Origin of the sequence: Arthrobacter sp. MYb213 (genome assembly GCF_002979915.1) — a bacterium.
In the GTDB taxonomy this organism is placed as follows: domain Bacteria; phylum Actinomycetota; class Actinomycetes; order Actinomycetales; family Micrococcaceae; genus Glutamicibacter.
Genome location: NZ_PCQA01000005.1, coordinates 230686 through 286232, shown reverse-complemented (window position 1 = coordinate 286232; position 55547 = coordinate 230686). Strand labels below are relative to the sequence as shown.

Genomic DNA, 55547 nt, shown 5'->3' with positions numbered 1-55547 from the left:
ATCCTGCTTGACTTCGTTGATAGCCGTCAGTTGGTCCGGGGTCTCCACATAAGCAAAAGCTTCTTCCAGCTCGTTCTGCCACGGAGTGTCCGGGCCAAAGGCATGGCCACGGCTAGCCATGCGCGCCGAATACAGCTTGATCAGATCCCCGGCGATCTCCTTGACCGCCTTGCGTGCCTTGGACTTGGTACTAGCCCAATCCGAACCACCCATCTTGGACATGCTCGGAGCTTCACCACCCACATATCGGGTAATGAGATCCAACTGTTCCATGGGAACGAAGAGCCGGTCCCCCGGCGCCCCACGTTTGGACGGCGCGTATTCCACCACCAGGTATTCACGCTTGGAATCCTTGGACGAACCCGAAACCTTACGGGCCACCAATTCCACGAACTTTCCGATACCGTGCTGTTCATGCACGATGTAGTCCCCGGTCTGCAATGACAGCGGGTCCACGGCGTTACGCTTGCGCTTGGCACTGAGCTTACGGGTTTTACGATTTCCGTACGCACTGGAGCGACCTAAGAGATCCGCCTCGGTGAGCAGGCCGAATTTCAGTGCTTCGAAGACGAATCCGCGTCCTGCGGTAGCCTGTGTGATTTCTATCAGGCCTGCGGTGGGTGCTTCGGTGAGCAGCTCCACCCGGTGCGCAGGGATCTGGTATTCCTGGAATAGCTCGGAGAGCCGGGCTGCCGGGCCGGGGCCTTCGGTGGCTACAACAATCCGCCATTGATCCTTGATGCGACCGGAGATGAATTCCATCATCGCCTCGACATCACCTTGGTATCCGCGCGGTTCGCGTGCCTCAACGCGGATTATTGCCGCGCTTAGGTCCAGATCTTCATCGGAGCCCAGTGAGGTTAGTGACCACCAGGAGACCTGTGCGTTTTTGGCGTTTTCCACGGTTTGCGCCAATGACGCAAAATCACCGGAGGCGAGCTTGCGCCCCGACTCAGCGGTGCTTAGATCTAGAGGCGCCGCCGCTCCATCGGAAGCCGAAGCCCAGGCTGCGGCGAGGAACTCAGCGTTGGTCTCATTGAGGTCATGGGCACGGGTGCGCACACGCTCCGGTTCCATGACCAAGGCGATGGAGGACTGTGGAAGTAATGACAGCAGTGGGACCATTTCATCGACCAGCAGCGGGGCCAAGGATTCCATACCCTCAACCGCGATACCGCCGGCAATTTTAGTGAGCATCTCGGTGGCCGCTGGGAAATGTGCTTTCAGGTTTGCCGCTCGGCCCATCACCTGTGGGGTAATGAGCATTTCACGGCAGGGGGTAGCAATAATTTTTGTTGGGCCCGCACCGTCTAAGGAACGCTGATCAGCGATGGAGAAGTAGCGCATGGAGTCGATTTGTTCACCGAAGAAATCGATGCGTATCGGATGTTCAAGGGTTGGCGGGAACACATCGATAATGCCACCGCGTACGGCAAACTCGCCACGGTGGGTCACCATATCCACGCGTGCGTAGGCGGCAGCCGCCAAATCACGGATGACCTTTTCAAAACCCGGCTCGGCGTCGAGTTCCAACAGCACCGGACGCAGCTGGCCCAGTCCTGCCACCAGAGGCTGGAGTACGGCGCGAATGGGGGCAATGATGACCTTGAGGTCCGGGTCTTGGTCGTTAAGTCTGCGCAAGACCTCCAACCGACGTCCCACCGTATCGCTGCGTGGTGAGAGCCGTTCATGTGGCAAGGTCTCCCAGGAGGGGAATTCGGCGATTTGAGATTCTGGCATATAGGCGCTCAGTGAGGCCGAGACCTCTTCTGCTTCGCGTCCTGTGGCCGTGACAATGAGCATCACCGCGTGGTTGTTCCCCGCGATGAGTCCTTCGGTGGCATGCGCCCCAAGAATGGCGCGCATGCCTTGCGGAGCGGCAATCTCTAATTCTTCGCTACGTATTGCAAAGGGTTGGGAGGCGCTTTGCTGGATTCGCCTAAATGACGGTTCCTCGCGCAGGAAATCATGAAGTCCGGATAGGCTCATGTTGCAAAAGTTCCTCTCACTGACGGCAAAACAGCTACGTGGCGCACCACAAACAGCGACCGCAAAATCTTTCCGCGGTCGGCGCAATGCCAATATGTTGTTTTATGTTGCCTTCCTAGCCTACCTAACCGGTGAGAGCAGATAGGGTTAATACCGACCAGAAACGGCACGGAACCTAAGTTTGTTCCGCACGACCGCCGAACCTTTTTAGATTGGGATTCGCATTCATGGCATTGAACGCAAGCACGCAGATCGCCCACCGCGCGGACCAGGTCATTGCGACCCTAGCCGACCGCGGTTTCGCCGAGCACCTCACCTCTCTCGCTAAGGGCAGCTTAAGCAGCTTCACCGTGGACGGTGACACCGCAGGGGCATTTACCCTGACCACGGTCCGTGCGCTACCCACCGACCGAGTACCAGACTTCGCTCGCAAGTTTGTGGGTGCCTCTATCGACGTCACCCAGGTTGAGCAGTGGAGCGCACCGGATGCTGCAGGAAACCGTTCGGCGACAGTGAAGATCACCGTGGCAGGTGTCCCGGTGACTGTTTCTGGAACTGAAACTTTGAAAGCCCAAGGAGAGAGCACCAACTTCGCAATTGATGCGAAGGTTTCTTCATCGATTCCGTTCATTGGCGGCAAAATTGCTTCGGCAGCCGAGCCCTACCTGGGTAAGGCACTGAACATGCAAGCCGCACAGGTCAACGAATGGCTTTCTAAGTAAGCAAGTCGTAGTTCAACACAAATTCCCGGGACAGTGTGAAGATACAATGGCCCGGGATTTGTGGCTCCAACCACTTTTCGCGTTAGGGTAGAACCTAGGTGTGCCGGGAAGTCTGGTCGGCGAACAATTTGTCATTTAACGGAGTAAGCGAGTTTAGCTATGACTCAAACGCCATCTTCGGGTTCGCCAAAGAACCTGTTTTCGCGCCCAAGTTACAAAGAATCTGTGCGTATCGGAGATATCCTACGCAAAGAAACAGTCGGCGGCATGGTTCTCATTGCCGGCGCAATCCTGGCCCTGATCTGGGCCAACACTCCAATGCGAGATTCTTATTTTGCGTTGCGTGATTTCCACTTCGGACCCACCTTATTCGGTGTGGATCTGAATCTCTCCATCGGTCACTGGGCCGCAGACGCCCTACTAGCGGTGTTCTTCTTCCTGACCGGTTTGGAGCTGAAGAAAGAATTCGCCATTGGCGACCTGCACAACATCAAAACCGCCGCCGTTCCGGTGGCCGCTGCCTTTGGTGGTGTTTTAGTTCCCGCACTTATCTTCGTAGCCATTGCCGCCGGTTCTGGTGGAGGCACCGAGCTACTGCGTGGCTGGGCTATTCCCACGGCAACGGATATTGCCTTTGCCGTCGCGGTCCTCGCGGTAATCGGCTCGGCACTACCAGCCTCCCTGCGTATTTTCCTGCTGACTCTTGCCGTGGTCGATGACCTGATCGCAATCGTGATTATCGCCGTTGTTTTCACCGATGACCTGAAGTTTGAGTACCTCGGATTGGCCATCATTCCGATTATTCTCTTCACGATTCTTGCCCGTTACCTTGGCAAGTTCTTCGCAAAACGAGCCTGGGCCGCATGGCTGATCTTGTTGCCGCTGGGCATTTTGACCTGGATCTTCGTCTTTGGTTCGGGTATTCACGCAACCATTGCCGGTGTAGTTTTGGGCTTCTGTGTGCCAGTGAAACGCACCGATGGTCGCGAAGGGATCGGTTTAGCCGAACGCTTTGAACACCGATTCCGACCACTGTCTTCAGGTTTCTGCATCCCCATCTTCGCCTTCTTCGCCGCCGGCGTGACAGTTATTTCTCCAGACAAGGGCAGCGGAGGATTACTAACAGATCCAGTCTTCTGGGGAATTGTCTTAGGCCTAATCCTCGGCAAGCCGATAGGCATCATGGGCTCCACTTGGCTCTTGACGAAGTTCACTAAGGCCTCTTTGGATAAAGACGCACGATGGGGTGACCTCTTCGGGGTTACGCTGCTAGCCGGTATCGGTTTCACCGTCTCGCTGTTGGTCTCCGAACTATCATTCGGCCTTGAATCGGCCCACTATGAACATGCGAAGGTCGCGATTCTGGCCGGGTCATTTGTCGCCGCGATCCTAGGTGCCATCTGGCTGGTTCCACGTAACCGACGCTATAAGGAGATCGCCGCACGGGAATCGCGTGACGATAACCAAGACGGCATTCCAGATGTTTATCAGGCGGACGACAAATAACCCGCTGACAATAAAAACGGCTTTGGCCTTCACCTGCGTGAAGGCCAAAGCCGTTTTTATTTTGAATACTAAGTTGCTAGGTCTTGGCCTGCTTAGGCGCTTGCGCCGAGCATAGCGGCCTCTGCCGCAACCCAAGCGAGCATTGCGCACTTGACTCGTGCAGGGAACTTAGAGACGCCCACAAAGGCGGCAGCGTCTTCGAGTACTTCTTCATCGGGTACCATGGCGCCGCGCGAACGCATCATTTCACGGAAGACTTCCAGCTTGTCCAAAAACTCGTCTTTGGTAAGTTCCGGAAGCATTTCGCTGAGCACCGAGGCGGATGCCATAGAAATCGAACAGCCGTCGCCCTCCCAGCTCATCGCGGTGAAATGATCATTTTCACCGACTGCGACGCGAACTCGAATCTGATCTCCACAGATCGGGTTGTGCTGGTGCGACTCACCATGCAGCTCACCGGCGGCAGGGTCCACCAGAGGCGACCCAATACGCCTCTTTGCATGGTCGAGGATTACTTGCTGGTACAGCTGATCTAATTCATTCATTTAGACTCCAAAGTATTCACGCACGGAGGAAACTGCCTCGATCAGTGCGGTAATGTCTTGCTCGGTGTTGTACAGGTAGGTGCTCGCACGAGTTGTGGCCGAAACGCCTAAGGCTCGGTGCAGCGGCTGGGCACAATGGTGTCCCACACGCACCGCAATACCCCGTGAATCTAGGTACTGTCCCACATCATGTGGGTGCACTCCGATCACTTCGAAGGGCACCGTACCAATACGTGCAATGCCTGAAGGTCCAAAAACGCGGACACCTTCAAGGTTTGACAGTCCTTCAAAAAGCATCGCGCCGAGGTGTTCTTCCCAGGCGGCAATGCGATCCATACCGACCTCATCCAGGTAGCTGGCGGCGGTAGCCAATCCGTGCACCTGTGCCACACGCTGGGTTCCTGCTTCGAATCGCTGCGGAGACGGGAGGAATTCTGCGTGTTCCATATCAACAACGGTGATCATTGAACCACCGGTGAGGAATGGTGGCATCGCGTCCAATAGTTCAGCACGGCCATACAAGGCACCGATGCCGGTAGGACCTAACATCTTGTGACCGGAGAACGCCATGAAGTCTACGTCCAAAGATTTCACGTCGATCGGCATATGCGGGACCGACTGGCACCCGTCCAGTACGGTCAGCGCGCCTACCGCTTTGGCAGCGGAAACAAATCGCGCCACATCGGTGATGGTTCCCAACACGTTCGATACGTGGGTGAAGGCCACCAACTTAGTCTTGCTGTTGATTAGTTCATCAAGCATCTCGTAGCGCAGTGCGCCCTGTTCATCGACCGGGACGTAACGCAGCGTTGCTCCGGTGCGGAAAGCCAGTTCCTGCCAGGGGATGAGGTTTGCGTGGTGTTCGAGTTCGGTGACTAAAATTTCATCGCCGGCCCCTAGACGGAAGCGTTGTGCTTCGTCCCCACCACGGCCGAGGGACGCGTTAGACATGGAGTACGAGATGAGATTTAACGCTTCGGTGGCGTTGGAGGTCCACACTAGTTCATTGCTGCGCGCACCGATGAACTTAGCTACCGTTTCGCGGGCCTGTTCAAAAATATCGGTGGCTTCCACCGCAAGGCTATGCGCTCCACGATGCACCGCAGAGTTGGCGTACTCGTAGTAGTGCTGTTCGGCTTCGTAAACACAACGAGGCTTTTGGCTCGTCGCGCCAGAATCCAGATATACGAGATCCGTGCCGTTGACTTGGTGCTCCAGGATTTCGAAGTCTGCTTTGATGCGCTCAACCTCTGAAAGAGAGAGCGCCTCTGTTGCTTCTGGGTGACCGATTACCGTGTGCACTTGGTCCTCCGAGGTGATGGATATGGTTTGCCCGCTCAGATTTGGCGATTAGGCAATGGGTACATTGGCTAATTATTCCACTCTAGATCTCGAATCTCATCTAAGTTAGGCCTTAGTAAGCAATGCCTCATCCAAAAGAACAGCGCCCGGTACACTACCCACTAGGGGCAGCGCACCGGGCGCAGTGACTAAGCTAACTTTACGAAGTGTGAAATTTTCCCTGTGCGGCTTCTAAACCGGAAGACATCAACAGTTCCACGGCGTCAGCCGAATTATCGATCAGGAAAGGCAAATTCTGTTTCTCTGATTTAGAGAAGTCTTGCAAGACCCAATCGGCAGTATCCATGCGACTGGTGGGCCGTCCAACACCTGCGCGAACTCGCAAGTAGTCTTTAGAGCCCATGGCTTTAGAGATATCGCGCAGACCGTTGTGGCCGCCTTCTCCGCCGCCTCGCTTGAGCTTGACGGTGTCAAAAGGAATGTCGATTTCATCGTGCACCACGATCAAATTCTCGACACCAATTCCAAAAAATTTTGCGAGATTCGCAACCGGGCCACCGGAAAGGTTCATGTAGGTCATCGGTTTGGCCAACACCACCCGTGGTCCACCAACGGATATTCGTCCCTGAATGATCTGGGCACGCGATGGGTGAGTCTTAAATTTCGAGCCGACGCGTTTGGCCAATTCGTCGAGCACCATCTGCCCGACATTGTGTCTATTGCCAGCGTAGCCGGGCCCAGGATTCCCGAGCCCGGCTACCAGCCAAGTATCACTACTCATAAGTTTTAGCTACTAAAAGCTGTATTCGCTCCGAGGACCGAACTTACGCAGCGATCAGTAGATCCATGTGATCAACGGTACGGTTGATTGCGTGGATCTGAATGTCCTTGATGGAGGTCGTAACTTCCTTGCCATCGATGTTCAGAACCAGCTGAACGCCGCGGTCACGGATAGCCAAGGTGGTCTCGTGGATTGGCAGCAAGATGTGCTGTGGCTCGGAGCCTGCACCGTAGATTACTGCTGGGATCAGGCCGTCACGACGAGCCTGACGGGCTGCGCCCTTGCCGAAATCGGAACGAACTACGGCGTCAAGGTTGACAGATGCCATGATGAATCTCCTTATTGTGATTGAATGCTTCTTTTTACGCCCTGCGTGGACCTGGGAAGCATCCATCATCTGGAGATGAAAGAGCTTTTCCGGCCTTGTCGATAACGGTCACATCAAAAAGATGATTCCCTCGCCTGAGCACAAGTAGAAATTCTACCAGCAAGCAGGCGAGAGTAAAAAATCTGTACCCTACGCCACAACTCTGAAAGATCCCGGCAGCACTAGCCACAATGCCCGGTAGTGTGGGCAGGAAAGATCATTCTTCGGTGGCCTCAAGCCATCCGATATAAAGGAGTACATATGAGCGCCAAACAACCAGCGATGTCACCATCCGATATGCCCGTTGCCGAGGTTCTCTCCCGCGCCCCAGGCGCACGTCGTGAGGAAGCCGAGCAGCTTCTAGCACTCTTCCAAGAAATCACCGGCTTACCACCGGTTGTCTGGGCGGAGCGCATCATCGGTTTCGGTGAGTACGAATACCGTTACGACAGCGGTCGTAGTGGACACTCGCCGTTGATGGCATTTGCGCCAGGCTCTGCAAAACACACTATTTATCTGCAAAGTGATTTCGCGGCAAAATGGCCCGAGCTTCTTGGCGCGCTTGGCCCGCACAAGGCCAGCAAAGCATGCCTTTATCTAGGCCGCTTATCCAAAGTTAATCTGGAAGCATTGCGCGAGCTGCTGGCGACTTCCTACGCCTTGGCTCTCACCGAGGCTGGTCAGTAACTTACTTATGGTGGTGCGCAGTCCCGCCTGACCTATACGAATCAGCCCATGTCCAGGAACAGCGTGCTCAACGTTGGGAATGCTCCGGATAGTTCGCTCACGGTAGCTTCGCTGGCACTGGGCGGCGATGACTTCCCCAAGGGATTTTATCTTCGTACCGTCGGTGACCAACAGTGGTTACGCGGTTACCGATGCACCGAGGCGCACCGCTTCTCCCCCAACGACCATTTCATTTTTCTCGCGGCTAGTTAGCCCGATTATCTTGTAATGACCGCCGGGAACCTGCATCTTAAAAGCTATTTTAAAGACCAATGGCCGGCACCCGAAGGTGCCGGCCATTGGCTTGCGAAACGAGAACTACTAGGCGCGACCGTCGAATAGGTTCGTGACAGAACCCTCGTGGAAGACCTCAGAGATGGCGCGTGCCAGCATCGGAGCGATCGAAAGAACCGTGAGGTTCGCGAAGCGCTTTTCTTCTGGGATTGGCAGGGTATTGGTGACCACAACTTCGGTGGCACCGCACTCGGCCAGACGCTGCGCGGCAGGGTCGGAGAAGACCGCGTGAGTTGCCGCGATGATGACATCCTTCGCGCCGGCTTCCTTCAACACGCGCACTGCGCCTGCAATGGTTCCACCGGTGTCGATCATGTCATCGATCAGAACCGCGGTACGGCCGGCAACCTGGCCTACTACGGTCTTGGACTCGGCCATATTAGGCACGGTCAAGTCACGGGACTTGTGCACGAATGCTAGTGGGGCGCCGCCGAGGCGTTCGGCCCACTGCTCAGCCACACGAACACGTCCGGTGTCTGGGGAGACCACGGTGATTGGGTCATCGCCCACCCGGTCACGGATGTAGTCCGCCAACAGTGGGAAGGCAAATAGGTGGTCCACCGGACCGTCAAAGAAGCCCTGGATCTGCGCGGTGTGCAGATCGCAAGAAATAATACGGTCAGCGCCAGCGGTCTTGAACAGGTCCGCTACCAGACGAGCCGAGATTGGCTCGCGGCCACGGCCCTTCTTGTCCTGACGAGCGTATGGGTAGAACGGTGCGACCACGGTGATACGACGTGCCGAGGCACGCTTCATCGAATCAATCATGATCAGCTGTTCCATCAGCCAATTGTTTAGTGGGGCTGGGTAGGACTGCAGCAAGAAGACTTCCTTGCCACGTACCGACTCGTCCGAACGCACATAGATCTCGCCGTTAGCGAAGTCGTAGGCGTTCAGCGGGAGCAGTTCGGTGTCCAGTTCCTTAGCAACTTCTGCTGCTAGTTCCGGGTGTGCCCGGCCGGTGGCCAGGACCAGCTTTTTATCGACATTATGGCTGATTTCACTCATGGGGTTTGCTTTCTCGCTCGCTTCGCTATCACGTATGAGGTGGTCTGAGGAAATGAATTCCTCGAATGAATTATTCGGAAGCCGAGTTATTCAACGAGGACTTGAATGCGGCATCGGCCGAGGGGGTGCCTGGACGCTTTTCCAGCGTCCAACCTTCGGTGTTCCGCTGCGGAGCCACGGACAACGCTAGTGCGCCAGCCGGGACGTTTTTACGGACGATAGCACCAGCACCGGTGTAGGCGCCGTCCCCGAGTTCAACCGGGGCGATGAACACGGTGTTCGAGCTGGTGCGCACATGCGAACCAATCTTGGTTCGGTGCTTCTTTTCGCCGTCGTAGTTTGCGGTGATGTTGCCACACCCAATATTGGTGTACTCACCGATTTCAGCATCCCCGGCATAACCCAGGTGTGAGAGCTTAGAACCGCGACCAATGGTCACGTTCTTGGTTTCGTAGAAAGCGCCAATCTTGCCGTCCGGACCCAAGTCGGTTCCGGGACGCAGGTAAGCGAAGGGGCCAACGCTGGCGCCTTCGGAGATCCGCGAGTCGGTAGCGTCGGTGCGCTTGACCGTAGCGTTCTGGCCAACAACCACGTTGGTCAAGGTGGTGTCTGGACCAACCACGGCGTTGGTACCGATGATGGTTTCGCCGTGTAGCTGGGTGCCTGGCTTCAGGGTGACATCTTGGCCGATCATGACCGTGGCGTCGATCCACGTGGTCGCCGGGTCAATGATGGTCACGCCTTGGCGCATCCAGAATTCGGTCTTGCGCTCGTTGTAGATGCGCGCGAGGTTGGAAACCTGAACGCGGTCGTTGGCTCCCTCGATCTGCCAGCGGTCGGCAATCTGTGAGGAGGCGACTCGGCCACCGCGGGCACGGGCAATGGCCAGTACGTCGGTCAGGTACATTTCGCCCTGCGCGTTGTCGGTGGTGACCTCGGTCAGCGCCGAACGCAGCATGGCTGCATCAAAAGCATAGATACCGGAGTTGATTTCCTTGACCGCAAGCTCTGCCTCGTTGGCATCCTTCTGCTCACGGATCCCGGAAACTTCACCGTTTTCATCACGCAAGATTCGGCCGTAACCCGATGGGTCATCCAGCTCGGTGGTCAACACGGTGACAGCGTTCCGGCTCTTTTCGTGGGTGACCACGAGGCCTGCCAGTACTTCGCTGGTGAGCAATGGCACATCGCCATAGGTCACTACGACGGTACCTTCGAGGTCTGGATCTACCGCGTCAAGTCCCTGCTGCACGGCACGGCCGGTGCCAGGAATGTCATCCTGGTCTGCGATGGTGATGCTTGGGAACTGCTCAACGATATGAGCTGCAACGAGGTCACGTTGGTGACGCACTACGGCGACCAAGCTCTTCGGTTCCAGTGCGGAAGCGGCGTGCAATGCGTGAGAAATCATTGAACGACCTGCAATTTCATGCATGATCTTCGGCTTAGCCGATTTCATCCGGGTTCCTGCGCCTGCGGCGAGGACGATAACGGCTACTGGTGCGTTGACCTGATCGCTCAAGTGCTTTCTCCTGCGAAGTCGAGTATGAGGTTTCTGGCATCAAAATAAAACCCCGCTGACAGTCTATCGCGATGAGGAAGATCGGCTTAACTGGCGTTCAAAAAGAAAAGCGCCCACAAGGGGCGCTGAGAGCTAAATGGTTCCGCCCGTAGGATTCGAACCTACAATGCACAGCTCCAAAGGCTGGCGTGTTGCCATTACACCAGGGCGGAAAACGTACCTGACGAGCATCGCCCGTTAAGTACGCTAATTATTCTGCCACGATCTAGAGTCTGAGTGAAATCGCACAACACCTTAGTGAAAGATAATCTTCTCTATGGCCTTCAGATCGGTACTAAATAGTTCTCGATTTGCGTCGCTTCGTAAACTAGAGGTGTGGCTCATTTACTCGGAGGCGAAGCCCTCCATCTCGAATATCCCACCCACGTCGTATTTGACTCGGTCACCATCGGTATTTCCGAAGGCGACCGTATCGGTCTGGTGGGACGCAATGGCGAAGGCAAATCTTCGCTCCTACGCATGCTCGCGGGCAAAATCGACCCTCACTCAGGGCGTGTGACCCGACGTGGAGACGTAACCGTCGGGGTACTAGACCAGAGTGACACCCTCGATTCAGACTCCACCGTGCATTACGCACTGGTAGGTGACATGGAAGCTCACGAGTGGGCCGGTGAGGCTCGCATTCGTGACGTCATCGGTGGACTTGTGGCAGACCTGGATTGGGAAGCACAAATTTCAACGCTCTCCGGTGGCCAGCGTCGCCGTGTCGCCTTGGCTGCACTGCTAGTTCAAGACTGGGATGTGGTCATCCTCGACGAGCCAACTAACCATTTGGACGTCGAAGGTATTTCCTGGCTGGCTACGCACCTGAACAACCGTTGGTCCAAGAACTCCGGCGGACTGATGGTCGTCACTCACGACCGTTGGTTCCTCGACGAAGTCTGCACCAATACCTGGGAAGTGCACGACCGCTTAGTTGAGCCTTTCGAAGGTGGCTACGCGGCCTACGTCCTGCAGCGTGTGGAGCGTGACCGTATTGCTGCGGTCACCGAAGGCAAGCGTCAGAACATGATGAAGAAGGAACTTGCTTGGTTGCGCCGTGGTGCCCCGGCACGTACGGCCAAACCAAAGTTCCGTATTGAAGCGGCCAACCAGCTGATTGCCGACGTTCCTCCGGTACGTAACCCGCTGGAATTGAAGAAGATGGCCACCACCCGTTTGGGCAAGGACGTGGTGGACTTGCTGGACACCGAGGTCAGCTTCGGAGACAAGCAAATCTTGAAGCCGTTTACCTGGCGTATTGCTCCGGGTGAACGTACCGGGTTGCTCGGTGCCAATGGTGCAGGTAAATCCACCCTTTTGGGTTTGATTGCAGGCACCGTAGTACCTACCGGCGGTACCATCAAGCGCGGTCAGACCGTGAAGTTGGCGGTGCTAGATCAGCAGTTCCGTGAGTTGGAGAAGATCGGTGAAGACCGCGTTCGCGAAGTCTTGGCTGGATTCCGCACCACGTTTAATGTGGACGGCAAAGATCTGACTCCAGCGCAGCTGCTGGAACGTTTGGGATTCTCCTCCGCACACCTGTCCACCAAGATCAATGAGCTTTCCGGTGGCCAGCGCCGCCGTCTGCAGTTGCTGATGATCTTGATGAATGAACCGAACGTCATGATCCTCGATGAGCCAACGAACGACGTCGATACCGACATGTTGGCTGCTTTGGAAGATCTGCTTGACTCCTGGCCTGGCACGCTCATCGTCGTGTCGCACGACCGCTACCTGCTAGAACGTGTCACCGATCAGCAGTACGCCATCTTGGACGGCAATTTCCGCCATGTGCCAGGCGGCGTTGACGAGTACTTGAAGTTGCGTAGCGCCGAAGGCGTCAAGGGCTCAGGCAATCCGGCCGCTGCGTCCTCGAACGGTACTTCTGCCAACACCAAGGGTCTAAGTGCCGCGGAGCTTCGCGCCACTCAGAAGGAACTGAACGCTAACGAGCGCAAGGTCGGTCAGTTGCGGGACAAGGTTGAGAAGACTCATACCAAGATGGCCGCACACGACCAGAGTGACTACGAGGCTTTGGGCAAACTAACTGCCAGGATCAACGATCTTCAATCTCAGATTGATGAACTCGAAGAACGCTGGCTTGAGCTCACCGAAATCCTCAGCTAGTCATAGCTGGTGGTGCAATAACTAGGTATTTCGAATGAAGTGGTGGTCCAGAAAGTAATTTCTGGACCACCACTTTTCGTTGTGGCACTGTGCCGGTGCTCGTGGGGAAGTTCGTGGGGATCATTATTGATGATGACCCCAATTCATTCGATTCATCTGCCACTAAGCTAGTGAAACGATCACTAATTCTCGGCTATCCACCTAGGCTCCGGTAAATGCACACAGCAGGACGTTCGGTCTCGATAGAGACGATAGTTGAGGCAGCCATTGCGGGGCTGCCACTTCGGATTCGACGCGCGCAACGAACAACCATCAATGAGGGTTCGGCCCATGTGGTGGTTCTTCTGGAGGATCACGCAGCGATACGAGTGACCCGCGATTTGTTTACTGCTCATAAGCTTCGCCGAAGGCAACAACTCGTTGATTCAATTCCAAGCGACATTGGATTAGTCGTGCCACGCTCGCTCGGACCGGTTGTCGAAGTCGAGGGACAAGCGGCGGTGGCTACGGAATTCGTTTCCAGCGCTCCTTGCCCTGCCGGTGAAGGCGATCCGGAGGAACTTCAACGTCTGTTGGAAGCAGTTTCTTCAATAGATCCCGCCCCTCTTCAGCCGATACTCAACGAGCCATTATCGTTCTGTGGCGGCGCGAATTGGTATTCCGTTCAAATTGAAGAGGTCATTCCGAGAATTGATCAGCAATTTAGAAATCTTGCTCGTAAGGCAATTGAGGAACTTTCGCATCTTGAACCCGAAGAGCAGGTATTCTCCCATGGTGATCTGGGCGGATATAACGTCATGTGGCAGCGGGGGCGGGCAACCGGAATTCTCGATTGGGATTTGTCCTCGATAAGTGACCGCTCTACCGACCTCGCGTCTTTGGGTGTCTGGCACGGATGGCAGAAACTCTCAAAAATCGCCAGTGCCCATCAGGTTAATCGGGCCGGTATTCGGCGAAATACCTTTCGACTCCAACAACTCGGTTTTTTAATCATCGCGCAAAGGCCAGAACCGGAAATCTCAGCCGCTATCGGCAGGGCTAATAAATGGATCGCCGAAAATCTCGCCTAAGAACTAAGCTAGCTTCGTAGATTGCGCAATGGTCCTTCATGGTGCTTTACCTCGCCGGAACGCTATTGCCCGCAAGCGTTAGCGTCAGGTTGGTGGTTTGCCGGTCCGGTAAAGGGAACCTCCTGTGAGAAGGACCCAATTAGTACTTTGTAGACCACTCGATCTTTTGGAGAAGCTCAAGCTCTTCCGCTCTGTTGAGACCTGAGCGACGGTCTCGAGCAAGTCCGCGCGCACGTTCATCGGTCAGCACGTCCTCAAGAGTTTGAGTCACGCTGCGTTGAATTCCGCCGGCAGCTCTGAATCGGTCACCACTACGCTGGGCAAAGGCTACATCGTCTAAAGGAAGCCAGAGCGGCAAGGACTGTGGTCCGGCCCAGTAGTTAATTTCCTGCTCTTTCAACCAGGTATCGTCAGCTGCGATCAGTTCACCGGTAAACCCCGCGACCTTCGCAGCAGAAATCAGAAGATCAGAAAAATTGAGCTCTCTGCCAACTACGTTGTAGATGCCAGTGAGTCCAAGACAACCAGCATCGATGAGCCAAGATGCTAGATCACGGACATCAATGAACTGAACATAACGGCCATCGGTACGCGGCACCAGAACCTGTCCGTTCTCAGCAAGGGCAAAGCGTGACACCCAGTAGGAAAAACGATCACTGGTGTCCCCCGGCCCAGCAATAAGTCCGGCTCTAGCAATGAGCAAGCGGTCGCCGACTGCTCGCTCGGTGATCTGCTCGGCAATAACTTTGGCGTGCGCATAATTGTCTTGGTCTGTGGCTTCAACGAGTTTGGCGTCTTCTGACGCTCCTGGTTCATCATTATTTTCATAGACAGACACCGATGAAACGAGTGTCCAATGCTTCGTTTGATTGGCCAAAGCTTCCAACGCACCTTCAACGAGGTCCCGTGCGTAGGACAGCTCTATAACCTCATCCCAGTCAACGTTTTTGACCTCGTCATACGCCGCAGGCAGTTTTCTGTCCGAGGCGACGAATGTGACTCCCTGTGGGGCCGTGCCTGAGACACCGCGAGCCAAGATGGTGACATCTTCGCCTGTGGCCACTAGTTGTTCCGCGAGTTCGCGGCCGAGCCATGCTGTGCCACCAAGGATGAGTGTCCGTGTCATGATGCCAGTCAACCGCACAAGTGACGGCGATAACAGAAAGTTCACGCGGAGCGCAGATTCTAGATGCAAAGAGAAATGACTCTTTGCACCAGCGCGTTGATGCAATCGACTTTCAGTTGCGGTGAGCTCCTGCTGAAGACTGATTAGACCAGCTACCTGCAATAGCGCAATTATTTGAATCCTTCGGGGCGCTTTTTACCGGGGAGCATGGTGAAGTCAACGACTGAGGACGGCGCGGTCCTAGCCAGGCAGGTTGGCTTCGATAGCCTCGATAATGGCTGGATCATCGGGCACCGTCCGAGGGCGGAAGCGCATTATTTCGCCGGAGGGCAAGATCAAGAACTTCTCAAAGTTCCAACTCACACGCCCTGACTTCCCGGCGGCATCCTTGGTCTTCTTTAATTCGGTGTACAGCGGGTGCTCGCTCCTGCCGTTGACTCGTACTCGATCAAAGATCGGAAAGCTCACCCCGTAAGTGGTGGAACAAAATTTCTCAATCGCCTCGTTGCTTCCCAGCTCTTGTAGGAACTGATTGCTAGGGAAACCCAGCACGGTGAAGCCGCGGTCCTTGTAGGTACTTTGGAGTGTTTCAAGGGTGGCATATTGGGGCGCCAGTCCACAGCGGGAAGCAACGTTCACCACGAGGATGACCTTCCCGGAGTAGTCAGCCAGGGAGGTCTTGCTTCCGTCCATCTTCACGATGGGAATGGCGTTGATGTTCATACCTGATTCAGCAATCTACGGTTCTATTACATTCCCGACGGGCTAGATTGATTGGTGCTGCCCGGCGGATGCCAGCGAAAACTGGGCACGAGAGTTCTATCCGTAGGCTCCGGGGTAAACGCCGCGCTGATACTCTTTGCTAATGCGGATACTGCTTACCCTTCTCGGCCTCGTTGTCATCGTCGCCTATTCCGTTCTTGGTGCATTCTTGATGAATGACTGGCCAGTGGTAGCCGCCAGCGGGATGCCGCTGGACACGACCATCGCTGACATGAAGGTTGAGGACCAGCAATACACCACCATTCCCGGGCTGTTCTTCGCCGCGCTAGGCATCCTATTTGCCCTGATCTGGGGTGCAACAACGGTATGGCGCCGGGCCAAACTGCCAAATTTTGCGGCTTTGTCGCTGTGGGCCGGAATCCTGGCGCTGGGAGCACCGGCGTACATTTTCACCTCGCTCGCTAATCTGAACTCTGTGGGCGATACCTATGTCGATTGGAATTCCGGGGCTGCATTCATACTAGAAGCACCCCTGTATGTGACCAGCGGAATCGCGTTTGTGATCGCTGTGGGGGCATTGACCGTAGTGTTGGCCAAAGCATCCGCAGGGAAAACATCGCGAGGTCAGTGGCACGGCGACCGGGAAATAGCTTAGCTCGCAGACCTTCGTCGCTGGCGACGCAGAGGTACGGAACGAGCTCGCACAAAGTCCAACTCTTCATCTTAGCCGCGAAAGGCTCCCTCACCGGGGCAACTTTGGTAAAAAATCGCTACCCCGGCCTTCTTAAACGGAGCATTCCTAGTCAGCCAGATAGGAGTACGCAGGGCTCGCCACGTTGAGCAACTATCTGCGTCCGGAGCCGGCAGCACTGCTGTTTATAGTCATCGTCACTTGGTACGCAGCGTATGACTCGTGGCTTGGTACAGCAGTTGGGCAACCTTAGTCGGTTTTCGTGACCACCCGAATGGACACTGTCCTCCAGCCTCGATTTTTCCTGAGGTGACGGTGCTGCCACACCATACTTCACCATTGCAGAAATCCTAGATGCCACTTACCGCACTCAAACATGAGCCCATTTAGCGTTTTGCCCTGTTTGATTTGAAGCCCTGTACCTGCAGGTTAGGGAATGAGGCGATCTTGGCGATAGCGATCGAAGAGAGCCAAGAATGCGTCCTCGGTCCTCCGGTATCCGGTGAAGCCAGCCACCCGGCTCTTGCCCATATCCGCGGTCACTTCGATATCCCTGCCCAAATCTCCGTCCGTATGCCACCATGAGGCGATGCGGGAGAGGTCGGGTTCAATCAGTCCATGTTTCTCACAGATAGCCGCCCAAATCGACTCCATGCCCACCATCTGCTCGGCCAGAGGACGGGGCTGGCTATCGAAGCCAACCGCTTCAACGCCAAAGTATGCTGCCAAGCGTGGCCACATCCAACGCCAGCGGAAAACATCACCATTAACCACGTTGTAAGCCTCATTGCCAGCATCGGGTGTAGTGGAAGCCCAGATCATTTGTTCGGCTAGCAACCCACTGTCAGTCATATCTACCAGGGAGTTCCATTGAGTTTCAGAGCCAGGGAAAACGAAGGGGATATCAAGCTCACGGCAAATCGCTGCCTGCGCCGCTAAGGTCAGACCCATGTTCATGGCGTTGCCAACCGCATGCCCAATGACCGTGTGCGCGCGATGCACCGACCATGTGAATCCTTGATTGGCGGCGGCTTCGAACAGGACGTCTTCCTGATCATAGTAGAAGTTCTTAACGTTCAGACGAGGCTCTTCTTCATGAAACGGTGTATCAGGCATTTCTCCGGACGCGTAGGCCTCAAATGGACCGAGGTAATGCTTCAAGCCCGTCATGAGAGCCACATGTTGTACCGGGGCGTGTTTCAGGGCCGCAAGCAGATTCCTCAGCATCCCCGCGTTGACCTCGATATTCTGCTCCTCTGTATCCTGGCGCAGCCACGCTGTAAAGAAAACGTGGGTGGGATACTCCCCCGCAAGGGCGTGCTCAAGGCTTGTTGCAGAGGTGAGATCCGCGGAAATGTGGCGAGCCCCGGACTGGCCGGTGTCCTTACGCGACAGCGCAAGGACATTCCAGTCTTCTCCGAAAAGGCGGGCAACCAGAGCAGATCCTGCAATACCGCTGGCTCCTACAACAAGAGCCGTGCGTTGATTCTCGGGTGACTGAGTCGCGTGCATGAACTGCCTCCTACATGGTGCCAGTAAAAGTATTTCCTCACTTTCAACCCTAACCCTTTAGATGTGCTTGATTTCCCAGACAGAAGAATTCAAAGAAGCGAAGCCTCGTTGCAGCTTCGGGGTGCATGCCACCGCCGTTGTATCTTCCGATACGCGCTAAGCACGGGGAAAGCTGTAGACGACTATTACTCAATCGGCTGCGGCTTAGCTCCGGCAGCTACAGCGCAGGACTTGTTGGCTAACGAAGTCGACATAACGACGGTGTTCCTTTATTTAGAGAGGGAATTTAGCGCGCAATGACCATAGTGTTTGGAACGCGTTTCTACTTCCCGCGCTAGAACGGGAACAAATTCGCAGTGATGCATCGGTGAATGATCAGCCCTTTGCCGCCAATGGCTTTGCCGGCTGAAGACTCCAAGAGGCCTAAAAGGAAAAGCGAAACCACACACGGGGTCATTGAAAGCACTATCGTAAATCTCAGCTTTAGATCTGAGAGACCTGCAAAGGAACCGCTACAGTGATAGGGCTTTCTCGAATAAGAGGTTTCGTTTGCCATAATATGCCTCGGTGAAGCCCAATGCTCGCATACCAATGCGCTCACACACTCGCTGAGAGGCAAGATTTTTTGGATCAGTGACTGCGATAACTGCTCGAAGTCCGTTCTTTGCAGCGTCCCGCATAACAGCGCTTGCGGCTTCAGTAGCATAGCCTGCCCCTTGGGAATCGGGGTGTAGATGCCAGCCGATCTCCACAGGAGCTTCGCCCTCAACACCTACGGAAAGCGGGACCGGTTTGAGTAGGATATTTCCGAGCAAGTCCCGCGACTCACGAGAAGTAATGATCCAGATCCCGTATACCGGATCGTCGATGGCACGACGACGAACGATGGACTGCATAGCTTCAGATCTATCTGTCATTGTCTTTGCCTGAGCCCCGAGGAAACGCACGGTCTCCCATCGGGATTCAAGGTCCAATAGAAATTCTGCGTCGCCCGGCTCCCATGGCCGCATGAACAATCGCTCACTGCTGATAATCCGCATGGGTCAAGTATCGATCAGGCCTTCTCCAACGGCAGTGAAGCCAAGATCGTGTCTTGCAAACCGGTCGATATACAGGTCAGTGAAAATAGCCCGGAGGCCCCGCGCAGATGCTGCTTTCGGGAACCTGCTTCAGGAAGGAACAAGCTCGGAAGCCTGCAGATCTCTCATTGGGAAGGCTCGATACCCTGACCTGCTACTTATCAACCGTTGGACGAGCTATTGGTTAGATTTTGGGCGTCAGAATGTTTTGGAGCCTTCGGCTGAATCGACTCGTGAGATGGAAAGATCAAATGTATGACTATTCAAATTGAATATGCACGAGACCCCTACGCTGTACGGCGCATCTTAGAATCACTTCCGGAGTGGTTTGGAGATCTGGAGTCAATAGACAGCTACGTTAGCGACGCCGCCAATGAAAATTTCGTGAGCATACTGGCACGCGAATCTGGAGCTACAGTTGGTATTTCTTTGATACGTCGGCACTTTTCAGAATCCGCGGAATTACACTTGATCGCGATCTCGCCGGAAGTGCGTGGCCACGGCATCGGGCGAGCACTCATCGAAAAGATTGCCGCAGACCTAGCCAACGACGGATGTGAGCTCCTATCGGTTCACACCGTAGGACCGTCATTCGACAATGAAGCATATGCCCAGACACGTTCTTTCTATCGAGCAACAGGCTTTTACCCTTTAGAAGAGCACAGCAACCTCGACTGGTCAGGACCAACGCTTATCCTCGTCCGGCCAATTACACCTGCCCGATGAGCCGAACCTTCTGCGGGGCAAGCCTTCAAAATGGCGACTGAGGTAAGCGAGGGCGAAGCCAGAAGATTGAAAACGGCAGTCAATCCGTTACTCGTGCTTTCTGGAGAATTATTTCAGTCTCCACCGGATAGAACCCAAGGTTGGAATTGATGGCCCGCATCCACGTATTTTCGTCATCGCTGCTGGTCCTGATCTTTTTCACGTTGCCAAGCTTGCTGGCCTGCTCAAGACTAGCCAGCTTGACCGCCATCCCGAGTCCTCTGCCTCGATGTTGCGCGAGCACTAAGGTCCCTTCGACCTGCGATGGACGATTCTCATCCGCTCCAGCGAGTAGACAAGTCCACGCCGCCACGCTTCCCTGAGAGTCAATAGCTATTGATTCAATGACACGGTGACCTTGCGCCACCCAAAGCTCTATTTCGCTGGCATACTCCGCAGGAGACAATGGTGATTCCGCCCAATCAAGCTCCCCGTTCGGGGCTTCAGCATCCACCAGCCCTTTGATCTGACCAACTTGCTCCCGAAATTGTTCAGGCACACCGTTGAGATGCGTCGAGAGATCATAGCCATCCACCTGGATAGTGCAAGGCATAGGGGCCATACTAAGATCCAGTTCCACTACAGTTTCTGTGGTTGAAAGGGCGTACCCCAAGGGTCGAGAGAACCGTTTGGTGAGGTCCTCAATTTCCTCCGTTGAAGACCGATACGCGCTGGATATGAACCGCTCTGTGGAGTCTTCACTGGTGCTTTCGACGGTTCGTACCAGGGCGGTTCCAATCCCTGTTTTTTGGTGATTTGGGTCGACCCAAACAAATACCCAAGTGCTCTCCGGAGTATCTTTGGCGTTCATTCCAGCTGCGAAGCCGAGCAGTGTTGTCCCGTTCCAGGCTCCGACCAAATGGTTTCGCCAGCCATTGTCTGCACGCCAAGCTAGAATTCTGGCTTCCCTGCTGAGGGGTTCCCATCCTGGCCGAGCCTGTCGAGTGGCTGCGCATTCAATGGAATAGACAGCTGACATGGCTTGATCATCGTAAACGTTCAGAGGACGAATCTGCATAAATGCCACTTTACGTGTTTCTAAATAAATACCGCGCGAAAGGCGGTTTCGTAGGGATTAGAGGGCGTCGCGTAAAAGGAGCTCTCTCCGGGAATGGCCCTAGGAAGTTAAACTTGCCCCGTTAGAGCCTAACGACCATAGCTCCGTCGAAGACTGTTCGCCCACCAAGCCGAATCCGGCCACCTTCTGTCAAAGCGGTTAGTATTTCACTGCCCATTCCCTGCGTGATCTGCAGATTACGAGCAAGCCTGGCAGTAACGCGAATAGCTGCAGCTCCAGTCGCTTCATCTTCAGCGATGCCCGAGACAGGTGCGAACATGCGGGAACGCAACTGGCCACCAGCCTGATCTTTCCACGCGTAAGCATAATGGCGACCATCTGCGAAAACGTTCGCGTCGAGGGCGTCGAGGTCTCCCGCAGACTGCATCGGAATCCATTCATATTCTGGGGCCCAAGTTGCGTGAGCTACGATCCATGTCGCGTCCGGCAGGTTCTCGACAGTCACATCTCCGGCCTTCTCACGAAGGACTGACGCTGGAGTTCCGTTCCGGACAAGCCACCACGCTGTTCCCACGCTCGGATGCCCTGCGAATGGGAGTTCGGTAACTGGAGTGAAGATACGGATCCTGACAATGTGGTTCCCTACCAGGTCTTGGTCGATACCGTCTACGAAGACGGTATCGCTAAATCCTAACAATGCTGCGATCTTCTGTTCGCGCCCTTCACTGGCGACGGATGTTTGAACGATACCCAATTCGTTACCGTGACGGCCCTGTGCGTCGGTAAAAACTCTTACCACGTCAACATCTATCGTCTCAGTCATGGGACGAGCTTGCCAGAATCGACTTCGGCTCGCTAATCGAAAGCACCTTCATTTGAAACGACATCACGCCCGCGAGAGAATCCTTCTATGTGAAGGAACGTAGCTAGTTTGGCGCGGAATCAACCACCGAGCGGACGACACATGGCAACACGAGGCCACTGATCTAATCCACGTGCGGCCTCATGCTTTCGGATTCCCCGCAGTCCTGGTGACAGCTGATTCGTCGGAACGATACCAAAGCCTAAACGAGCATAGTAGGGCGCGTTCCACGGAACATCGGCAAAGGTGGTTAACGTCAGCGCGACACAACCCTGTTGTCTGGCCCATTCCCCTGCCCTCTCGATGAGCTGACGGCCAATCCCGAAGCCCGCATGGGTCGGATGTACAGAGACTTGCTCTATATGCGCCACGTCTTCTAATAAATCCAAAAGAATGTACGCAACAGGTTGATCTAAATTATCTGTGCCCACCCACGCTCTTCCCTGGCGTTGATACTGAAGCAAATCTTGAATGGACATCGTTTCACCGTCGGCAATTGATGCCATGCCTTCGCCGACGAAGACAGCATCAGCAGCACGCTCGATGTCGGGGAGCAAGCAAACATCATCGACCAGTGCAGCACGAATCATGAAAGCCATTAAAGCACAGGGCAATTCAACGTCTTCCACCCTACAAGTCGTTCCGTAGGCGAACTCCTTGTGGGATAGGTGCAATAATAACGATCTTCGTTCTGCCCTATGACCGGCTCCATAATGGTATTGACGCCAGCCCGAGAGCGTTTCTGCCACCATCTCGGCATCCTGCCGGGTAGACAGAATGACTTAGTAGCGGTGACCACTAGAATCCGCGAAGGTTCACATCTACTGAAGCACTACGACTCAGTGACCGGTGAGGGTGCGTTGTTGGAGACTTAGAGTGCCGACCTGACGATCACAGAGAGTATTAGCTAGCCACTCCGGAAACGGCGACTGCTAGGACTCCACCTGACCCCTCACTGAGGACACCGTTGAATTGCACTGCATCGACCTCAACCCTAGACAAGGCTTCAGATACCGGCACAACGTTGTCCTCGCCGTCACAGAACAAGTCAACAGAATCGCTGTCTCTCCAGTTAGACCCGGACTGAGTAGTGAATCCGAAATGGATTATCCCTTCTCCAAAGCAACTCACGCTGAGCCCCGTCATCCGGGCACCGGAAGCATAGGTGAGAACGATGCCGGATTCATCGCTTGCTGGAGTCCCTTGGCCTACGCGCAGAGAACCTCCGCCCAAGGAACCCTTCGCAGCCATTGCTGCCTCGTTGAACTTATTTGCCTCGTTCTGCGCCTGCTCCCAATCGATCTCAGGTGTTGACGCACACGAGGTCAAGCTGACGGCGAGAATAACGGGAATGACGAGGGAGAAAGGGTATTTAGGCATATCAAATCACTCTATCAAAGAGGCAGGAGAGCAAGCCTGCGGTGTAATAGCTATGGTCGAGGACAGCGTCGGAAGTGTCTGGTGTTCAACGGTAAAAGTCACACTTTCAAACGCAAAGACTCTCGGTTCATGCTGTTCCGCAGGGGAACCCTGTACAGGACCGCGACGTCAAAAGGCATGGATTTTTTACGCATCCAAACGTGAATCGGCAAACTCTTCCGTGGCATACTGGCGAAATGCCCGACGATTACTGGCCTCTCTCCCAATTGAAACTTACAACCAAGCGTTTGGAACTCCGCGTACCAAATTATGACGAGTTATCCGAGTTGGCCCATGTCGTTGCCACAGGTGTGCATGAGCCGGGCGAACAGCCCTTCTTGACGCCCTGGACGAATCTTCCTCCTCGTGAACGAGCACTGCACATTATGCAGCAGCATTGGAGCCGCCGGGGCGCTTGGCGTGTGGAAGACTGGGCATTGGAAATGGGAGTGTTCCGTGGCGGCCAGCCGCTAGGCATGATTACTCTGAAGGCGCGCAATTTTTCTGTACTGCGTGAAGTAAAAACCGAGTCGTGGCTCGGTCTCGCATTTCACAAACAGGGCATCGGCACTGAGACCCGAGCAGCCTTGTTGAATCTTGCATTCGAGGGGCTGGGAGCCGTCGCTGCACTGACAGAAGTGTTCCAGAATAACCATGGTTCGCAAGGTGTCTCGCGGACGCTCGGCTATTGCCACGATGGTATCTCGCGGGATGTTCTCGACGGGCGGGTTGTAATCTCCGACAGACTGCGCCTCAATGCCTCAAATTGGGTCCCGAGCGATCCCGCAGATATGGTCATCATCGGCCTCGCAAAAGCCCGCCCGTTCTTCATCGCTTAGAAAACAAACCAGAGCGACGCCGCCCATTAGGCGAATCCCCTACGGACATGAGATAACGTGGAGGCACTTTTGGGAGTTTCCGTTGCGTCTGCCCAAATAACTAAATGCTTCTTGAGTACGCATTGAATGCACTGCCATAGCGGCGATTTAGAACGCTGTGCTCTTATTTCGGAAGTCGACGACGGAGCGGAACAGAAACACTGCAGCAGTTAGAACCAGCAGAATTAGAGAGACGGGAGTCCACCATTCTGGTAATCGTTCGGCAAGCACGATCCCTGCCATACAAACCGCCAGTGATGCCCCGAAGAGATAACTGCTCCATTTAGTCATATATCGAGCGTAGCCGTTGTCATTTTCACAAAATGACTGCATAGAGCGCCCAAAACCGTTTGCACTACGGCTTTCCGCTCGCGAGGGAACCCTCTACGGGACGCCGACTATCACCGACGTTGACGCTGGCTCGTTGAGCTTTGCAATGGGTTTTCAATTGTTCGGTTGTTGAGGCGTAAATACGGTATTAGATAGCGGCGCATAGGCATACCACCCAGTGCTTTCTCCACGTCGCGTTGCCTCCTGCGCACGCAGTACTTCCTCTTCAAATTCTTTGATCTCAACAGCCAAAGCATCGAACACCTTGGCGGCTTGAGGGTTAAGAGCAGGCCCGCTCGCCCGATATTTGCGTTCGGGCACATCTTCTACGACCGTGACTAATTCGATTTCGAACTTATCGCCAAGTTCTTCAGCTACACGTTGCGCTAACCGTTCACCCTCGGCACCGAATCGACTGGCTAAACCAGGCGATTTCCACTCATAGTCTTGGTTCAAACCTTCATAATAAGACTGTTCCCACTGCGAGAGTTCGTGTGTCAACGCATCGGATAGCTGCGCAGTGTCGTAGTCAATCGGCTCGTTAAACCACAGCACCGTGTCGGCATAATCCGGAAACAGACGCACCGTTGAAGGCACGGCCTCACGCGAAGAATTCATATCGCGATCATACAGACACGGTCCAGTCAGAACCATCCTCAGTTTGCAGCCCCGACGGATGGAAAAGCGACCGGCAAGGACCGTGTCCCGCCCAGCCGCCGCTCAATCCCCCGCTAGCCAAGCTTTCCCCAAGGACCGGCAGACTCAAGCGGAATTCTCGCTGACTTCTGCGACATGATCAAAAACGCTATCCCGGCGAGCATTACTGCAATAGCTAAACCGAGTAGGGCCGTGTCGGTTGATGTCGCTGGGCAGCCTGCAGAGCTGTCATCGATTTCAGGGCAGCTTCTCCACGGCTGCAAAAACATCACGACGCTTCCTCCTGCTCCTGAGAGTACAAAGAGGATTCCCAATGCCATGTAGACGGACTTCCGAAAAGAGTGCATACCCCATCTAATCACGGCTTCACTTGGATATTCATCGAATCGTAAGCATGGCTCTGTACGGGAGTGAGCTTTTTCTCTAGCCACGGTTCTAGAAAAACACGGTGACGATTAGCACGCAGTAAGGCGGTCACATCACCGAGCACAGGAGACAAACTGGGCACTAGTCAGATTCAGAATATTTCCGAAACCTAGGACTAGTTGTTTGTGTCGCTAGGTGGGGCTGCGGTATTCCGAGCTGCACTAAATATGCAAATAATTCTGGCTACCAGCACAACAAGCAGACCGATCATTCCCCCGACCGTTAGAGCATCCCCCTCCGAGATTTCGAAGTCATCCATACGAGGAAGCCCATGAGGGTCTTCATACTGCTGAAGTTCTCACGAGCCACTCGTGGCGATCTTTTTCTTTGTTGCTTCGACCAGCATCGCGGCTCCATCACTTTGAACTATGTATCTTTTTCCGCTCGTCAGTTCAATCTCTAACGCTGGACCTGATTTCCATAAAATGACGGTGGAACGGTCCTGCCCCAGTTTCCACCCGCCGCCGAGATAATCCGAAGTGTCCACATGCTCCACATATTCGACCCTTGAAATCTCCGGATAGGAAAAACGTCTCACCCCAAAAGGAAACAACCCAAGAGAAACGTGTCTGTCCTTCACCCGTATAAAGCTGAATGAAACGACCACCCCTATGGAAACGTAGGTTCCAATCACGACGAAGGCAATAAGAATAGGCTGCATGGAGCCACTCAGCATTGGCGGAATATAAGATCCAACCACTACCGCAAAGATGACCACGCCCAATAGTTTCGCCCACCAAGGCGAAGCAGTCCTATCCTTTACAACCATTGGATCTTTCACACGCACCCTTTGGCGGATCTATCATTCTTAGTCATTAGATGATTGTTCCGTAGCAACGAACCATGGGGACTGATATGCAAAGTCAGTTCTGCTCTGAACCCATTCTTCGACCGTGATGATTTTCCCAGTTTCAACCTCTTGGTAAATGACCGCTGGTACACCGGACTCGATGAGTTCAAGTTCAGCGCTGCTGAGGTTTTTCGAAATTTCTTCGAAACGAGGTTGCTCTTGAGCTCCAAAGAGTTCAGAAAGCTCGGTGGGAGAAGGAACAGGTTCAGTCGGCGCGGCCATTGCGGGTGCTACTAGAATCGTGCCCGCGAGAAGTGGAGCGCTAACAATGGCAATGGTCGCCGAGAGAGTCTTTTTCATTAGTCCTCAGAATGTTGGAAGTTACAGGTAGTGCAACTGTTATCTGCAACTTAAAACATATCCTCATCACCCGAAGAATTACGACGCCCAAATGACAATGCACGTATCGAAGCGATAACGATTCGTCCCGATGAAACATTTTGAAAATATGCGCACCGCAAGGACATGAAGTGCTAATCCGAACTCCAAGATTTTTACTGCGCTGCTTGGATCACCTGTAGGGGTAGCCCCTTAGCGGGTCCTGTACCGGGCACTGATCACGAGATCCACAAAAATTGTCGCCTTGCCTAGCCCACGGCTTCTTGGCCCGACTCTCTGAGCCGAAAGGCAACCGTCTTATGCGGGAACCGGACAAGGCCGGTGTCAGCTGTCCTTGCTTGTTCGCCTAGGCTACGGACCTTCGCTAAAACGGCGTTCGTGTCTGGTCTCTGCGCAACGAAAGCCCAGGAGCTAGCCAAGCGGACGAGCTGGCTAACCGTCATCTCGTAGTTGAAGAGGAATTCTTTGCGTTCGAAGGTACCGCGTCCCGCTAATTCTTTGGGCGCACTGAGCGTCTGGTCGCTAGGGGTACCGTCAGGTTCGACGATTGAAGCAAGTGCCTGCACCCACTCGTTGGTGCGGTCCCAGGTATGCCAAGCCATACCCATCATGCCGTTTGATTTGAGTACACGATTGCATTCATCCATGGCTTGTTTCGGCTCGACCCAATGCCAAGCTTGGAAGCAAATAACGGCGTCTACACTGTTATCCTCCACCGGTAGGCATTCCGCTGAGCCACTAAGAGTCGTGATGCGCTCACGGACTCCGCAAGCCAATTCCTGACAAGAAGATCGGAGCACCGAGAGCATGTTGGCAGAGGTATCAACGGCGATGACGGAATGTCCAAGGGAGAGGATGCTCCTTGTTCCTAGCCCTGTACCTGCTCCGAGATCCAAGACTGTCAGCCGTCGACCCTTCACAGGTGTCCCCAACAGCCACGATGTTACCTCCGCTGACCACGCTGGCCGAACCTCATCATGCAGAACAGCACCGTGAACCGAAGCTCTTGGTGCGTTGCGGGTCCGATTCATGCCTTCAGCCTATCGATCATCTGGTAAAGCCCCGTATTGAATATTCAAGATAGTTCTTGCCGGTGCGAAGATTCGGTGCATCACAGCAGTCCATGAAATGCAGTGAGTAGCCCTAGATGGACACTATCCACCCAGCACAAGTCGTTGACCTTATGGCAGAGTTATCGGTGATCAATTGACTCAGAGAGGTTAATTTAGTCGCGGATCTTGAGAAAAATCCGGAGCTGGCCTCCCGACTATGCCGTGAAGCGCAAGCGAGATTGATGCGTCGTGTGGAAATGTTGAGCGTCGATACTGTCCAATCGCCAAGCCGTTTACCGGGATGGACGGTGGCCCATGTGCTGACTCATCTAGCTCGCAATGCGGATGCTCATGCGCGTCGACTGTCAGGTGCTCTGAGCAGCAAGGACGTTCCCAAATACCAAAGCGGCGCGCACCAACGCCGCTCCGAGATTGAAAAAGGGGTCACGCGGTCAACTGGTGCGATCATCGCAGATCTCCAATCCAGCATGGAGCATCTTGAAGAGATATTCACAGCATCCACAGCTGCAGGCTGGCCCAACGGGCACTTCCTTGGTGGAGGACATTACGGCGTAGCGGGTTGCCCTGCGCACAGACTCCGCGAGGTTAAAATGCACCACGTCGATCTCGGGCTGGGCTACAGTCCGCTGGAATGGCCAGAGGAGTATGTGAACTGGGACCTTCCGCTCCTGCTTAAAACCGTGACCGAGCGGTTTGACACCTCTAATAGTCGGCGATTGTTTATGGCCTGGTTGGCCGGGCGCGGGTCGCTGGACAGTGGCACAACGCTGAGCCCCTGGTAGCCATACTCACGACTCGAACAGCGATAATTGGAGCGTTCGGTACCGGTTACCAAATTCACGTTAGCTCAGTGTCCGTGCGATGAACGACTACCGGGGCAGGGTGGGCCGAACGGGTCACCTTCGATGGCAGGTCGTTGAACGGGGTCTCAGATACTGACTGGAGACCCGGGCCGCAGGTGGTACCCATCTTTGACGTGTGAGTAGTCTCGTGCTGTTGTTACTAGGCCGGAATCGTCGAATGAAAGTACCGTGCACCCCGAAACCGTCATTGGTTTGTCCTGGATAAACATGACGACCCAGTACTCGACGGAGGCTGAATTTCCATCCACAAGTGGTTCACCGAACCATGTCTCTGCCGGTTTGGTTTCTTCTGCGAAGCATTCCTCCAGATAAGCGCGAAGGGCGCTAGGCCCGTGCAAAGGCCTAAACATCGATGCCCAGTGGTCACCATCCTCGGCCTGCAGCTCGACAATTGCGTCTGCGTCCTTGAGTGGCCATGCCTTGGCCCATGTCCTCGCCCAGCGTTGTGAAGCTTCGATAGTTCGCATGTTAATTTCCTCGTGACTTAGATGAGTGGTTGCTGCTGGTTTTTTCGAGAGGATGAGCAGCCCAATTCCCATAAGACAGGCAGTTGTTTGCAATGATACTTTCGGCCGAGCAGATTTTCAGCGTAGGTTCTTCTAGCGTTGCCCCGTGCTGGTTTATTCACGTTGCTCTGCAAGCCGGTGCGTAGGAGGACCCCTCTACGGGACGTTATCCGTCAGATGTCAGCTGCTCATGCGCTATAAGCCATCCAGACTCGTACTTGACGAGAACGTTGGTTCCTCTCCCGGTTCCAGATCGCGGTTGACCCTGAACCAAGCCGGTCCATGAAAAATGATAACGGCAGACAGCGATATCGGCTCCCACCGCTACCCAAGCTAAGTCATGGATTGAATAAACCTCATCCTGGATCGCATCAAACGTATCCTGCAGTGCAACTCGGATTTCTGCGTGTCCATAGTGGGATCCATCCGAGAACCAATAGCTAGCATCTGGCGCGATATGCGCAAGCACTCGATCTAGTACTCGTGAATTATTTGCTGCTTCGTATGCCCGCATCGTTTGGCTCAGTGCGGGAACGGAATCGTCGATAGAGGTCATAATCTCCATCTTGGTCTAAAGCGTTCAATGAACCAACCCTCAGCAGACACCTTTTAGAGAGCGAGAACGGTGTCGATTTGGACCCTTGCACCGAGCGGAAGCGCCGCCACTTGAATTGTTGTGCGCACAGGGAAGGGTTCACGCAGGTGATGGGCGTAGACGGTATTGATGGCTTCAAAGTCCTTGTAGTCCGTCAGATAGATCGTGGTGCGCAGGAGTGCTGAAAGACTCAACCCAAGTTCGTGCAACAGCGTCTCCAAGTTGGCCATCATCGACTTGCACTGCTCCGTTACATCATCCGAAACCAGGGAACCGTCATCAGTTCGCTGGCCGATGATTCCGGCGGTGTAGCCCGTGTCGCCGTGCTGCACGAAGTGCGAAAAAGGGGCCGTGGACTGGTGGAGCCGGGGACTGAAATGGTGCTTGGGCATCGTTGATACTTTCTGATGGCGGCAGAAATTCGCTTCTGACGTGGCGGGTACAACGCTACCTTGAAGCCAAATAATGTCGTCTTTCACCAGTCGTGGGCATTTCTTCTTCAGATATCATCCATTCCGTAAGAGGAACACTGAACGACGCATAGCACTTGCTAGGATTCCCAACGGACCTCGCCGTCTTCCAACATGAGTGTCGGATGTAATCCCTGATTTTGCGCGACACCGATGGACGCGAAATGTGCCGGATGCACGTACGCTGCGAAGCTGTTCACACCTTTAGACCGCAACCAGCTGCTCATTGCGCTGGTGGATTCGGACGCTATCCCCTGGCCTTGATGGATTGGTGAGATAACCCAGGCAATATTGGCAACTAGTTCCGGTCCGCTCTGCTCCACTGTGGCCTGAACAAATCCGATTGGCGCGTCGCTGTGTTTCAGTTTCACGATCCAGTTGAACCACCACTGCAACCCGTCTTCGGAGTGCCCGACTGACTGCGCCGCGTATCGACGCTGCAGCTGTTCAAGCGAGGGTGCTTCGCCGCCCGTGTATTCATACATTGAAGCATCCGCCAACACTTCCACCATTCCCAGTGCATGCTCCATCGAGAGCGGTTCCAGACGCAATCGCGCCGACGTGACGGTTTCAATTTTTGGCCAATCCATTAACTAAGCATGACAGGCCTGCCCGAGCCGCGAGCAAGAGGAACCTTTACCGGCGCGTTGAGGAAATCACTACAGGGGAGGCTTGCGGTGACGTCATGCCTCACTTATCCGACGCATGACACCACCGCTATTCGATTAGGTCAATTCACGGAACCCAAGTCGTTTATATAGCTCAAGCGCAGCACCGGAAGTTCCATCACCGATCCGCAGACTTAGAGTGTCCGCGCCATGCTTCTTACAAGCAGACATGGCAGCGGCAATCAAGGTGCGACCCAGCCCGTGCCCATGATGGCGCGGATCAACAAAAAGATCGATGATGAATGGGCCGAATAGATCTTCATCCCAGATCGATTCCTCGACAACGAAGATCGCCCCAATCGGCGTTCCCTGTTGTAGTGCGACAAAAGAGGCATATTCGAGGAGCTGCCCATATTCGTGGGCGAAGGTTTCTTCCATCTCGGATTGCGCTTCTTTAAGATTCCCGGCCGCAACTCCCGGTGGGTACGCTGCGAAGTACGCATCAGCTAGCGCCGTTGAGGATGATGATTCTGCATGGAGAATATCTGCGTAGGAAGAAACAGTGGGATTGAAATCTGCGTGCTGAAGAACAGCTTGCAAAACATCAGAGGGCATGACAAATCCATTCGTAGGTCTTCTGAACTAATTGAGAGAAAACTTTATGAATGGAACATGATTCGAATCTAGCACCGAAAAGATCAACGGGCTACAGAAAATTTTCCAAGACTTTTGAGTTGCGGAAGAGGCTCAAATGACCTTCGATCGAAGTGTCCCGCAAGCCGGTCCGTAAGAGGAACCCTAACTGGGACATAGGACCGGCTTATCACCCAGTTCCCCTGCCTACGCTCATGCTTCTAGACATATCAACAAAATCTCCTGCTGAAGCTTGATATGCAATCGTCCGGTACCCGTTTCATCCAGGTTCCCCAGACGAGGTCTCGACCCGTTTCGGTCCTGGCCACAGCACCAGTTACCGCTCTAATACAAGCCTTCGTTCGTCGGTTGATTGTCTCGGACACGGAAGAACCATCACTGCTCTATGGCGTTCGAAGTACCTTCACCGGATCGGCGTTAGCAGCATATGCAGCCGGCACCAAAGAACTAGCTCCAGCAGAAAGCAACGCAAGAATCACTATGCCAAGACAGAAAGCGAACGGCGGTACAGAACCTGTTGAGACGGCAATTCCAAGGCCGCCTAACATTCCCACCAGTGCACCCGCCACCGCTGGGATCAGTGTCCTGATGAGCATGAGCGTGACAATGTCACTTCGCGTTGCGCCAAGAGCACGCCTACGGCCCAGGTCCTTTCGGCGGACAAGGATATCGGCAAAGACAACCACCGCGACGAGCAACGACCCAATGCCCAACGCGCCATATAGCAAAGACTTACCAAAAGATCCCAAGTCCCCGACGATCTCATCATGAAGCTTCGCCATCTGCAGTGGCGAACGCACAGAGATAGCTTCAGGATCAGCGAGCTGCCCGAATAAACTCAACACCGATCCCTGAGCCACCGCAGCTTGGCTGGCATCATTCAAGATCAGGTGCAGGTTCGTTGCGCTGCTTCCCGACTGAGCTTCGTAAATCACTCCTTGGTCCAAATCAGTGAATGGATCACGAGGGGTATAGGACCCGACAATCGCGAAGTCCACAGGAATGTCAGCATTGGCAATTCGAACCGCCCCCACCGGGTATTGCATCCCCAGCTTGCGTAGAGCTTGGGTAGAAACCAGGGCTTCTCCCGGTCCGGGATAGCGTCCCGCTTCCAATTGTGCGACCGACCCTATATCTCCGATAACCGCCCACGCCGGGACCGGCGTTGCACCTTCCCCAATCGCCAGATTCTTGACGTCCGTCGGCGATCCAAGGCCAACGGAGCGTTCAATCACAGAGAAATTGGATGCCATCGAAATGATCGATTCGCTGATCAGACCGTCGGCTTTCTTATCGGTCACCACCAGCTGTCTGGCGCCGGAGGAATCAATACGCTGCGCCACCTGTTCTTCAGCAGCCGCGGTCCGGCCGACAGTAGAAATAGTCATGATGCACATGGCAGCTGTAATCAAGCAAACTAGCGCCGAGGGAACCTTGCTAGCCCAGGCGGTAGCCAGTGCTTCACGGAGCAACATTTTCAATGTCATAGCGCCAGCACCTCATCTGCGCGACTAATGACATAAGGATCGTGGGTCGCGATCACTACAGTGCGCTGCTGGGTTCCGGCATCCTTCGAAAGGATATCCAAGACACCGGCGGCATTCGTGGGGTCGAGGTTTCCAGTCGGTTCATCGGCCAGAATCACCGCAGGATTATTAATCAGCGCCCGCGCGACAGCGACTCTCTGTGCTTGTCCACCAGAAATCTGACCAGGCTTGTGATCACTGCGCGCGGCAACACCAAGTTCTTCCAGCAGCTGCTCTGCCCGGGCCATTGCGATTTTCCGGTCCACACCGGCATAGAGCGTTGGCTCAATAACAGAATCGATAATGGTCCGCGATGGATCCAACGACGAGTCTTGAAAGACGAACCCCAGCTGATCAGCCCTAACCTTTGACCGAACAGCATCAGGAGTAGAAGACTGAGGCTGGTCGTGGAGAAAGACTTCCCCTCGGCTTGGCGTGAGCATCAGCCCCAGCACGTAGAGGAGGGTGGATTTCCCACGCCCCGAAGGACCGGTGAGTGCAGTGACTTTCCCCGGGGCGAATTGAAAGCTCAAGCCATCAAAAAGTTCCTCAGAGTCCTTGGTGTATTTGAACCCCAAATCACGAACGCTGAGGATGCTCACCGCGCCTCGCTGTTCGCTGCAAGGACTTGCACAGAGGTTCCTTCTTCCAGACCTTCGACGATGACAATTCCCTGTCCGCTGGCAACTACCTCAACTGGGACTGGCCCGTTTTCGGTCACTACTTCTGTCTCGCCTGAGGCAGTGGTGGTAACCGCCGAGGAAGGAATGCCGATACCCTTGGTTTCGGGGACGACAATCACCTTGGAGCGAAGGGTGACGTTGCTGCCAGCAGGCAGTTCGTCGCATTCCTTATCGCACACCGATCCACCAGAGGGCCCGGCCAAAGTATGGATGACGTTTCCTGATTCATCGGTGGTCGTTTGCGCTATCTGAGCTTCCCAGGTCAGGTCGCCATGGTTCACCTCTATGGCGGAATCCTGCGGAATCAACGCAGCTTGTTCACCGGTCAAAGACATCGTGAAGGTACGCTCCCCGCTAGGGGCAAGAACGGCGTCTTCACCTCCAGCTAGATTCTTTCCCGGGCGGATCGCTTCGCCTATATCCACCTGGCCGGGCAAAGAGCTGATCGCAACCATGCGTCCTAGCGCGATACGGCCATCTGCCTTTTGCTTAGTCGCAATTTGCCACCCCTTGATCGCCGAAGTTGTGGCAGCATCAAAGCGGGTATCAGGGGTGCCGCTGAAATACTCCTGGTCCTTGAGGAAGCTTTCAACCTGCTTCACATTCTCGCCCGAGGCCTTAGGTCCAATGTCTTGGTACAAGGGTGTCTGACCTGAGATCACGTAAACATCGGATCCGGCGACGGAGTAAATGACGTCTCCTGGCTTTTTCTCCCCTTCCGACACTGAGGACACGACTCCGGCCAAGTGGTTGCTCGCAACCACTTGGACCGGCTGTTTCACTATTGTGGACAGATTCAGTGAGGAACCAATGGCTGATGCTTCGGCCTTGGCCCAAACATTTTGTTCGCTTTCCTGCGTCGTCTCTCCTTGGCCCACTACTGTTGCGTTGATTGCCCATCCGGCTGCACCTGCAGCAACTGCAATCGCCGCAGCGGCGGAGAGGAATTTTGGCTTCATCCAGCTGGAAGTATCAGCGCTTCTAGTTCCCATACAGAATCTCCGAAGGTGGAGATGAAGGACATTTCTGATTCATTTCCGCGGTATCGACAGTTTCCAAGTTCATTGCATCGTAGGGTGTCCATGATGCTGAGCCGCTAGCAGTTCCTTCAACGAAGGTTTCTTCACTTGGCAGTGAGCCGGTTTCAACGCCATAGTCTTGGAGGCATGGGATGAGGGTGTCGCGGTAGTAGCCGTAGAAGATACGTAGCTGCGTTCGGGTCGGGGCTTGGCTGTATTTCAGGTCCATCGGGTACTGAACTTCACAGGTATAGGAAGCTTCTGCAAGCGCTTCTTGCTGCCCCTCGGTACTTTTAGTGGTAAACGATCCATCGCTCTCCACGGAGGTGGGGAACCCGAGAGTGCTCAGGCATTGCGCTTGCTCTGTAGGCCAGTCCTCCTGGGAAACGTATCGGACTCTTTCTACCTCCGGCCATGATTTCAGGCCGCTCATTTCCTTTAGTTTTTCCACAAAGTCATCCCAGGTATATTCGGCGTAGCCGCCGTTATCCAGGGGATCATCTTCATTGCTCACCGGTGCTGGCGGTGCTGACATCGAGGATTCAGCTGGCGTATTGCTTGCTGCAGAAGAACTTGTTTCCGTACTCGGTGAATCGATGCTACAGGAAGTAAGGAGGAGAGGCATAAGCGCAATTAGTGCGAGGCCTTGGAGCTGAACTGATCTTTTCACGCTAAATGCACTCTTTCGAAACGGTCATAAAATGATGAAGGCGCCTGTCCCTCAGCGATAAACCGATTCCCTGCGTGACTTGGCTTACCCGGAGTATATCTACTTTCGGTCGTTATGTAACGCGCAGCACACCTGAAGAACCTGAACGTTGGGAGCGCGCAGGAGGATTACAAGATTATTTGGCGCGGTTCCGTTTTCTGCAAACCTTATGGTCGTTTATCTATCTATATGCGATCCACTAGCGGCATATATTAAGCATGAGGAGATTCAACTTTAGTGCCCTGGAAAATCACTTGAAATCGTTGTGGCTTCTTTTCAATTGAGGGACTTTTACGCATGTTCTTTCGATTTTCATTTCTATCATCGATGTTTCTAGAGAATCTTCACCCAGGGAACCCGCAGTGAGGAATCGTCGACGAATGATGGCGACGGGACTGCACGATGTTGGTAGACGTCTTGCGGGTGCTGGAACCGCGCATGCGGATAGGAAGTTGAAGCCCGCAAGGGGAACCACCTGCGGGACATGGCCAAGGCCTGCTTGATCCAATTCCGCACTTATGAGTGGTGGATTGAAGTCGATTCGTCGGATCAGGCCAAAGTCTGTTCTAGGTATTGGTCTTTTTCGTTGAATACAAGGTGGCCTTGGGCTCCGTTGACGATTGGGAGTTGTGGCGGGACATGGCCGCATTCCACATTGCCGATGATGGGTATACCGAGCATTCCCAGGGCATCGAGGGCCGCCTCTGCCTGGGTGAGAGTCGCAGAATCAGGGGCGCCGGTGCGTCCCACGAGAATGGCTTTGGCCCCGTCGAAGAATCCGGCCAAGCGCATACCGTGGAGATGTCGGCAAATCGTAGTTGCATCAACGCTGGAAGCTTCTATATAGACGATCAAGGACCCAGAGTCGTCATTGCGCAACGCCTCGGAATTCAGGTAGGGGGTACCGGCGAGGTTGACCATGGTCTCTATGCAGCCGCCGATTAGACGGCCTGTAACGCTTACCTCGTCCTGTCCTTTGTCGAGCCGTTCCCAAGCTCCGGTGCCGTTCCATGTATTTTCAGTTAATTCGGGCTGGTTTTCCCAATCGTCCCAGTCATTGACACGATAAACGCCAGGCGATGCTTGCTTGAAACTTGATCCAGCAGGCAGTGAAGCGATATCTATCCATGACATCAACGATTCCGGGACACGATATGGCGTGTCCAGGAGGTTGCTCCCATGGAGCGTTGCCATACCTGTTCGGAGCGTGACCGGGGTGAGTAACGTTGAAATATCGGAGTACCCCACGAACCAGGTTGGTTCTGCGGAAGCGAGTGCATCGAAATCAAGGTGAGGAATAAGGTCAATGGCGGTTGCCCCTCCCCACGGAGGCACAATGGCTTTGACCGTGGGGTCCAAAAGCATCCTCATTAGCTCACGGGCTCGTTGTTCAGCGGGTGCGCTGATGTGAGTGGAACCGTCCATGCAGTCACCCATATCCACTGAGAAACCGCGGTCACGCAATTGCTGTACGGCGAATTCCAAGCGTCGCGTAAGCGATCCTGGCACACCAGTCGACGGGGCAGTAACGCCAATTACATCGCCGGGTACTAGCGGCCCAGGGTATCGAATCTCCATGAATTCATACTTGCATGCATAAGTGAATAGCTAATAAGTCTTCGCGAACGTGACGTTACTAGACCCCTAGGATTCAACAGCCAGCAAATTGTGAATACCGATGGGGTCGAAGCCTTCGTAAAATGCTGCAGCACCGTCCCGCAAGGTGTATGTCCGGAAGAGCGTTTAGAGCCGTCCCGTATGGCGACCGGCTTGCGGGACACCAATCACCGAGGTTGAATTGAGCCTGCCTGGGTGACGATCAAAGATACGCTTGCCACATGGTCTACAACACTCATCAGCGCGAAATTGCAGCCCCCGCTAGCGAAGTAGGGCCGCTCATCGACTCGCTTGCGGGTAAGAACGATCGACTATGGCCCCGAAGCGAGTGGCCAGCAATGCGCCTGAACGGACCGCTTGGTGTGGGCGCAGCGGGAGGACATGGGCCAGTGCGCTATTTCGTGACTGCATACGAGCCCGGCAGACGGATCGAATTTCAGTTCACTAGTCCATCGGGCTTTAACGGGCACCACTCTTTCACTGCCACCAGCCTTACAGACACATTAACGCTGCTCCGGCACGAGCTTTCCATGTCGCCAAGTGGAACGGCAAAACTTACCTGGCCACTATTCTTCCGGCCCATGCATGACGCGCTTATCGAAGAAAGCCTGGATCGCGCAGAAAACGAATTCGGCTCTTCTCCAGGTGCTGCACACCGTCGGTCACTGTGGACGAAGATCCTTCGGGCACCGTTCTCCGCACGGATGACCCGCAAGTAGGAAGCCCGGTAAAGGTTCCGCCTACGGGCGGCGTCGTACCGAATTGCTATCTAAATGTTGAAGAATGGACGGGCTTTTGCCAGACCGGTGACGACTAGATCCACGGGATCGGTCGGTACCCAATCTGGAGCGTTGAGGCGAAGGCGGTCGGAGACTACGGCTCGCCCGGCAAGAACGTCCCGTGAGATGCCATCGTGAAGATACCCGAGCCTACGCGAGACGCCTTGCGAGCCAACGTTGTCTTGGAACACCTCGGTTAGTGCGGTGACAGCTCCCAGTCCTTCAAAAGCAAGATTCAGCAAGGCTGTCCGGGCCTCTGTGCCAATGCCCTGCCGATGAAATTTAAGGCCAAGCCACGATTCGGTTTTAACTTCGCGCAGGACAGGAAAATTACATGCCTTCAGCGTGACCATGCCTACGGGCTGGTCTCCACGGAATACACCCATTTCCAATGCCCAATTCTCCCTAGACCACGCGCCCCGTCGGCTCCAATGTTGCTGCATCACGTGAAGTGCCCGCTCACGGGGTGGAAGATTCGTCCAAGGGGTCAAAAAGGGCTGCTCGTCAGGCTCGTGCACGCCGTTGGCCGCGACCTGAGCCAGTTCGTATAATTCATCATCGTTCGGAACGCGGAGTTCCAAGCGCTTTGTTGCAAGCTTCAATTGGGCGAGAGGCCAGTAATCGTTCAGCATCTCGCCAGTATGGCACGGCTGCTTCCACCGGTTCACGTTTTGGCATGCGAAAAGCCGCATGCCAATTGCCGCCACTGTCCTGCAGAGGGTTCCGCTTGCGTGACATCGAAAACTATCGCTTGTTAGTCACACCGGAAAACTGAACTCACATTTTTCAAAGGCTTTATCCAAATACTCATGGCTTTCATCCGCGGCCGAAGATTGAGATTGCCACAGCGCCATCAACCATGCATGCAAGCGCAGCACAGAAAGCTAACATCGAGCAGTACTTCAAATAATCTATCTGTGTCCAAAAGTTAAAAAGTTAGGAAGGCCGTTACAGTAACGGCCTTCCTAATCATGAAATTTAATACACAGTAACTGACTTCAGCGTCGTGGGTCCGCTCAGCTTCACTTTTACCTTTGGACCGACCTTGCTGTAGCAAACACTACTGCCGCAAGCCCGCATTGAGCGATTCTGCGAGCCATAGCTTACGCGGTGATTCCAACTACCGGTCTGCGTTCCGACGCCAACAAAACCATAATCAACATACGGCGTGCCTCCACCGTAGAGGCATGCATTGACGGAACTGGTGCAACTGCTGGCAGGAAGCAGCGCGTAAGGCTGAACGTTGTTTACCTTCTCAACCTTGGTGATTTCTGCTGTTCCCACGTCCTGATGAACGACAGCTGGTTCGCCTGACTCCAATAGCGTCACCTCTTCTTCGCTGAGGTTCTTCGTTATTTCCTCGAACTTCGGTTCCTCTTGCTCTACGAAGAAACCGGAAAGCTCGATAGGACTAGCCGCATATGCAGCCGTTGAAGGGGTAGCCACATCTGGCGTGGATGCGGCCATTGCTGGGGTGGTAAGGATAGAACCTGCGAGCAATGACGCGCCGATGATGGCGGCAGCCCTGGAAAGATAATTTTTCATAATTCCTTAAAACTGAGATGTTGACCAGTGTGGATTTTCTAGTCATCCTTACTCTAACTTGGGAATTTTCTTCTTCCATAGGGATATGCATTGTATTTCATATCGAAATGATAACGATTCTATTTGCCAATAAGGAGGCTGGGAGAAAAGAATTTGTTACCAGTCAGATACCACCGCTATCACACGTGGATTATTCAACGCCCCTAAAGCGGACCGAATTCGAGCTAAGCAAACTCACCACCTATCCCTCAACTGTCGGCATGCCTCCTTACACTCAAGAGTTAGAATATATATTCTAAGGATTGGTGTTGTAATGAAAGTTGATAGAATACAGGTTTGCGAGCTGTCAGGGTCTGCCCCGCACCTGATCGCGGCAGCGGTGGGACGGGTACCGGCAGGGTACCCGTCCCCTGCCCAGGACTACAGTGATACGAAAATTGATTTGTCAGAGATGCTGATCCGCGACCAGGTCTCCACGTTCATTGTCCGCGTCTCAGGTGACTCAATGCAGGGTGCGGGGATCAGCGATGGGGATGAACTGATCGTGGATCGGTCGGTGCAGCCTAGAGATGGGCATGTGGTCATCGCGGTGATCGACGGGGAAATGACCGTCAAACGACTGACCACCACACCCCAAGGAGTGGTGCTGAAAGCCGAGAACCCGGACTACCCGGATTTACGCGTGGCAGAGCTTAGCGATTTCCGGGTTTGGGGTGTGGCCACCACATGCCTACACCACCTCTAGAGCCACGTCAGACCTATATTGCCCATGTTGACGTGAACAGCTTCTATGTCTCGTGCGAGCGTGCGTTTGATCCGACACTGGAAGGCCGACCGGTGATCGTACTGTCCAATAACGACGGTTGCGCGGTCGCCCGCAGCTCCGAGGCCAAAGCACTGGGCATTGAAATGGGCGCACCGTGGTTCAAGCTCGCTGCCGACGCTGACCGAATTAATCTGGTTGCAAAGTCCTCTAATTATGAGCTGTACGGCGAAATGTCGGGGCGGGTCATGAAACTGCTGGGCCGTTTCTCCGCCTGGGTTGAGGCCTATTCCATTGATGAGGCTTTCCTGGGCGTGACTGGCACCGTCGATGAGCTGCAAGCCCTGGGTGAGCAGATCAAGGCCGAGGTGTTCCGGCTGACCGGGTTGCCGGTCTGTGTGGGCATCGCGAAATCTACCGGTACAGCCGAGTATTCGTTAGTGGCCTATTGGACCCGATCCATTCGGGTTCCGTCGTGGAATATGAATGTCGTTTTCAGGACTCGTCGGCACAGTCCTTCCGTGACCGGAAGGGAACGTTTTACGGGACATCGAAGTAAGTCGCGATCTCTAAACCTATTGATTCGTCAGTTCGTGACAACGCCAGGGTGCAAACCGGAAAGCACATCTCTATGCGATTACCTGATTTCACAGACGATCTCGTAAGGCTCAAAATTAAAGCCCTGACGCATGGCTTCTCTACAAGCTTCCTGGATCTGTTCATGCACCGGCCGCCCAGGTGAGAATGCACCGACCCGCACCTCGATCCGTGCCCCATTAAAATTAGACTCCAGTACAACCGCGGATTCCACTGCATCAATTTCCTCTATCTCAGAAGCAATATAGGCAGCCTTCTCTTTCCCCGGTTCCGCCGTACGACTAACGTCTCTGGCTTCCGCCCACGAATCGATGAAGTGATTCAGCCCAAGATGGATTGAGAAGCCGGCACCGAGCGCAAGGAACGCAGACGTTGCAACTATCACCAAGATAGTTTTTATCGTTCTGCCATAATTTTTCATTTTTACAGCATAGATTGTTTCACTGAAGTTCTGCCCGCTCCTCAGTACAACGGCAAAATCGTACGATAAGGGCGCAGCAAGCCATCTACCCACTGGACCATGGCTTCTCAATAGAAACCACTCAGAGCATGCCCGTAGAAACAACGCTATACGGCACTCGTAAAGCTAACGTTCAGATTCGATGCTAACAACACGGCAAGTGACATTGTAGTCATTCCACCACAGTCCGTTCCGTCCACATGCGTCCATGAGGCTGTTCTCAATATCTCGGTTAGTGACACTCGTCGTTACGTTGAGGAAACGATCCCTCGGAGCGGCCCCATCAGGCTCTGTCGTAAATTCAGTTTTTAATACCTCTGGGATTTTTTCTACCCTACCGATTAACACCTGCTCCTTCTCGGCATCGGTCCACGTCGCATATCGGACATGGTCATAAAGATACTTGGGAACATTGAATGGGTCGCCCGTAGCTAATTTACTGAAAGCAATTAGCAATCCGGCAACAATGAAGGTTACAACTAGGAATCCAACGCCGAGTTTAATTGCCGTGAATCTCTTTGAACTCATGGCGTAATTCTAAGCGGTTCTTCAGAGTCTGGTTTTCTAACTGATTTCGCAGAGAAAATCGTCGCTCTGAAACATGCATATTTTTCCTCCGCGAGCGGGAGTCCAACCGGTTTCTCGCTACTATTGCAGCAGAGAAGACAAAGCTGGATTCATGCCAGAGCTATCGATTAACTCTTCTTCGTTGTCAGATCGAAGGAACCCATGAAGAAAAATGTCACGAGTGCCACCCTGATTATGGCTCTCGCGCTCTCTGGATGTACTGCTTACGAAGTCGCGCCCGGCCCATCAGTTGTCCCAGCAGAGGAACTTGAACATGGCACTGACGGCGGCCAAGAATGGGCGGATACAAAAATCAATGAGTGGCTCGGAGCGAATGGAGCCAGGAATATCAGTGCACTCAGTGGTCCGACGTTCTACGTCGATTCATGGGAGTCCCCGGCTGAAGGCGAGCTAGTCGTGCGAACTAAAGGTGGAGCCTACGACAAAGTTGCATTAGGCATGATTGCTTCAAGCATTCTTCACGGCACGGGTGAGGACATGCAGAAAATCACTGCGATCAATGAGTACAACAAAATTCAAGCCACCTACGAACGGCTTAAGTAGCGCGGGCTCGTCTCGAGAAAACATTGAGTCACACGATAAAAACGCGTAAATCCATCCATCCGCTGGACTGAGGCATACCAATATAGATCGACTAGGGCATGCCCGTAGGAGGAACCTTGACTGGGACTGTCATTTTCAAGATCCGACATCAAGGGGGCGGCTGCACAAAAGGGTTCATGAACTTTCGAGGCGAACACCGTAGGGACATCCCTGAGGCCTGCACTTGAATCAATGATCAGTAAATTAAGATATCATCAGTAAATGCTGATCAATCAAGATGCTCCGGTGGACGCGTGTCGGCTGGACCCCGCTGCCGCCTTGTTCCATTCTCTTAGCGACCCGATTCGATTGAAGATCGTCAAGCGCATGGCCCACGGTGAGGTGCGCGTTAGTGACCTCACCCGCGAACTTGGCCTCGCCCAGTCCACGGCCTCGATGCACGTGGCCTGCCTGCGCGACTGCGGCCTGGTCGAGGGACGCTCCGAGGGCCGCAGCGTGCACTACTCACTGTCCCGCCCGGAGCTGATGGACATGCTCGCCCAGGCCGAGATCTTGCTTGCCGCCACCGGCAACGCTGTCAGCCTCTGCCCGAACTACGGCCCCGACAGCATCACCGCCCCAATGATTGAAGAGGAGAACGCCCGATGAGTGACGCCTGTGGATGCAGCGATGAGACAGCAGAAACCGGTGAAGCCGAAGAGGCTCTGGGGTTCTGGCAGGTAACCGAGGTTCGGGCGGCCGCCGTGGCCGGTGTGCTGCTGCTGGCGGGATGGATCACCTCGCTGGCCGGAGGCCCCCGGTTCGTGACGCTTCCGCTGGAAATCGGTGCACTGCTGGTTGCTGCCTGGACGTTTGTTCCCTCCACTCTCCGACGCCTGCTCAAGGGAAAAATCGGCGTCGGGACGCTGATGACAATCGCCGCCGTTGGCGCTGTGGTCTTGGGCCAGTTCGAGGAAGCCGCGATGCTGGCCTTCCTGTACGCAATTTCGGAGGGACTTGAGGAATACTCGCTGGCGAAAACCCGGCGGGGCCTCCGGGCACTGCTTGACCTGGTTCCGGCCGAGGCACGAATCCTGCGCAACGGCATCGAAACCACCGTGCCCCCCTCCGTCTTGGTCCCCGGGGATCGCATGGTCGTCCGGCCGGGGGAACGTCTGGCCACCGACGGGCGGATCGTCACCGGACGCACCTCGCTGGATACTTCAGCGCTCACCGGCGAATCCGTTCCCGTCGAGGTCGGTCCCGGCTCCGAGGTCTACGCCGGTTCCATCAACGGCACCGGCCCGCTGGAAGTTGAAGTCACCAGCACCGCTGATAACAACTCGCTGGCCAGGATCGTGCACATCGTCGAGGCCGAGCAATCCCGCAAGGGCCCGGGCCAGCGACTGGCCGACTCCATCGCGAAGAAACTGGTCCCGGGCATCCTGATCGCCGCGGCCCTGATCATCGTCTTCGGATTCATCGTCGGGGAACCGGCCCTGTGGTTCGAACGCGCACTGGTCGTCTTGGTGGCCGCCTCGCCCTGCGCGCTGGCCATCTCCGTGCCCGTGACCGTCGTTGCCTCCGTCGGGGCCGCCAGCCGGATCGGGGTACTCATCAAGGGCGGCGGGGCACTGGAAACCCTAGGCAAGATCCGCACCATCGCCCTGGACAAGACCGGAACCCTGACCCGTAACAAGCCTTCGGTGATCGAGGTCGTGGGCACCGCACCCGCCACCCGGGAACGGGTGCTTGCCCTTGCGGCGGGCCTGGAAGCCCGCAGCGAACACCCGCTGGCCCGCGCCATCCTCGCATCCACCACCGAGCGCGCATCGGTCACCGACGTGGACACGGTTCCCGGGGCGGGCCTGGAGGGGCGGCTCGATGGCAGGCTTGTCCGGCTCGGACGCCCGGGATGGATCGATGCCGGGGCCCTGGCCCCGGACATCGAGCGGATGCAGCATGCCGGAGCCACGGCCGTGCTCATCGAGGACGATGGCAAAGTCATCGGCGCCATCGGCGTCCGCGACGAGCTGCGCCCCGAAGCCCGCGAGATCATTGCCAGGCTCACGGCATCCGGATACACCACCGCCATGCTCACCGGCGACAACATCATCACCGCAACGGCCCTGGCCAAGGCCGCGGGCATCAGCGAAGTCCACGCCGACCTGCGCCCCGAGGACAAGGCGGAGATCATCCGCACCCTCCAAACCCGGCAGCCCACCGCGATGGTCGGGGACGGAGTCAACGACGCTCCCGCCTTGGCCACCGCCGACACGGGCATCGCCATGGGGGCCATGGGCACCGACGTGGCCATCGAAACCGCAGACATTGCCCTGATGGGCGAGGACCTGCACCACCTGCCCCAGGTCCTTGACCATGCCCGGAACACCCGGCGCATCATGCTGCAAAACGTGGGCCTGTCCCTGCTGCTGATTGCCGTGCTGATCCCGCTGGCCCTCTTCGGGGTGCTCGGGCTGGCCGCGGTGGTGCTCATCCACGAACTGGCGGAAATCGTTGTGATCGCCAACGGTGTCCGGGCTGGTCGGCTCCGCCGCAAAACCGAGCTACAGACCGCGCAGCCAGCCTCGATCCTGGAACCCTCGCCATGAACGGCCAACTTGTGGCTCGTTCCTCGGCGCAGGTTCGAACCGCGTGTATTGTCCGGGCAGCGATGCTGCTTGGAGCCGTTGTGCTGGTCTGCGTGGATCTAGCCCTCAAGGCATTGGCCGAAAGCTTGCTTTCCAACGGCCATGTAATCGAGCTGGGGCTAATCAACCTCCGGTTGCTCTATAACCCAGGCGTCGCGTTCAGCTTTGGCGCGGACCTTCCCGCCTGGGTCATCGTGGCGGTCACCGGGCTGATCATCGCCGGACTGACCTGGTATGCGGTTTCCTCGGCACCAGCCATGGGCAAAATGTCCCGGGCGGGCGTAACGTTGCTGCTCGGCGGGGCGATCGGCAATTTCATTGACCGGTTGGACGGGCGCGGCGTGGTGGACTACCTGCACACCGGGTGGTTCGCCACCTTCAACCTGGCAGATGTGCTTGTCACAGCAGGAGTTGTTCTGTATGCGCTCGGAGCGCTTCGTGCCGCCCCTTCCAAGGACGGCGACTGACCACCTTTACGCATGCGCGCTGACATGCTGGCGAAACTGAACCGCCGACGTCCCGTAAGACGGTCGTTATACGGGACACTCGATCCGTTGACTTGGTAAATTTTCGAAACTCCGAGTTTTCAAAGATTTCAGATTCCCGTATACCCCGCCCGAGAAAATGCCCGGTGAAGGGGCCTTATACGGGGCACTTAAATTCCGGCCAATTTGCCACTCTCAGCGACAAGATACAGGCCCAAGTTTCGGCGGCTCTGCGACAAGGAGAACTTTCAAATTCCTTGGAGTGCTGGAAGAACATTCCAACTTTGAATTAGTCCTTGCCGATAGCCATAAGAATCAATTTGGAGTCTATGACGACAAGGCTAAGCCCGACTCTGAGAAGACTAGCGTTCAGACTGAAGAATCCAGAAAATGGACTCCTAATACGGCTGAGAAAAATCTCGCTGCTAGCTTGGGAAGGTACACGGCTTAATTTTTGACAAGGCCCATAGCCGTAAAAGCTCGGTGATAAATTTCTTTGATGACGCTTTCCTTGCGGGCGTTGTATTGCATGGTGTGTTCGCCAGCCGCCGTAGCCTGCGTTGCTGCTACGCGTTTCACTTCTGCGTACACACGTCGCTCGTTTGGGTGCGCACGCAACCAATCACGGAAAATACGATGTTTGATTAATTCTGGACTGTCATACCCGAACACATGTAAGTTGCATGCCGGGTTCGAGTGGCGCAGTACACGATGTCCATACCACCACGGTTCGCGGACAACTAGTTGAAAGCCGGCATTTTCGAGCCCCGGCACATAGAGCTGTTCTTCATTTGGATCAGCAACCACCAAATCTATATCGATGATTGGTTTCGCCGGGAGTTCCTGCACAGACGTCGAACCGACATGCTCAATCGCCAGAGCTCGCCATCCCAAGACGTTTCTGATTTGCGTCGCAAGAAACTGGAATTGTCCTGCCCACTCTTCGTTCCACTCATCAATCTCAACGTCTGGTAATGGCCCTGCGCCAGGAAGGTAAGGAGATTGCCCTGCGGGCGGTACAGGTTCGTAGAATGAGGTAATTTCGGCAAGTTGTGGCATGACAACTATTATCAACTGTTCTTTAGCTCTTGGCATTCAGACTGACACGGATCCATGTTCAAATTTTCAACACAGCACTAGCCGTCATCGACATGTTTCTTTCCGAAATGGAAGGCGGGCAGTCGATTCCTACCAACAGACAGGTTCTTCACTCGGGCATTCAGATATTTTCTTCAGCGCAACTGCCGACGGTTTTGTCGCATCCATGGGCGCGATAATGAACAAAGGTGGCACGGGATTAAAATGGTGGCTCCTCATACCAATTGCCAAGGCCCAGTATCGTTCCGGTCCTGCTCGTCTATATTGATCCCACGGAGAAGAACCAAAACGTATCTTCCTTCGATTTTGCTCTACCAATTTCATTTTTCCGTGCGAACATGACTCTATGGATCCACGTAGCATCTGGCAGGAAATCGATACCGAGCGCACCGTCTTGGCTCACCAATTGGCATCTATTGATGCGGCGCAGTGGCAAACCCAGTCGTTATGTACAGAGCTGACAGTTCGGGAGGTATTGGCACACCTGACCGCCAGCGGCACCTTGTCAGGGACAGCTTGGTTTCTCGGTGTCCTGCGAGCGCGCTTTGACTTTGATCAACAAGTGGCGGACCGACTCAACGAACAGCTCGGTTCTACCCCGGACGATACGTTGAAACGTTTTTGTGCAACCATCGGCAGTAGGACATCTCCCCCGGTTCCTAAATTGGCTTTACTCGGAGAAATGATCGTCCACGGCAACGATATTCGGCAACCGCTCGGATTGCATCATGCCCACCGGCAAGAAACCCTTGATGCTTTACTTCGATACTACGCAGGCAGCGACCAAGTTGTTGTCGCCAAGAAAAGAATCAAGGGTTTGCAATTAGAGAGCCTCGAAAACGGCATCAGCATTGGGCATGGCCCGCCCGTACGGGGCAGAACTTTGGCACTAATTATGGCGATGACTGGAAGGAAGGCATACTGTTCCGAGCTGTCTGGAAGCGGAGTGTCTCTACTCGCTTCACGTTGTGACTAATTCACTACCTATACCCATCAGCCGCTACGTTTCCCCCTTCAGAATTGCGCCGTAAAAGTTATTGGCCCGGCCACGTTCGGAACGGATCATCCACGCCGTGATTCTGGCTCTACCTGCCGAAAAGACGCGCGAAAAAGCCCTTGCCCGACTTATTTTCTTGAGCCGCGTTCGGGTCACAAGCACAGCGAGAGTTGCGTGGAACGTTAGCCATAACTTGCTGAACGTGCTGTCCACATCCTGCCCAGGTGGTTTTCTGGCACTTGCTACATTTCACGGCACGGCACATTTTCGGCTCCCTAAACTCAATGATTCATGCGTGTGCAAACTACGGAATTAGCTCACATCACGATACCCCCAGGGGTATAAAAAATAATATTAGCATAAATAAATAAACCCCCAGGGGTATAGGATGGAAGAAACTTCACCATGAGAGGAGCGCTCCGTGCAGCTAGAAGCCGAAACCATGAAACCTGCGATCAACAGGCTCAAAAGAGCTCAGGGACAACTAAATGCTGTGATCAGGATGCTCGAAGAAGGCAGTGATTGCCGTGCAGTCGTTACCCAGCTCTCCGCAGCGTCGAAAGCCATTGACCGCGCGGGCTTTTCTATCATCGCCACCGGTTTAGAAAAATGCCTTGAGTCAGATGACCCCACCGTGGACCGCGCCGAAATGGAAAAGCTCTTCCTCTCATTGGCTTAATCGTGCAGCACCGAGTTTCCTAATTGGCCTCATGTGAGTAGACGCAAAAAGTGCCGGCCTTCCCCTAGGAGAAAACCGGCACTTTTCACTACAGTTCGCCAATGCTGGCAATCATTACTTACGCCCGAACCCACGCAATCGTAGCGAGTTAGCTACAACCAATACGGAACTGGCGGCCATGGCAGCGCCTGCAATCATCGGATTCAAGAACCCCAAGGCTGCCACCGGGATTCCGGCGGTGTTGTAGATGAATGCCCAGAAAAGGTTCATCTTGATAGTTCCCAAAGTTTTGCGAGACAGTTCGATGGACTGGGCTACCTGATCTATATCGTTGCCCATGATGGTCACATCCGCGGCCTCAATAGCCACATCGGTGCCGGAACCCATCGCGATACCCAGGTCGGCCTGAGCCAGGGCAGGTGCGTCATTAACACCGTCACCCACCATGGCCACAACCTTGCCTTGCGCTTGGAGCTTACGCACGGCTTCGGCTTTCCCCTCGGGGAAGACATCTGCGAAGACATCTTCGGGCGCAATACCTACCTTGGCCGCCACGAGTTCGGCCACCGCCCTATTGTCACCGGTCAGTAGCACCGGGCGCAGTCCCAAATCCTTAAGCCTAGCGATAGCAGCCGCAGAAGATTCCTTGATCGTGTCGGTCAAGTTGACCAACCCCGCGAAGACCCCATCAACGCCAACCATGATCGAGGTAGCACCGGCTTGTTGTGCAGCGGTCAGGTCCGCATGTTGCCCCTCGGTCAGTTCAATTCCGTTCTCTTTCAACCAGCTGACGCGCCCTGCTACCACCGTCTGCCCATCGACCACTGCGCGAACGCCTCCGCCAGCGGCCGAGCTGAAATCGCTTGAAGCTAGCAGGTCGCCTTCTGCTCTTGCTGCCTCGACAATTGCCTGGGCGATTGGGTGCTCGGATTTGGCTTCGGCAGCACCTGCGAGTGCCAAAACGGTGCTTTCAGCAAACCCTTCAGCCGCGGTAGTGGAGGTGACCGCAAGGTTTCCCTCGGTGACGGTTCCGGTCTTATCCAACAGAACCGTGTCAACCTTACGTGTGTCCTCTAGAACTTGCGGGCCACGAATCAGAATACCTAGCTGGGCTCCTCGCCCTGTACCGACCAACAATCCAATAGGTGTTGCCAGACCTAATGCACAGGGGCAAGCGATAACCAATACCGCAACGGAGGCCGCGACAGCCGCACCCATATCTCCGGTAACAAGTAACCAGGTAACAAAAGTACCGAGGGCGATAACCAGCACAATAGGTACAAAGACCGAGGAGATCCTGTCCGCCAGCCGGGCAATCGGAGCCTTGCCGGTCTGCGCTTCGGAGACCAAGCGTCCCATTTGCGCCAATGTGGTGTCTTTACCCACGCGGGTAGTGCGAATAATTAGGGCGCCTGAGGTATTGATTGTAGCTCCGGTGACCGTGTCATCCGGGCCAACCTCTACGGGAACAGATTCACCAGTGACTAGCGCGGTATCTACCGCCGAGTGTCCGGAGACCACGAAGCCGTCGGTGGCGATCTTCTCCCCCGGGCGCACAATGAATTCATCTCCGGGCACCAGGGTATCGGCCGAAACCTTCGTTTCCACGCCGTCTCTGATCAGGGTCGCTTCTTTGGCTCCCAGATCCAGCAGTGTCTTTAATGCGTCACCCGCGCGAGCTTTGGCGCGTGCTTCCAACCACCGTCCAAGTAGGAGGAAAGTCGCTACGACGCCAGCAGTTTCGAAGTACAAGGCATGCTCACTCATCGACATACCGGTGTGGGCAGTGATATTAGGATCTGCAATCAACTGCCACAGCGAATAGAAGTATGCGGCCAACACACCGATAGATACCAAGGTATCCATAGTGGAGGCGAAGTGACGTGCATTTATCGCGGCTGATCGGTGAAATGGCCAGGCCGACCAGAAGGTGACGGGCGTGGCCAGAACCAGCGCTACCCAACCCCAGTGTGGGAATTGAGCGCCGGGAATCATGGATATGACAAAGAGTGGTGCGGTGAAGATGGCAGCTACAATCAGCCGTTTCTTCAGGTCCGCACCGACCGCTGGCGCTGCTTTCTTTTGGATTGGTTCGAGCTGTGCCGGAGATTCAAGAATGCCCTGATCACCGTCATGCAGCACTGGAGCCGATGGCTTCGCGTACTGGTCAACTTTGAGGCTGGCTTTATAGCCGGCCGACTCCACGGTTGAGATCAATATTTCGTCGCTCACGTCTTGCGGAACGGTGATGCGCGCCGATTCCAACGGCAAGTTGACCAGCGCTTCAACGCCTTCAATCTTGCCCAGTTTGCGCTCGACTCGACCCACACAAGAGGCGCAGGTCATTCCCTGAATATCTAACTCGACTATGCGCTGGTTAGTGGGGAATGCAGTGTCGTTACTCATGAATCCATTTCTTTCTTACATCTGGCTGCGGATTAGCGCACTGACCTTCGCCCCGTGGGGCTACCCTTTACGCGTCGACAGAGACGAGGTTATACCCGGCTTCAGATATGGCTGCTTCGAATACAGAATTTTCCACCTGCGCCTCGGTAGCAACGGTCGCAGTAGAGGTTCCACCAACAACAAGGTCAACCTCGACAGCACCCACTCCGGCTATTTCCTGTAGCTCTTCAGTGACCGATGAGACGCAGTGTCCACAGGTCAAACCGTCAATCTTCAAAGTGATGTTGGAGCTCATGGCTACCTCCGTAAGTTGTATTCTGCTCGTAATTTCTTCGTCTTACGAGTTATTAGCTAGACAACCGGAGACGAATGCTCGCCAGCTTGCCTACACCAAGAGCATATACCCCTAGAGGGTATATTTCAAGTACCCCCTAAGGGTATACGGGAATAGCCAATAAATAAGCAGGTCACGTCCACAAAGACAAGATTAGGTAAATGCGCGCAACAATAAGACTCCAGTCCAAGATCTGGAATCGGTTCTGTTCGTAACACCCTGACGCGATAAGAGTGCCAGATCAAAGCTTTAGCGCTTACCCGTCACCAGATCCGCGATATGAGCGATCGGCGAAGTATGCGAACTGCCTTTAGTCTCTTGCCTGTCCGCGAGCCCATAGGCGGCATAGAGCCCTTTAGTGGCAATCCATCGCAAAGGCTCGGGTTCCCAGAGTCTTGCTTGATGGTTTACCCACGGTAGGGCAACTAGGTCAGAGTTCCGCCCCAACACCAGGTCTCGCAAGGTACGTCCTGCAAGATTAGTGGTGGCCACCCCGGTACCCACATACCCTCCTGCCCAAGCTATTCCACTGGGCGAATCGAGTCCAACTGTTGCCGCCCAATCACGTGGAACCCCCAGCACTCCGGACCAGGCGTGATCTATGTTGGTAAGCCGTGTTTGCGGGAAGAGGGTATGCAAAATTTCTTGCAACCCTTTGATACTCGCTTCTGGTGTCTGTCCATCAAGATCTGTCCGGGAACCATACTTGTACGGGACCCCGCGCCCGCCGATAGCAATTCGGTCATCGGCCGTGCGTTGCGCGTACATGTAAACGTGGGCGAAGTCGCCGAGCACTTCGCCTTGGCTCCAATTCACTTCATCCCAAAAGCTTGCCTCTAAAGGCTCGGTGGCGATCATCGACGAATTCATCGGAAGCCAGAGCCGCTTGTGTCCCTTGATCCCGGCAGTAAAGCCCTCCGTCGCTCGGATAATAAATTCGGCGGTCACCTGACCGCCCGCAAAATCCAGTTGATGGGGTCGAATTTCGGTCACACGGGTATTCTCATAGATTTCTACACCAAGGGACTGGACTACGCGCGCTAGGCCACTGACGAGTTTTGCCGGCTGAATCCGCGCGGCATGTGGATGCCAGGCAGCACCCAGAGCACCTTCCACACCGATTCTCACTGTCGCATGATCTTGCGTCAGCAGTTGTACGTCGGTGTGCTCCCAAGAATTTTCGTCCTTAACGAACTCCCGCAGTCTGGCAAATTGTGCCGCGTTGTAGGCGACTTCGAATTCACCACCAGGCAAGATATCTGCCTCGATTTGCTCAGCCCGGCAGATCCGAATCACTTCAGCGACGGTGTGATTCATGGCTAGCTGGAAGTCTGTAGCGGCCTGACGACCATGGGATTTTAGATACTGTTCGCGCCCACCGGTAATAGTGTTGGTTAACCACCCACCGTTACGTCCCGAGGCGCCATAACCAATGTGCCGTTGTTCCAAGATTGCGATGCGCAGAGAGGGGTCTGCTTGCTTCAAATAATAAGCGGACCATAGACCGGTAAATCCAGCACCCACGATCGCTACATCAACTTCAAGTGATTCGTTCAGCGTTGGGCGTGCAGCGGGCAACCCAATTTGCTCCCACCAATGAGAAACCTGGCCATTGATCATGTGATTCTTTCGTCCGCAACGAATAAATGAACCACACTCACTTTATGGTTCTGGAATCACTCTAGGGTCAGCCTGAAACTCTGGCAAGGCTCTGGACTATTACTCGGAAAGTTCCACTCGAGCACCAGGAGCAGGGGCAGTGACCATCAGCGTAGCAACGCCTACCTCGTCACCAAGCTGGGTCATCACCTGCTGGGCATGCTCTGCATCGCGCACCAGTAACGCGAGGGTTGGACCCGAACCGGAGACCATTGCGCGCAGCGCTCCCGCACCTTCGGCGAGGTCTCGCACGGTTCCTAACTCGGGAGCCAAAGCCAACGAAGCTTGAGTCAGGTCATTGACCAGCAGTTGCGACAGCGCTTCGGCATCTGATGCCATCAGTGCCTTGATCACCTGCGGGTCAATCTCTTGCGGGACCTCAACCTCTTGCCCCGCGCGCAATCGGTCAAGCATCGAGTAGACCCGAGGGGTAGACAGCCCAAAGCTTGCGGGAATCAATACCCACTGAGTTTTTGCTCGGGTGAGCAAGGGGGCCAGCTGATCGCCGATGCCCAACCCAATAGCGGCTCCACCCATCAGGGCAAAGGGAACGTCGGCTCCTAGCCGTGCGCCCAGTCGCCCAAGCTCCTCGCGGTCTAGCCCGGTCCCCCACAACTCATTACAAGCCACCAAAGCGGCTGCCGCATCCGCGGAACCACCGCCCATACCTCCGGCAATGGGAACGCGTTTGGTGATGTGCAGGTTAGCACCCAAGGTGCACCCGGTATGCTCGCGAAGAAGCTGCGCAGCTTTCCACACTAGATTGTTTGGACCCAACGGGAAGTTATCAGGATCAGAAACCACGGGAGAACCAGGTTCAAGGCTCAGCTGCAATTCGCCGTCTTCCCGCAGCGTCGCTTCGATCTGTTCCAGCAAGGAGACCGCCACATAGAGGCTAGCAACCTCGTGGTAGCCATCTTCACGAGGCGGTCCCACCCGGAAATAACAGTTGATCTTCCCTGGGGCGGTAGTGATGACACGATGTTTGACCATTATTATTTTTCGGTCTGTTCTAGGGCCGGCACCGTGTGAGCTGCCCGAGCGATAGAGATGAAGCCTTCAACATCCAGCTTCTCGCCACGTTCCTTCGGATCGATACCCGCGGCCAGCAAAATCTGTTCTGCGCGAGCACCTGAGCCTGCCCAGCCAGACAACGCAGCACGCAAAGTCTTGCGACGTTGGGCAAAAGCCGCATCGATAATGGCAAAAACTTCTTTGCGGTCTGGTGCTCCACTGCGGTCTTTATCGCGGGTGAAAGCCACCAGTCCGGAATGAATCTTCGGCGCGGGCCAAAAGACGTTCATCCCAATGACGCCAGCCTTGCGCATGGTGCCATACCAGGCACCCTTCACCGAGGGGACACCGTAAGTCTTATTTCCGGGAGCAGCACACATTCGGTCTGCGACCTCGTCCTGGACCATCACCAGACCATGTTTGATGGATTCAAAATGTTCCATCAGGTGCAGCACCACAGGCACCGCGACGTTATATGGCAAGTTGGCGACCAACGCGGTGGGATTTCCGGGAAGTTCACTGATCTTCATGGCGTCGTTGAGGATCACCGTCAGGTCATCTTCACGGCCCGGGCGCATCTCCGCCATGGTCTGCGGCAACCGCTTGGCAAGCGGCGGGTCGATCTCGACCGCCACCACCTTTGCGGCGGCGTCCATGATGCCCAGGGTCAACGAACCGAGGCCCGGACCGACCTCAAGGACAGTCTCGTCTGGCGAGACATTCGCGGTGGCTACGATCCTACGGATCGTGTTTCCATCAATCACAAAGTTCTGCCCGAGGGTTTTCGTGGGACGAATCCCAAGTTCCTCGGCCAGTCGACGGATTTCGGTAGCCCCAAGCAGTGGCAAAGATTCCTTAGACATCACAGCTACAATTCTAGTTCAGTCCGCGAGCACCGCGAACGCGACGCGACGCGCCCACCCCGTGAGGGTGGACGCGTCGCGTCAAAAAGTTATTTCAGGGCTTAGCGCAGTCCAAGCTTGGACGAGCAGTGTGGCCAGTGACCCCATCCGCCGTTAGCGCGTAGCTTCTCTGCGGTAGCAATCTGTTCCTGGGCACTTGCCTGGTGTGGCAACGGTGCGTACTTTGTACCACCGGCTCCACGCCATGAGGAAGCGGAGAACTGTAGGCCACCGTAGTAACCGTTACCGGTATTGATTGACCAGTTACCACCCGACTCACACTTGGCCAATGCTGCCCAGGTGGAGGAGATATTGCCGGTTGGCGCCTTTGACTTAGAGTCCGAGCTCTTTGAGTCCGAGTTCTTAGAATCCGACTTCGATTCTTCCTTCTTGGTACCAACCTTGATGATCTCGGCGACCGGCTTCTTGGTGACCTTTGACTTTAGGACTTCTTCCTCGCCCTTTTTGCCGTTTCGGGTTTCTTGGCGAAGCGTGAGCTCTCGTTCGCCCTTCTCGCCTTCGGTCTTGACCTTGGTCTTTCCCTTTTCAAGCTTCGAATCCTTGACCTTCTCGGTCTCAAAATCGATCTTTCGGGTTTCATCCCACGTCTTCACCGAAACTTCAATGACCTCGATCTTGGCATCTTCCTCGATCTTGGTGCTGGTCTTCGCGTTCTTGTCGGTATCCTTACCGATCTGAACGTTGACCTCATCGTCCTTATCTAGCTTGACCTTCTGCTCGTCAAGTAGTTCCTTGACGGTCTGCGCGGTGGTCGAAATCTTCTGCTTTTTCTTATCCGCAACCAGCGTGATGGCCTTAGGGGTGATGATTTCGATTTCTTCGCTGAGGCTCACAAGCTGAATTTCTTCACCCAGTGATACCTCAGATTTCGCATCAACCTTCAGCTCGTCCATGACATCGGCTACGGTCATCCCGGTGGTGTGTACAACGCGGTCTGTGCCGTCGATACTGACCTGAACCGACTTATTTCGGTTGATCTCGATGCGCTGTTCATCGGAAAGTTCCGAGTCCGCAGCAACATTCAACTCGTCGCGAGCGTCTACGCTGA

General features: G+C 54.8%; 58 protein-coding genes, 1 tRNA gene and 2 pseudogenes (2 of these 61 only partly in view). 19 read left to right on the top strand and 42 right to left on the bottom strand.

Annotated features, from left to right (window positions below; genetic code table 11):
• Nucleotides 1-1989 carry the 5' portion of a transcription-repair coupling factor gene (gene mfd, locus CQ011_RS13780; protein WP_105678275.1) on the bottom strand. It extends 1629 nt beyond the left edge of the window, so the window shows 1989 of its 3618 coding nt (coding positions 1-1989); it begins with the start codon at nucleotides 1987-1989; its stop codon lies beyond the left edge, outside the window.
• Between the two features lie 227 nt (nucleotides 1990-2216).
• Here mfd and CQ011_RS13775 point away from each other — a divergent pair, with 227 nt between their 5' ends.
• Entirely contained in the window at nucleotides 2217-2711 is a 495-nt protein-coding gene (locus tag CQ011_RS13775; protein ID WP_105678274.1) for a DUF2505 domain-containing protein, read from the top strand.
• Between the two features lie 159 nt (nucleotides 2712-2870).
• Entirely contained in the window at nucleotides 2871-4217 is a 1347-nt protein-coding gene (gene nhaA, locus CQ011_RS13770) for a Na+/H+ antiporter NhaA (RefSeq protein WP_105678273.1), read from the top strand.
• A gap of 92 nt (nucleotides 4218-4309) precedes the next feature.
• On the opposite strand, the gene sufU is transcribed toward nhaA, so the two are convergent.
• The 4 genes and pseudogenes from sufU to CQ011_RS13750 form a co-directional block, all read right to left on the bottom strand.
• On the bottom strand, nucleotides 4310-4762 hold the full coding sequence (gene sufU, locus CQ011_RS13765; RefSeq protein WP_096256651.1) for a Fe-S cluster assembly sulfur transfer protein SufU: 453 nt from the start codon (nucleotides 4760-4762) through the stop codon (nucleotides 4310-4312).
• Nucleotides 4763-6064: a SufS family cysteine desulfurase gene (locus CQ011_RS13760; protein ID WP_286161198.1), complete on the bottom strand. Its 1302-nt coding sequence runs from the start codon at nucleotides 6062-6064 to the stop codon at nucleotides 4763-4765.
• Between the two features lie 199 nt (nucleotides 6065-6263).
• Nucleotides 6264-6845 carry an aminoacyl-tRNA hydrolase gene (gene pth, locus CQ011_RS13755; protein WP_105678272.1) on the bottom strand — a complete coding sequence of 194 codons (582 nt, stop codon included), beginning with the start codon at nucleotides 6843-6845 and terminating at the stop codon, nucleotides 6264-6266.
• 55 nt (nucleotides 6846-6900) lie between these two features.
• A pseudogene (locus CQ011_RS13750) lies at nucleotides 6901-7173 on the bottom strand (50S ribosomal protein L25); the annotation flags it as partial.
• A 300-nt stretch (nucleotides 7174-7473) separates the two neighbouring features.
• Between CQ011_RS13750 and CQ011_RS13745 the strand changes: the two are divergent.
• On the top strand, nucleotides 7474-7899 hold the full coding sequence (locus CQ011_RS13745) for a DUF1801 domain-containing protein (RefSeq protein WP_105678270.1): 426 nt from the start codon (nucleotides 7474-7476) through the stop codon (nucleotides 7897-7899).
• A 48-nt stretch (nucleotides 7900-7947) separates the two neighbouring features.
• Nucleotides 7948-8151, top strand: a complete 204-nt coding sequence (locus tag CQ011_RS13740) for a hypothetical protein (protein ID WP_146112628.1) — start codon at nucleotides 7948-7950, stop codon at nucleotides 8149-8151.
• Nucleotides 8152-8259: 108 nt separating this feature from the next.
• Here CQ011_RS13740 and CQ011_RS13735 read toward each other — a convergent pair whose 3' ends face one another.
• From CQ011_RS13735 to CQ011_RS13725, 3 genes are all read right to left on the bottom strand, one after another.
• Complete coding sequence (locus tag CQ011_RS13735) at nucleotides 8260-9240, bottom strand: ribose-phosphate diphosphokinase (protein ID WP_096256646.1); 981 nt, start codon at nucleotides 9238-9240, stop codon at nucleotides 8260-8262.
• A 70-nt stretch (nucleotides 9241-9310) separates the two neighbouring features.
• A complete protein-coding gene (glmU, locus tag CQ011_RS13730; protein ID WP_105678268.1) occupies nucleotides 9311-10762 on the bottom strand; it encodes a bifunctional UDP-N-acetylglucosamine diphosphorylase/glucosamine-1-phosphate N-acetyltransferase GlmU in 1452 nt (483 codons plus the stop codon).
• 137 nt (nucleotides 10763-10899) lie between these two features.
• Nucleotides 10900-10974, bottom strand: a tRNA-Gln gene (locus CQ011_RS13725).
• A 163-nt stretch (nucleotides 10975-11137) separates the two neighbouring features.
• Here CQ011_RS13725 and CQ011_RS13720 point away from each other — a divergent pair.
• Together CQ011_RS13720 and CQ011_RS13715 are read left to right on the top strand one after the other, a co-directional pair.
• On the top strand, nucleotides 11138-12931 hold the full coding sequence (locus CQ011_RS13720) for an ABC-F family ATP-binding cassette domain-containing protein (protein ID WP_105678267.1): 1794 nt from the start codon (nucleotides 11138-11140) through the stop codon (nucleotides 12929-12931).
• Between the two features lie 215 nt (nucleotides 12932-13146).
• Nucleotides 13147-14001, top strand: a complete 855-nt coding sequence (locus CQ011_RS13715) for a phosphotransferase family protein (RefSeq protein WP_105678266.1) — start codon at nucleotides 13147-13149, stop codon at nucleotides 13999-14001.
• 139 nt (nucleotides 14002-14140) lie between these two features.
• Here the strand turns inward: CQ011_RS13715 and CQ011_RS13710 are convergent, their stop codons facing one another.
• Nucleotides 14141-15127, bottom strand: a complete 987-nt coding sequence (locus tag CQ011_RS13710) for an NAD-dependent epimerase/dehydratase family protein (RefSeq protein ID WP_105678301.1) — start codon at nucleotides 15125-15127, stop codon at nucleotides 14141-14143.
• A 240-nt stretch (nucleotides 15128-15367) separates the two neighbouring features.
• Nucleotides 15368-15850 carry a glutathione peroxidase gene (locus CQ011_RS13705; protein WP_181148127.1) on the bottom strand — a complete coding sequence of 161 codons (483 nt, stop codon included), beginning with the start codon at nucleotides 15848-15850 and terminating at the stop codon, nucleotides 15368-15370.
• A 142-nt stretch (nucleotides 15851-15992) separates the two neighbouring features.
• Here CQ011_RS13705 and CQ011_RS13700 point away from each other — a divergent pair, with 142 nt between their 5' ends.
• Nucleotides 15993-16505 carry a hypothetical protein gene (locus CQ011_RS13700; protein WP_105678265.1) on the top strand — a complete coding sequence of 171 codons (513 nt, stop codon included), beginning with the start codon at nucleotides 15993-15995 and terminating at the stop codon, nucleotides 16503-16505.
• A gap of 465 nt (nucleotides 16506-16970) precedes the next feature.
• Here the strand turns inward: CQ011_RS13700 and CQ011_RS13695 are convergent, their stop codons facing one another.
• Nucleotides 16971-18053: an SDR family oxidoreductase gene (locus tag CQ011_RS13695; RefSeq protein WP_105678264.1), complete on the bottom strand. Its 1083-nt coding sequence runs from the start codon at nucleotides 18051-18053 to the stop codon at nucleotides 16971-16973.
• 512 nt (nucleotides 18054-18565) lie between these two features.
• The gene (locus CQ011_RS13690; protein ID WP_105678263.1) at nucleotides 18566-19093 is read right to left on the bottom strand and encodes a GNAT family N-acetyltransferase; all 528 of its coding nucleotides are present in this window, start codon (nucleotides 19091-19093) and stop codon (nucleotides 18566-18568) included.
• A 294-nt stretch (nucleotides 19094-19387) separates the two neighbouring features.
• On the opposite strand from CQ011_RS13690, the gene CQ011_RS13685 reads away from it, so the two are divergent.
• Nucleotides 19388-19858 (top strand): GNAT family N-acetyltransferase, encoded by a 471-nt coding sequence (locus tag CQ011_RS13685; RefSeq protein WP_105678262.1) that lies wholly within the window; start codon nucleotides 19388-19390, stop codon nucleotides 19856-19858.
• 79 nt (nucleotides 19859-19937) lie between these two features.
• Here CQ011_RS13685 and CQ011_RS13680 read toward each other — a convergent pair whose 3' ends face one another.
• The 4 genes from CQ011_RS13680 to CQ011_RS13665 form a co-directional block, all read right to left on the bottom strand.
• Nucleotides 19938-20915: a GNAT family N-acetyltransferase gene (locus CQ011_RS13680; protein ID WP_146112627.1), complete on the bottom strand. Its 978-nt coding sequence runs from the start codon at nucleotides 20913-20915 to the stop codon at nucleotides 19938-19940.
• 121 nt (nucleotides 20916-21036) lie between these two features.
• On the bottom strand, nucleotides 21037-21738 hold the full coding sequence (locus CQ011_RS13675) for a PhzF family phenazine biosynthesis protein (protein WP_105678260.1): 702 nt from the start codon (nucleotides 21736-21738) through the stop codon (nucleotides 21037-21039).
• A gap of 119 nt (nucleotides 21739-21857) precedes the next feature.
• Entirely contained in the window at nucleotides 21858-22406 is a 549-nt protein-coding gene (locus tag CQ011_RS13670) for a GNAT family N-acetyltransferase (RefSeq protein WP_286161197.1), read from the bottom strand.
• A 274-nt stretch (nucleotides 22407-22680) separates the two neighbouring features.
• On the bottom strand, nucleotides 22681-23157 hold the full coding sequence (locus tag CQ011_RS13665) for a hypothetical protein (protein WP_105678259.1): 477 nt from the start codon (nucleotides 23155-23157) through the stop codon (nucleotides 22681-22683).
• A 236-nt stretch (nucleotides 23158-23393) separates the two neighbouring features.
• Here CQ011_RS13665 and CQ011_RS13660 point away from each other — a divergent pair, with 236 nt between their 5' ends.
• On the top strand, nucleotides 23394-24035 hold the full coding sequence (locus CQ011_RS13660) for a GNAT family N-acetyltransferase (RefSeq protein WP_105678258.1): 642 nt from the start codon (nucleotides 23394-23396) through the stop codon (nucleotides 24033-24035).
• A 483-nt stretch (nucleotides 24036-24518) separates the two neighbouring features.
• Here the strand turns inward: CQ011_RS13660 and CQ011_RS13655 are convergent, their stop codons facing one another.
• The 4 genes from CQ011_RS13655 to CQ011_RS13635 all read right to left on the bottom strand — a co-directional run bounded on the left by CQ011_RS13655 (nucleotide 24519) and on the right by CQ011_RS13635 (nucleotide 27707).
• A complete protein-coding gene (locus tag CQ011_RS13655) occupies nucleotides 24519-25022 on the bottom strand; it encodes an immunity protein CdiI family protein (protein ID WP_105678257.1) in 504 nt (167 codons plus the stop codon).
• 763 nt (nucleotides 25023-25785) lie between these two features.
• Nucleotides 25786-26268: a hypothetical protein gene (locus CQ011_RS13645; protein ID WP_146112626.1), complete on the bottom strand. Its 483-nt coding sequence runs from the start codon at nucleotides 26266-26268 to the stop codon at nucleotides 25786-25788.
• Between the two features lie 27 nt (nucleotides 26269-26295).
• A complete protein-coding gene (locus CQ011_RS13640) occupies nucleotides 26296-26637 on the bottom strand; it encodes a hypothetical protein (RefSeq protein WP_105678254.1) in 342 nt (113 codons plus the stop codon).
• A gap of 287 nt (nucleotides 26638-26924) precedes the next feature.
• Nucleotides 26925-27707, bottom strand: coding sequence for a class I SAM-dependent methyltransferase (locus CQ011_RS13635; RefSeq protein ID WP_105678253.1), 783 nt, complete (start codon nucleotides 27705-27707; stop codon nucleotides 26925-26927).
• A 224-nt stretch (nucleotides 27708-27931) separates the two neighbouring features.
• On the opposite strand from CQ011_RS13635, the gene CQ011_RS13630 reads away from it, so the two are divergent.
• Nucleotides 27932-28531, top strand: a complete 600-nt coding sequence (locus tag CQ011_RS13630) for a maleylpyruvate isomerase N-terminal domain-containing protein (RefSeq protein WP_286161202.1) — start codon at nucleotides 27932-27934, stop codon at nucleotides 28529-28531.
• A gap of 146 nt (nucleotides 28532-28677) precedes the next feature.
• On the opposite strand, the gene CQ011_RS13625 is transcribed toward CQ011_RS13630, so the two are convergent.
• The 10 genes from CQ011_RS13625 to CQ011_RS13580 all read right to left on the bottom strand — a co-directional run bounded on the left by CQ011_RS13625 (nucleotide 28678) and on the right by CQ011_RS13580 (nucleotide 36960).
• Nucleotides 28678-29079 carry a nuclear transport factor 2 family protein gene (locus tag CQ011_RS13625; protein ID WP_181148126.1) on the bottom strand — a complete coding sequence of 134 codons (402 nt, stop codon included), beginning with the start codon at nucleotides 29077-29079 and terminating at the stop codon, nucleotides 28678-28680.
• 205 nt (nucleotides 29080-29284) lie between these two features.
• The gene (locus CQ011_RS13620) at nucleotides 29285-29674 is read right to left on the bottom strand and encodes a YybH family protein (RefSeq protein WP_219844215.1); all 390 of its coding nucleotides are present in this window, start codon (nucleotides 29672-29674) and stop codon (nucleotides 29285-29287) included.
• Between the two features lie 53 nt (nucleotides 29675-29727).
• A complete protein-coding gene (locus CQ011_RS13615) occupies nucleotides 29728-30192 on the bottom strand; it encodes a RidA family protein (RefSeq protein WP_146112624.1) in 465 nt (154 codons plus the stop codon).
• Nucleotides 30193-30263: 71 nt separating this feature from the next.
• Complete coding sequence (locus tag CQ011_RS13610) at nucleotides 30264-30773, bottom strand: GNAT family N-acetyltransferase (protein WP_105678249.1); 510 nt, start codon at nucleotides 30771-30773, stop codon at nucleotides 30264-30266.
• Between the two features lie 135 nt (nucleotides 30774-30908).
• Nucleotides 30909-31406 carry a GNAT family N-acetyltransferase gene (locus CQ011_RS13605; protein WP_105678248.1) on the bottom strand — a complete coding sequence of 166 codons (498 nt, stop codon included), beginning with the start codon at nucleotides 31404-31406 and terminating at the stop codon, nucleotides 30909-30911.
• Nucleotides 31407-31828: 422 nt separating this feature from the next.
• Nucleotides 31829-32932 carry an ABC transporter permease gene (locus tag CQ011_RS13600; RefSeq protein ID WP_096256623.1) on the bottom strand — a complete coding sequence of 368 codons (1104 nt, stop codon included), beginning with the start codon at nucleotides 32930-32932 and terminating at the stop codon, nucleotides 31829-31831.
• Nucleotides 32929-33573 carry an ABC transporter ATP-binding protein gene (locus tag CQ011_RS13595; RefSeq protein ID WP_240520542.1) on the bottom strand — a complete coding sequence of 215 codons (645 nt, stop codon included), beginning with the start codon at nucleotides 33571-33573 and terminating at the stop codon, nucleotides 32929-32931. The genes CQ011_RS13600 and CQ011_RS13595 overlap by 4 nt, the downstream gene beginning before the upstream one ends.
• Entirely contained in the window at nucleotides 33570-34646 is a 1077-nt protein-coding gene (locus CQ011_RS13590; protein ID WP_096256622.1) for a peptidoglycan-binding domain-containing protein, read from the bottom strand. Before CQ011_RS13590 ends, CQ011_RS13595 begins: the two co-directional genes overlap by 4 nt.
• Nucleotides 34636-35208, bottom strand: a complete 573-nt coding sequence (locus CQ011_RS13585; protein WP_096256621.1) for a hypothetical protein — start codon at nucleotides 35206-35208, stop codon at nucleotides 34636-34638. Before CQ011_RS13585 ends, CQ011_RS13590 begins: the two co-directional genes overlap by 11 nt.
• 723 nt (nucleotides 35209-35931) lie before the next feature.
• Nucleotides 35932-36960, bottom strand: a complete 1029-nt coding sequence (locus CQ011_RS13580) for a S66 family peptidase (protein ID WP_105678247.1) — start codon at nucleotides 36958-36960, stop codon at nucleotides 35932-35934.
• 260 nt (nucleotides 36961-37220) lie between these two features.
• On the opposite strand from CQ011_RS13580, the gene CQ011_RS13575 reads away from it, so the two are divergent.
• Nucleotides 37221-37718 (top strand): hypothetical protein, encoded by a 498-nt coding sequence (locus tag CQ011_RS13575; protein ID WP_096179053.1) that lies wholly within the window; start codon nucleotides 37221-37223, stop codon nucleotides 37716-37718.
• 50 nt (nucleotides 37719-37768) lie between these two features.
• On the opposite strand, the gene CQ011_RS13570 is transcribed toward CQ011_RS13575, so the two are convergent.
• Both CQ011_RS13570 and CQ011_RS13565 read right to left on the bottom strand, forming a co-directional pair.
• Entirely contained in the window at nucleotides 37769-38410 is a 642-nt protein-coding gene (locus tag CQ011_RS13570) for a GNAT family N-acetyltransferase (protein ID WP_181148125.1), read from the bottom strand.
• Nucleotides 38411-38756: 346 nt separating this feature from the next.
• Nucleotides 38757-39323: a hypothetical protein gene (locus CQ011_RS13565; protein WP_105678245.1), complete on the bottom strand. Its 567-nt coding sequence runs from the start codon at nucleotides 39321-39323 to the stop codon at nucleotides 38757-38759.
• Between the two features lie 313 nt (nucleotides 39324-39636).
• Between CQ011_RS13565 and CQ011_RS13555 the strand changes: the two genes are divergently transcribed.
• Together CQ011_RS13555 and CQ011_RS13550 are read left to right on the top strand one after the other, a co-directional pair.
• Nucleotides 39637-40068 carry a LexA family protein gene (locus CQ011_RS13555; protein ID WP_105678243.1) on the top strand — a complete coding sequence of 144 codons (432 nt, stop codon included), beginning with the start codon at nucleotides 39637-39639 and terminating at the stop codon, nucleotides 40066-40068.
• Nucleotides 40050-40523: pseudogene (locus CQ011_RS13550) on the top strand (Y-family DNA polymerase); the annotation flags it as partial. The gene CQ011_RS13555 and the pseudogene CQ011_RS13550, both read left to right, overlap by 19 nt.
• Before the next feature lie 200 nt (nucleotides 40524-40723).
• Here CQ011_RS13550 and CQ011_RS13545 read toward each other — a convergent pair.
• Together CQ011_RS13545 and CQ011_RS13540 are read right to left on the bottom strand one after the other, a co-directional pair.
• Nucleotides 40724-41104 (bottom strand): hypothetical protein, encoded by a 381-nt coding sequence (locus tag CQ011_RS13545; RefSeq protein ID WP_146112622.1) that lies wholly within the window; start codon nucleotides 41102-41104, stop codon nucleotides 40724-40726.
• 165 nt (nucleotides 41105-41269) lie between these two features.
• Complete coding sequence (locus CQ011_RS13540) at nucleotides 41270-41671, bottom strand: hypothetical protein (RefSeq protein ID WP_105678241.1); 402 nt, start codon at nucleotides 41669-41671, stop codon at nucleotides 41270-41272.
• A gap of 201 nt (nucleotides 41672-41872) precedes the next feature.
• On the opposite strand from CQ011_RS13540, the gene CQ011_RS13535 reads away from it, so the two are divergent.
• The 4 genes from CQ011_RS13535 (at nucleotide 41873) to lspA (ending at nucleotide 45371) form a co-directional block, all read left to right on the top strand.
• Nucleotides 41873-42274 (top strand): hypothetical protein, encoded by a 402-nt coding sequence (locus tag CQ011_RS13535; RefSeq protein ID WP_105678240.1) that lies wholly within the window; start codon nucleotides 41873-41875, stop codon nucleotides 42272-42274.
• A gap of 261 nt (nucleotides 42275-42535) precedes the next feature.
• Nucleotides 42536-42922, top strand: coding sequence for an ArsR/SmtB family transcription factor (locus CQ011_RS13530; RefSeq protein ID WP_105678239.1), 387 nt, complete (start codon nucleotides 42536-42538; stop codon nucleotides 42920-42922).
• The gene (locus CQ011_RS13525; protein WP_105678238.1) at nucleotides 42919-44865 is read left to right on the top strand and encodes a heavy metal translocating P-type ATPase; all 1947 of its coding nucleotides are present in this window, start codon (nucleotides 42919-42921) and stop codon (nucleotides 44863-44865) included. Before CQ011_RS13530 ends, CQ011_RS13525 begins: the two co-directional genes overlap by 4 nt.
• Nucleotides 44862-45371, top strand: a complete 510-nt coding sequence (gene lspA, locus CQ011_RS13520; protein ID WP_105678237.1) for a signal peptidase II — start codon at nucleotides 44862-44864, stop codon at nucleotides 45369-45371. The genes CQ011_RS13525 and lspA overlap by 4 nt, the downstream gene beginning before the upstream one ends.
• Nucleotides 45372-45836: 465 nt before the next feature.
• Here lspA and CQ011_RS13510 read toward each other — a convergent pair whose 3' ends face one another.
• The gene (locus CQ011_RS13510) at nucleotides 45837-46448 is read right to left on the bottom strand and encodes a GrpB family protein (RefSeq protein ID WP_105678235.1); all 612 of its coding nucleotides are present in this window, start codon (nucleotides 46446-46448) and stop codon (nucleotides 45837-45839) included.
• 385 nt (nucleotides 46449-46833) lie between these two features.
• On the opposite strand from CQ011_RS13510, the gene CQ011_RS13505 reads away from it, so the two are divergent.
• Nucleotides 46834-47463, top strand: a complete 630-nt coding sequence (locus CQ011_RS13505; RefSeq protein WP_105678234.1) for a maleylpyruvate isomerase family mycothiol-dependent enzyme — start codon at nucleotides 46834-46836, stop codon at nucleotides 47461-47463.
• Between the two features lie 109 nt (nucleotides 47464-47572).
• Here CQ011_RS13505 and CQ011_RS18195 read toward each other — a convergent pair whose 3' ends face one another.
• Nucleotides 47573-47749, bottom strand: coding sequence for a DUF8730 family Cys-rich protein (locus CQ011_RS18195; protein ID WP_502692887.1), 177 nt, complete (start codon nucleotides 47747-47749; stop codon nucleotides 47573-47575).
• Nucleotides 47750-47926: 177 nt separating this feature from the next.
• Here CQ011_RS18195 and CQ011_RS13500 point away from each other — a divergent pair, with 177 nt between their 5' ends.
• A complete protein-coding gene (locus CQ011_RS13500; protein WP_219844216.1) occupies nucleotides 47927-48163 on the top strand; it encodes a metal-sensitive transcriptional regulator in 237 nt (78 codons plus the stop codon).
• Nucleotides 48164-48277: 114 nt separating this feature from the next.
• On the opposite strand, the gene CQ011_RS13495 is transcribed toward CQ011_RS13500, so the two are convergent.
• The 6 genes from CQ011_RS13495 to CQ011_RS13470 form a co-directional block, all read right to left on the bottom strand.
• Nucleotides 48278-50569 (bottom strand): heavy metal translocating P-type ATPase, encoded by a 2292-nt coding sequence (locus CQ011_RS13495; protein ID WP_105678233.1) that lies wholly within the window; start codon nucleotides 50567-50569, stop codon nucleotides 48278-48280.
• A 67-nt stretch (nucleotides 50570-50636) separates the two neighbouring features.
• On the bottom strand, nucleotides 50637-50864 hold the full coding sequence (locus tag CQ011_RS13490; protein WP_105678232.1) for a heavy-metal-associated domain-containing protein: 228 nt from the start codon (nucleotides 50862-50864) through the stop codon (nucleotides 50637-50639).
• 288 nt (nucleotides 50865-51152) lie between these two features.
• Nucleotides 51153-52523 (bottom strand): NAD(P)/FAD-dependent oxidoreductase, encoded by a 1371-nt coding sequence (locus CQ011_RS13485; protein ID WP_105678231.1) that lies wholly within the window; start codon nucleotides 52521-52523, stop codon nucleotides 51153-51155.
• 99 nt (nucleotides 52524-52622) lie between these two features.
• Nucleotides 52623-53555, bottom strand: coding sequence for a 4-(cytidine 5'-diphospho)-2-C-methyl-D-erythritol kinase (locus CQ011_RS13480; protein ID WP_105678230.1), 933 nt, complete (start codon nucleotides 53553-53555; stop codon nucleotides 52623-52625).
• A 2-nt stretch (nucleotides 53556-53557) separates the two neighbouring features.
• The gene (gene rsmA / locus CQ011_RS13475) at nucleotides 53558-54439 is read right to left on the bottom strand and encodes a 16S rRNA (adenine(1518)-N(6)/adenine(1519)-N(6))-dimethyltransferase RsmA (protein WP_105678229.1); all 882 of its coding nucleotides are present in this window, start codon (nucleotides 54437-54439) and stop codon (nucleotides 53558-53560) included.
• Between the two features lie 101 nt (nucleotides 54440-54540).
• Nucleotides 54541-55547, bottom strand: the 3' portion of a protein-coding gene (locus tag CQ011_RS13470) for a resuscitation-promoting factor (protein WP_181148130.1). 184 nt of this gene lie beyond the right edge of the window; the window shows 1007 of its 1191 coding nt (coding positions 185-1191); the start codon falls outside the window, past its right edge; the stop codon is at nucleotides 54541-54543.

What these genes read in the sequence shown, in the direction of transcription:
- CQ011_RS13775 (WP_105678274.1), top strand. Translation starts at nt 2,217, where the DNA reads ATGGCATTGAACGCAAGCACGCAGATCGCCCACCGCGCGGACCAGGTC.
- nhaA (WP_105678273.1), top strand. Translation starts at nt 2,871, where the DNA reads ATGACTCAAACGCCATCTTCGGGTTCGCCAAAGAACCTGTTTTCGCGC.
- sufU (WP_096256651.1), bottom strand. Translation starts at nt 4,762, where the DNA reads ATGAATGAATTAGATCAGCTGTACCAGCAAGTAATCCTCGACCATGCA.
- pth (WP_105678272.1), bottom strand. Translation starts at nt 6,845, where the DNA reads ATGAGTAGTGATACTTGGCTGGTAGCCGGGCTCGGGAATCCTGGGCCC.
- CQ011_RS13745 (WP_105678270.1), top strand. Translation starts at nt 7,474, where the DNA reads ATGAGCGCCAAACAACCAGCGATGTCACCATCCGATATGCCCGTTGCC.
- CQ011_RS13740 (WP_146112628.1), top strand. Translation starts at nt 7,948, where the DNA reads ATGTCCAGGAACAGCGTGCTCAACGTTGGGAATGCTCCGGATAGTTCG.
- CQ011_RS13735 (WP_096256646.1), bottom strand. Translation starts at nt 9,240, where the DNA reads ATGAGTGAAATCAGCCATAATGTCGATAAAAAGCTGGTCCTGGCCACC.
- CQ011_RS13715 (WP_105678266.1), top strand. Translation starts at nt 13,147, where the DNA reads ATGCACACAGCAGGACGTTCGGTCTCGATAGAGACGATAGTTGAGGCA.
- CQ011_RS13710 (WP_105678301.1), bottom strand. Translation starts at nt 15,127, where the DNA reads ATGACACGGACACTCATCCTTGGTGGCACAGCATGGCTCGGCCGCGAA.
- CQ011_RS13705 (WP_181148127.1), bottom strand. Translation starts at nt 15,850, where the DNA reads ATGAACATCAACGCCATTCCCATCGTGAAGATGGACGGAAGCAAGACC.
- CQ011_RS13700 (WP_105678265.1), top strand. Translation starts at nt 15,993, where the DNA reads ATGCGGATACTGCTTACCCTTCTCGGCCTCGTTGTCATCGTCGCCTAT.
- CQ011_RS13695 (WP_105678264.1), bottom strand. Translation starts at nt 18,053, where the DNA reads ATGCACGCGACTCAGTCACCCGAGAATCAACGCACGGCTCTTGTTGTA.
- CQ011_RS13690 (WP_105678263.1), bottom strand. Translation starts at nt 19,093, where the DNA reads ATGCGGATTATCAGCAGTGAGCGATTGTTCATGCGGCCATGGGAGCCG.
- CQ011_RS13685 (WP_105678262.1), top strand. Translation starts at nt 19,388, where the DNA reads ATGACTATTCAAATTGAATATGCACGAGACCCCTACGCTGTACGGCGC.
- CQ011_RS13680 (WP_146112627.1), bottom strand. Translation starts at nt 20,915, where the DNA reads ATGCAGATTCGTCCTCTGAACGTTTACGATGATCAAGCCATGTCAGCT.
- CQ011_RS13675 (WP_105678260.1), bottom strand. Translation starts at nt 21,738, where the DNA reads ATGACTGAGACGATAGATGTTGACGTGGTAAGAGTTTTTACCGACGCA.
- CQ011_RS13665 (WP_105678259.1), bottom strand. Translation starts at nt 23,157, where the DNA reads ATGCCTAAATACCCTTTCTCCCTCGTCATTCCCGTTATTCTCGCCGTC.
- CQ011_RS13660 (WP_105678258.1), top strand. Translation starts at nt 23,394, where the DNA reads ATGCCCGACGATTACTGGCCTCTCTCCCAATTGAAACTTACAACCAAG.
- CQ011_RS13655 (WP_105678257.1), bottom strand. Translation starts at nt 25,022, where the DNA reads ATGAATTCTTCGCGTGAGGCCGTGCCTTCAACGGTGCGTCTGTTTCCG.
- CQ011_RS13640 (WP_105678254.1), bottom strand. Translation starts at nt 26,637, where the DNA reads ATGAAAAAGACTCTCTCGGCGACCATTGCCATTGTTAGCGCTCCACTT.
- CQ011_RS13635 (WP_105678253.1), bottom strand. Translation starts at nt 27,707, where the DNA reads ATGAATCGGACCCGCAACGCACCAAGAGCTTCGGTTCACGGTGCTGTT.
- CQ011_RS13625 (WP_181148126.1), bottom strand. Translation starts at nt 29,079, where the DNA reads ATGCGAACTATCGAAGCTTCACAACGCTGGGCGAGGACATGGGCCAAG.
- CQ011_RS13620 (WP_219844215.1), bottom strand. Translation starts at nt 29,674, where the DNA reads ATGACCTCTATCGACGATTCCGTTCCCGCACTGAGCCAAACGATGCGG.
- CQ011_RS13610 (WP_105678249.1), bottom strand. Translation starts at nt 30,773, where the DNA reads ATGGATTGGCCAAAAATTGAAACCGTCACGTCGGCGCGATTGCGTCTG.
- CQ011_RS13605 (WP_105678248.1), bottom strand. Translation starts at nt 31,406, where the DNA reads ATGCCCTCTGATGTTTTGCAAGCTGTTCTTCAGCACGCAGATTTCAAT.
- CQ011_RS13600 (WP_096256623.1), bottom strand. Translation starts at nt 32,932, where the DNA reads ATGACATTGAAAATGTTGCTCCGTGAAGCACTGGCTACCGCCTGGGCT.
- CQ011_RS13590 (WP_096256622.1), bottom strand. Translation starts at nt 34,646, where the DNA reads ATGGGAACTAGAAGCGCTGATACTTCCAGCTGGATGAAGCCAAAATTC.
- CQ011_RS13585 (WP_096256621.1), bottom strand. Translation starts at nt 35,208, where the DNA reads ATGTCAGCACCGCCAGCACCGGTGAGCAATGAAGATGATCCCCTGGAT.
- CQ011_RS13580 (WP_105678247.1), bottom strand. Translation starts at nt 36,960, where the DNA reads ATGGAGATTCGATACCCTGGGCCGCTAGTACCCGGCGATGTAATTGGC.
- CQ011_RS13575 (WP_096179053.1), top strand. Translation starts at nt 37,221, where the DNA reads ATGGTCTACAACACTCATCAGCGCGAAATTGCAGCCCCCGCTAGCGAA.
- CQ011_RS13570 (WP_181148125.1), bottom strand. Translation starts at nt 38,410, where the DNA reads ATGCTGAACGATTACTGGCCTCTCGCCCAATTGAAGCTTGCAACAAAG.
- CQ011_RS13565 (WP_105678245.1), bottom strand. Translation starts at nt 39,323, where the DNA reads ATGAAAAATTATCTTTCCAGGGCTGCCGCCATCATCGGCGCGTCATTG.
- CQ011_RS13555 (WP_105678243.1), top strand. Translation starts at nt 39,637, where the DNA reads ATGAAAGTTGATAGAATACAGGTTTGCGAGCTGTCAGGGTCTGCCCCG.
- CQ011_RS13545 (WP_146112622.1), bottom strand. Translation starts at nt 41,104, where the DNA reads ATGAAAAATTATGGCAGAACGATAAAAACTATCTTGGTGATAGTTGCA.
- CQ011_RS13540 (WP_105678241.1), bottom strand. Translation starts at nt 41,671, where the DNA reads ATGAGTTCAAAGAGATTCACGGCAATTAAACTCGGCGTTGGATTCCTA.
- CQ011_RS13535 (WP_105678240.1), top strand. Translation starts at nt 41,873, where the DNA reads ATGAAGAAAAATGTCACGAGTGCCACCCTGATTATGGCTCTCGCGCTC.
- CQ011_RS13530 (WP_105678239.1), top strand. Translation starts at nt 42,536, where the DNA reads ATGCTGATCAATCAAGATGCTCCGGTGGACGCGTGTCGGCTGGACCCC.
- CQ011_RS13525 (WP_105678238.1), top strand. Translation starts at nt 42,919, where the DNA reads ATGAGTGACGCCTGTGGATGCAGCGATGAGACAGCAGAAACCGGTGAA.
- lspA (WP_105678237.1), top strand. Translation starts at nt 44,862, where the DNA reads ATGAACGGCCAACTTGTGGCTCGTTCCTCGGCGCAGGTTCGAACCGCG.
- CQ011_RS13510 (WP_105678235.1), bottom strand. Translation starts at nt 46,448, where the DNA reads ATGCCACAACTTGCCGAAATTACCTCATTCTACGAACCTGTACCGCCC.
- CQ011_RS13505 (WP_105678234.1), top strand. Translation starts at nt 46,834, where the DNA reads ATGGATCCACGTAGCATCTGGCAGGAAATCGATACCGAGCGCACCGTC.
- CQ011_RS18195 (WP_502692887.1), bottom strand. Translation starts at nt 47,749, where the DNA reads ATGTGCCGTGCCGTGAAATGTAGCAAGTGCCAGAAAACCACCTGGGCA.
- CQ011_RS13500 (WP_219844216.1), top strand. Translation starts at nt 47,927, where the DNA reads ATGAAACCTGCGATCAACAGGCTCAAAAGAGCTCAGGGACAACTAAAT.
- CQ011_RS13495 (WP_105678233.1), bottom strand. Translation starts at nt 50,569, where the DNA reads ATGAGTAACGACACTGCATTCCCCACTAACCAGCGCATAGTCGAGTTA.
- CQ011_RS13490 (WP_105678232.1), bottom strand. Translation starts at nt 50,864, where the DNA reads ATGAGCTCCAACATCACTTTGAAGATTGACGGTTTGACCTGTGGACAC.
- CQ011_RS13485 (WP_105678231.1), bottom strand. Translation starts at nt 52,523, where the DNA reads ATGATCAATGGCCAGGTTTCTCATTGGTGGGAGCAAATTGGGTTGCCC.
- CQ011_RS13480 (WP_105678230.1), bottom strand. Translation starts at nt 53,555, where the DNA reads ATGGTCAAACATCGTGTCATCACTACCGCCCCAGGGAAGATCAACTGT.
- rsmA (WP_105678229.1), bottom strand. Translation starts at nt 54,439, where the DNA reads ATGTCTAAGGAATCTTTGCCACTGCTTGGGGCTACCGAAATCCGTCGA.